Genomic DNA, 57,671 nt, shown 5'->3' on the forward strand with positions numbered 1-57,671 from the left:
TCGATGTGCGTTTGGGGGCGAATCAAGAGGTGGAAGGCATCGAGCTGCGCAGCCAGTTCAACAAGGGTAATGACAAGGTCTTCCAGTTTCAGTTGGCGCTGGTGATTCCCGGCACGCGCAAGATGCTTGCCTTGAGTTACGTGAAGGCGGACGCGCTGGGTGATGCCGAAGCGGCGCATTGGGCATTGATCAAAAATTCGCTGTCGTTCGACGCTGTGTCCTGATGAGCAGCCTGCATGTCTGACGCGTTATGGGCCGCCCGGATGGGCGATGCGCTGGCCCACACCTCAATGATGGCCGACATCCTCGGCGGCGTGCTGGAGGTGGCGGCGAATATCGCGATCACCGCCGTGGCCACCTTTGCCGTGGTCGCAGCTACCGGCATTACCGTCGCTACCGGCGGGTTGGGATGCTTCCTGCTGGGCGCAGTGGTGGGCACGATAGTCGGCCTTCTCATGAGCAAGAGCGGGGCGGACAAAGGGCTGACGGATTTATGCGATGCCTTCAGCAACGCCCTGTTCCCCCCCACGGTGCAGGCAAATATTCTCACCGGCTCCACCGATACGCTTACCAACAAACTTCCAGCCGCCCGAGCCGCCGGGGCGATCAGTTCCCATGTCGCGCCCGCCGGAACCGAGCTGGAAGCTCCAGAGCCGGAACCCGAAGCCAGCTACCTGGACATGGCCGAGAGTTTCTTCTCACAGATGTGGCGCCCGACCGTCGCCTCCCCTGCGCCTGGCGCCGTGCCCAAGCCATTGGACCTGGTCGTGTGCATGAAGCACCCGCCGATGCCGCCGCAGTTTCTGGCCGAGGGCTCGGACAAGGTCACGATCAACGGCCAGCCGGCGGTGCGCAGCGGAGATCGCAGCACGTGTGATGCGACCGTGGTGTCATCCGGGCTGATTTCCTCCAACGTGACCATCGGCGGCGGTTCAGTGGTGGTGCGCGAGATTCGCAGCGGCAAGACGCCAGGCGTGGGGCTGGCGGTCACCGCGCTATTGATGCTCAAGGGCGGCAAGGGCAAGTTCTTCAGCAAGCTGCCGTGCATGCTGATCGGCGGCGCCACCTCAATGGCCGTCAGCAGTGCGATGGGCGCGCTGGCCAATGCGGCGATGGGTTCATCGAATCCGGTGCATGCGGCGACGGGTGCGAAAGTGTTGGGCGGCGATGACGAGCTGGATTTCGTACTGCCCGGCATCTTGCCGATTGACTGGCAACGCGTCTACAACAGCCGTGACGAGCGCACCGGTAGCCTGTTTGGTGCGGGCTGGAGCGTGCCGTATGAGGTGTGCGTCGAAGTCCGTGCTCATCCCGAAGGCGGCGAAACGCTGGTGTACACCGACGAGCAGGGACGCCCCATCGACATGGGTTCCATTCCCCTGGGGGGTGCGGTGTTCAGCGCCGGTGAAGGGCTTGCGGTGCGCAGACACCTCAACGGGCAGTTGTTGATCGAAAGTGATGATGGCCTGTACCGCCTGTTTGAACCCACGCCGACCCATGCCGCGCGGTTGCGCCTGGTTCAGCTGGGTGACCGCAATGACAACCGCATTTATGTCGACTATGACGCCGCCGGGCGCCTGCTGCGCCTGCGCGATACGTTTGACCTGGTGCAGGTTGAGCTGGTCCGCGACCTCGACTGCGTGGTCCGGATCGAACGCCTGTACCCCGATCAACACCGCGAAGTGCTGGTCAGTTATGCCTATGACGTGGCCGGTCAGTTGGCCGTGGTTCGCGATGCAACCGAGCAGGTACAACGGCGCTTCGCCTACGATGCCGGACGCCGGATGGTGGAGCACCAGTTGTCCACCGGGTTGCGCTGCTTCTATGAGTGGGCCTTGGTTGAAGGCCTGGAATGGCGAGTCGTTCGACACTGGACCGATGAGGGCGACGCTTACCAGTTCGACTATGACTTGCAGGCCAGCCTCACCCGCATCACCGATGGTTTGCAGCGCGTCAGCACGCGCCTGTGGAACACTCAGCACCAGATCATTCGATACAGCGACAACCTCGGCCAGACCTGGCTGTTCGACTGGAACGACGAACGCCAATTGCTCAGCGCCACTGACCCGTTGGGGGGCCGCTACGAATACAGCTACGACGATTCCGGCAACCTTATCGGTGAAACCGACCCGCTGGGCCGCAGCGACTCCACCTTGTGGCTGGAGCATTGGGCGCTGCCGCTGGTGGAAACCGATGCCGCCGGCAACAGTTGGCAGTATCGCTATGACCAACGCGGCAACTGCATCGCCGAAACTGACCCGCTGGGCTACGTCACCCGTTACCGCTATGACGCCCACGGTCAAGTCGTCGACATCATCGACGCTACCGGCAAGCGCAAAAAGCTGCGCTGGAACCCGTTCGGGCAATTGGTCGAGCATGTCGATTGCTCGGGTTACCCAACGCGGTTCAGCTACGACGAGCGCGGTTATCTGCAGGTCATCACCGATGCCCTCGGCGAGCGCACGCAGTTCAGCTATGACGCCCAGGGCCGTTTGCTCAGCAGCCAACTGCCGGACGGACGCAGCGAACAGTTCCAGCGTGATGTCAGCGGGCAGTTGGTGGGCTATACCGATCCCGCCGGGCATACCACGCTTTATCAACACAACCGGCGTGGCCAGGTACGCCAGCGCACTGACGCCCATGGCCGGCAGGTGCAATTTGGATACGACAGCTACGGGCGATTGCAAGCGCTGGTCAATGAGAACGGTGAAAGCTATCGATTTGCGTGGGATGCCGGCGATCGGCTGACTGAACAGCAAGACCTCGACGGCAGCGCCAAACGCTATGCCTACGACCCGCTCGACAATGTCACTACGGTGACGGCCATGCCTGCGCCGTTTGGCAATGGACTGGCGATTGTTCCTGAAACGCCACCCGCCCCCATCGTTCATCGGCTGGAGCGCGATGCGGTCGGCCGACTCATTGCTAAAACCACCGACGATGGTCGTACCGACTACAGCTACGATGAAGTGGATCAACTGACGGCAGTCACCTTCACCGATCTGCAAGGCAATGCCCAGGCCCTGGGGTTCAGTTACGATCCGCTTGGCCAGTTGCTTGCCGAACAGAGCTCGGCAGGCAGCCTGCAACACCACTACGACGAACTCGGCAACCTGATCCAGACCCAACTGCCGGACGGCCGTTGGCTCAATCGCCTGTATTACGGCAGCGGCCACCTGCACCAGATCAACCTCGACGGCCAGGTCATCAGCGACTTCGAACGCGACCGCCTGCACCGCGAAGTCCTGCGCACCCAGGGCCAGCTCAGCACCCGCAGCGAATACGACCGCAGCGGCCGACTGCGCGCACGCCAACGCCGCCTGGCGAGTCAGCCCTCGTTGATGCCAACCGCCGCGCAAAAGCACTTCGAGTACGACCCCACCGACAACCTGATCGGCAAACTCGACCAGCAACCCGCCGCACAACACCGCCAGCTGCTGCACTACGACGCCACCGGCCGCATCATCGCCAGCCAGGACAGCCTCCATGGCCAGCGCGAAACCTTCGCCTACGACGCCGCCGCCAACCTGCTCGACGGCCCGCAGGCCGGTGCCGGGTTGGTGGTGCATAACAAGCTGCTGACCTATCAGGACAAGCGTTACCGCTATGACGCGTTTGGGCGGATGATCGAGAAACGCAGTGCCAATCGCGGCGTGCAGCGGTTTGCGTATGACGCTGAAAGCCGATTGATTGAAGTGCGTAATGACGATGGCAGCGTCGTCAGGATGACGTATGACCCGCTGGGACGGAGGGTTGAAAAAACCGAGCATGGCAGCGATGGGTATCCGCTGGGGGAGACGCGGTTTACCTGGGATGGTCTGCGCTTGCTGCAGGAGCATAAGCACAGTCAGACGAGTCTTTATGTTTATCAGGACGAAGGCTACGAGCCCCTGGCCCGCGTCGACGGAAGCGGGCCGCTGCAGAAGATTCGCTATTACCACAACGACCTGAACGGCCTGCCGGAACAGCTCACCGAGGCCGACGGACACAACGTCTGGCAGGCGACCTATCGGGTGTGGGGCAATACGCTGGAAGAGGTGCGCGAGCCTTATTACATTGAAGAGCAGAATCTACGGTTTCAGGGACAGTACCTGGACCGGGAGACGGGGCTGCATTTCAATACGTTCAGGTTTTATGATCCGGATGTGGGGCGGTTTACGACGCCGGATCCGATTGATCTGGAGGGCGGACTCAATCTCTACCAGTACGCGCCAAACCCCTTTACCTGGGTTGATCCGTGGGGTCTGAAAACCTGCTATCACAAGAGAACAAAGAGCGAGATCAAAAAGCTACGTGCCAGCTTCAGCAAAAAAGGTGGCGCCAAAGAAAAGTATCTGAAAAAAATGGCCAAGGATCCCAAGTCTCTTCTGAAATACGGCCAGGCCGGAGTGGATAGAATGAAAAAGGGCCAGGTCCCTGAGAATTTTGACGTCCACCATAAAAAGCCACTATTCAGGGGCGGTAACAACCGCCAAAGCAATCTGATTCTTATGGACAAGGCTTACCACAAAGCTAACAGCAAGGCTCTACATTGGTATCCAGAAGGGGAGAATCCATATGGACTCAACTAAAAATGCGCGTTGTCAGGTCTGCAATGAGACTTTTGAGTTGGACGCGCAGCAGCAGAAATTTGTCGCTCCACTCGTTGCGAAAGGCCAGAATTTCATAATGATTGAGTGTCCTTCCTGTGGTTCCTCTACCCAGTTCGTCAAAGCAGCCGAGTCTGCAGACGGTTCGGTAGAACCCGCGAATTATCGATGCCCTATTTCTCAATGCGCCGGATGGGTAGACCTTGTTGAGGAACCACCTAGATCGTTCTGGGGCTGCGGAGCATGCGGTAGCATTTGGTATGAGGAGAAAAATCTACAAAAAGAAATTACAGGCATTGTTGCTCTACACCGCTATAGAGCCAGCAGTTACAAACAGCTGGACGGTAGGTGGGTTCCTGGTGATCTAAGTTCAGAACCAGAAAATTATGAAGAACTCGTCGAGAAGGAGCTAGCCGACGATCATGATCAGCTGGTAAGGGGGTAAAGGAGCAACGCCGACACACTTAGAATGAACCGTCTTCACCCCACAACAAAAGGTCTCTGTTCCAATCGGCTTGCCATAATCGCAACTGCCTGAATCTCGAAGTGCTGCGCACCCAGGGCCAGCTCAGCACCCGCAGCGAATACGACCGCAGCGGCCGCCTGCGCTCACGCCAACGCCGCCTCGCCAGCCAACCTTCATTGATGCCGGCAGCGGCGCAAAAGAACTTCGAGTAGGACGCCGCCGCCAACCTGCTCGACGGCCCGCAGGCCGGTGCCGGGTTGGTGGTGCATAACAAGCTGCTGACCTATCAGGACAAGCGTTACCGCTATGACGCGTTTGGGCGGATGATCGAGAAACGCAGTGCCAAGCGCGGCGTGCAGCGGTTTGCGTATGACGCTGAAAGCCGATTGATTGAAGTGCGTAATGACAATGGCAGCATCGTCAGGATGACGTATGACCCGCTGGGGCGCAGGGTTGAGAAAACCGAGCAAGGTTAAATCCTGTACGTAGAGAAGAGACCGCTGCATGAAAACACTTACAGCCCCCAAGCCAGGCGATCTGTTTTATATCCCGGCCGTCAATGCTTCAGATGAACCAGGGTTTGTGATCGCACGTTATATCGCTCATTCCCCCGGCGCTTGGGCATTTGATCGAGGTTTTTGCGAAATTCCATACACAAATACCCGATTCGATTACCGACATAGACACTTCAAAACGCCTATTCCGCCCAATTTTTTGCAGCATGCGTTTTTCAGGCATTCCTCGTTGGAAGATTCTTTTCAGCGATCCAAACTACCAAAAGACGATCTCCAGATATGACGAGATTCAATTTGCGTTTGATTCTGAAATTTGGACGGGAGGGGTCAGCAAACCCGCGAGCGAACGGCAGTTAGCCAACATTGAGCCTTCCATTTGCTGGCGTATGGATCACCTCATCTTCAGGGTGATTGCCCATCTTCGTGGCGCGCTGGCAGAGAATGAGCCGATGGATTATGAGCGCTTGCCCCCCGACTTGCGGGTAGACAGCACCGTTGCATCGGAACGAGTAAACAAAGCGGTCATCAGTGCGCAGGCCTTATTCAAGGCCCACTAAAAATGGGCACCCAACCCAGTTGGCGTGCCCATTCTTCTTACCCTCCCGCCTCCCTTCGAGAACGGCACCGTTTCTTACGGGTTGACGCTGTCTTTGAGCGACTTGCCCGGCTTGAACGCTACGGTGTTGCTGGCCTTGATCTTCACAGGCTCACCGGTTTGCGGGTTTTTGCCGGTGCGGGCGCCGCGGTGGCGTTGCAGGAAAGTGCCGAAGCCGACCAGGGTAACGCTGTCCTTGCGGTGCAGGGCGCCGGTGATTTCTTCGAGAACGGCGTTGAGTACGCGGTTGGCCTGTTCTTTGGTGAGATCGGCTTTTTCAGCGATGGCGGCTGCGAGATCTGGTTTACGCATATATGAAGCCTCTTTGACGGTTTTTTGTTGTTATGTCCGTGCTGCTCTCTGGTGGAGCAGCGCCAAGGCGCCGCAGGCTCTACTCTGCGGCAGACGGGAGTGAGGATGGCATGCCCTCGCACGCTCCGCCAGCCTCGCCGCGACCTTTATACGGGTAAGAAGGGGCTGATTCCGACAGAACGACCAGCATTTACGCCAGCAGTGGCGGAAGTTCCTTATTCAATGCCAGTTTTTCCATGACGGCGGTACCGGTCAGCGCATAGCCCAGCAGGCGACCGCTGGCGTCGCGGCACAGGGCCTTGATGTCGGCGCCCTCGCCTTCGACACTCCATACGCCTTCGCTGCCGCGTGGAGGCGGTGAGACCACCAGCGGGCAGACCGGGGTTTTTACGGTGATCGGCATCGGCCCGTAGCTGACGGCCGTGGCATTGCCTGCCAGGGTCTGGGCCAAGGCGCGGGCGCAACTCATCAAGGGCATGACGTACAGCAGGTTCAAGCCATCGACTTCGGCGCAGTCGCCCAAGGCGTAGATATTAGCGTGAGAGGTCTTGAGGTGACGATCCACCATGATGCCCCGGTTGACTTGCAGGCCGGCCGCCGCCGCCAGATCTATGCGTGGGCGCAGGCCGATGGCGGACACCACCAGGTCGCACTGGATCACTTCACCGTCAGACAGATGGGCTTCGAGGCCGTCAGCATTGCGTAGCAGGCGGTTGAGCACCGGCCCCAGGTGGAAACGCGCGCCAAGCCCTTCCAGCCCGGCTTGCACCGCAGCCGCCGCTGCCGGATGCAGCAGGGTCGGCATGACTTGTTCGCACGGCGCGACCAGATCGACTTCATAGCCGCCAAGGATCAGGTCGTTGGCAAATTCACAGCCGATCAGGCCGGCGCCGAGCAGCAGCACGCGGCGTTTGCCGGCAGCTGCGGCGCGAAAGCGGGCGTAGTCTTCGAGATCATTGATCGGGAAAACCAGCTCGGCGCCGTCACCCTCCACGGGTACGCGGACAGTCTCTGCGCCCCACGCCAGGATCAGGTCACGATAGGCCACCGATTCCTCGCCGATCCACAGACGCTTGTGGCCTGGGTCAATGCCGCTGATACGCGTGTGGGTGCGCACTTGCGCCTTGAGCTGCTCGGCCATGGTACCAGGTTCAGCCATGCTCAGGCCATCGGCTTCCTTGTTCTTGCCAAACCCGGTGGAAAGCATGGGCTTGGAGTAGGAGCGCCCGTCATCTGCGGTGATCAGCAGCAATGGGGTGTCGCCGTCGAGCTTGCGAAACTCCCGAGCTACGTTGTAACCGGCCAATCCTGTGCCAATGATCACGACAGGTGCGTTCATTCCTTTCTCCTTGTAGTACGTTTCGTAAACTTCGAATTAGCCGATTTCGATCATTTCGAAATCCATTTTGCCCACGCCGCAGTCCGGGCACAGCCAATCTTCCGGGACGTCCTGCCACGGGGTGCCAGGAGCGATTCCGTCATCCGGCCAGCCATCCGCTTCGTTGTAAATCAGGCCACAGACGATACATTGCCACTTCTTCATTACTTGCTTCCTCAGGGTCCAGGCATCTTGGCCGACGGTCGATAAACCTGCGCTGCCGCTCGGCTCAGGGCGTTTTGTACTGATCGCGGCCGGCAGATGCAAGCACGATCGGCGCAAACGGCCGGTTCAGCGCGGCAAAAGTTCAGGACGCCATGGTAAGCTCGCCGCCTCTTTTGCCGCCAATATTGACTCGCCGTGCCGCACTCAATCACCCCTTCCGATGCTTGCCGATGGCTGCCCCAGAGCCTGCTGAGCCCAATGCCTGCGCCCCTGACCCTCGATTGGCTGTTCGATGAAGGCTCGCTGACGCGGCGGCTGACGGGGCTGTCCGCGAACGGCTTCAGCGTGACGCCGCTGCTCGAGGGCTGGCAAGCGTTGCGCGACGATGAATGCGCGGCGCTGGACCTGCCCCCGGCGACTATCGGCTGGGTACGCGAGGTGTATTTGCGCGGGCATGGCCAACCTTGGGTATTTGCCCGCAGTGTCGCGTCGCGCGACGCGTTGCAGGGCGACGGCTTGCATATGGATGAGTTGGGCAGCCGGTCGCTGGGCGAGTTGTTGTTCTGCGACCGCGCCTTTACCCGCCAGCCGATCGAGGTGTGCCATTACCCAGGGCCATGGCTACCCACGGCGGATCAGGCCGACGGGCTGTGGGCACGTCGCTCGCGCTTTGATCGCGGATCGCTGAGCGTGCTGGTGGCGGAAGTTTTCCTGCCGAGTTTCTGGCAGGTGCTGCAGGACCATCCGGAGAACCGCTGATGTATCAACGCGCACTCAAATCCTTGAATCGCCTGAACCCCAGGGCCTGGGATTTCATTCAGCTGACGCGCATGGACAAGCCTATCGGCATCTACCTGCTGCTGTGGCCGACGCTATGGGCGCTGTGGATCGCCGGCAAGGGCTCGCCGTCGCTGCTCAACATCATGATTTTCGTGCTGGGCGTGGTGCTGACCCGTGCCGGTGGCTGTGTGATCAATGACTGGGCCGACCGCAAGGTCGACGGCCATGTGAAACGCACCGAGCAACGTCCGCTGGTCAGCGGCAGGATCAGTTCGAAAGAGGCGTTGGTGTTTTTTGCGCTGTTGATGGGCGTCAGCTTCCTGCTGGTGCTGCTGACCAACGCCAGCACCATCCTGCTGTCCCTCGGCGGGCTGGCACTGGCGGCGAGCTATCCGTTCATGAAGCGCTACACCTATTACCCGCAGGTGGTGTTGGGCGCGGCGTTTTCATGGGGCATGCCGATGGCGTTCACGGCCGAGACCGGCCACCTGCCGGCCGAGGCGTGGCTGCTGTACATCGCCAACCTGTTGTGGACGGTGGGTTACGACACCTATTACGCGATGACCGACCGCGACGACGACGTGAAGATCGGGGTGAAATCCACCGCGATTCTGTTTGGTGATGCTGACCGTGTGATCATTCTCACCCTGCAGGGCCTGGCGCTGGTGTGCCTGTTGCTCGCGGGGGCTCGGTTCGAGCTGGGCGGCTGGTTCCACCTCGGGCTGCTGGCGGCGGCGGGCTGTTTTGCCTGGGAATTCTGGTACACCCGGGACAGGGATCGCATGAAGTGCTTCAAGGCCTTCTTGCACAACCATTGGGCGGGGTTGGCGATTTTCGTGGGGATTGTGGCTGACTACGGGTTGCGATGAGAGGATTGCGGTGACTGTTCTGACGCTATCGGGGGCAAGCCCCCTCCCACATTTGAAAGCGTTCACAAATCAATTGTGGGAGGGGGCTTGCCCCCGATGATCTTAGAGGCGCAACAGCCTCAAGGCTTGATGATGTGCCAAACCCCACCCTTGCCATCACCGGTCTTGTCCCCGGCCTTCTTGTCATCCTTGTAGGTGTAGACCGGCTTGCCTTTGTAGGCCCATTGGCTGGTCTGGTCGTCGCGGGTGATGACTGTCCAGTCGCCAGCCTTGGTATCGGTAGACTCCGCCTTCAGTGGCGGCCAGTTGGTCGCGCACTGGTCCTTGCACACTGATTTGCCATCGGCATCCTTGTCGAAGGTGTAGAGGGTCAAGCCATTTTGATCGACCAACATCCCATCTTTCGTCATCGCAGGTTCTGCGGCGAAGGCCACGCCCGGCAGCGTCAATGCGGCCGCTACCAGCAGGGCTTTCCAGGAAATCGTGCTGTAAGTCATCGGAACCTTCCTTTTGTGGTTGTCAGGATTCGGACCCAAAGGGTAGTCCAGAGTGCCGTGAATTGCCCAAGCGTCTAAATTACTGTCACACGACTGCAATAATTCCGTTATCTAATGCGGCGCAAGACAGTTAAATGACAAGAGGATTTTGAGCATGGTTGGCAGGAGCATTCTGATTGTTGACGACGAAGCGCCCATTCGCGAGATGATCGCCGTTGCGTTGGAAATGGCCGGCTACGACTGCCTGGAGGCGGAGAACTCCCAGCAGGCCCATGCCATTATCGTCGACCGCAAGCCGGACCTGATCCTGCTCGACTGGATGCTCCCCGGCACCTCCGGCATCGAACTGGCCCGGCGCCTCAAGCGTGACGAACTGACCGGGGATATCCCGATCATCATGCTCACCGCCAAGGGCGAAGAGGACAACAAGATCCAGGGCCTGGAAGTCGGCGCCGATGACTACATCACCAAGCCTTTTTCCCCTCGAGAGCTGGTCGCGCGCCTCAAAGCCGTACTGCGCCGGGCCGGCCCGACCGATGGCGAAGCGCCCATCGAAGTCGACGGCCTGATCCTGGACCCGATCAGCCACCGGGTGACCATCGACGGCAAGCCGGCCGAAATGGGCCCGACCGAATACCGCCTGCTGCAGTTTTTCATGACCCATCAGGAACGCGCCTACACCCGCGGCCAACTGCTGGACCAAGTGTGGGGCGGCAATGTGTACGTGGAGGAGCGCACGGTCGACGTGCATATCCGCCGCCTGCGCAAAGCCTTGGGCGATGCCTATGAGAATCTGGTACAAACCGTGCGTGGCACGGGCTACCGGTTTTCAACCAAAGGTTGAAACCTGGCTGCAAGTGATCAGCTACAAGCGGCAAGACAAAACCGCCTCGCTCTGACTTGAAGCTTGCAGCTTGAAACTTAAAGCTGCTCCCAAGGACGCTCCATGAACCAAAACTGGCATGGCACCCTGATTCGCCACATGCTCCTGCTGATCACCGGTTGCCTGCTGGTCGGGCTGATCAGTGGTTATTACGGCTGGAGCCTGGCCATCGGCATCGCCCTGTACCTGGGCTGGACCCTCAAACAATTGCTGCGCCTGCACGAATGGCTGCGCCAGCACAAACCCGACGAAGCACCGCCCGACGGTTACGGCCTGTGGGGCGAGGTGTTTGACAGCATCTACCACCTGCAACGTCGCGACCAACGGGTGCGCGGGCGCCTGCAAGCGGTGATCGACCGGGTACAGGAGTCCACTGCCGCGCTCAAGGACGCGGTGATCATGCTCGACAGCGACGGCAACCTGGAATGGTGGAACCGCGCCGCCGAGACCCTGCTGGGCCTCAAGACGCCCCAGGACAGCGGCCAGCCGGTGACCAACCTGGTGCGCCATCCGCGCTTCAAGGAATACTTCGAGCAGGACAACTACGAAGAAGCCCTGGAAATCCCCTCGCCCACCAACGACCGCGTGCGTATCCAGTTGTACCTGACGCGCTACGGCAACAACGAGCACTTGATGCTGGTGCGCGACGTGACCCGCATTCATCAGTTGGAACAGATGCGCAAAGACTTCGTCGCCAACGTTTCCCACGAGCTGCGCACACCGTTGACGGTGATCTGCGGCTATCTGGAGACGCTGCTCGACAATGTCGAGGCGATCAACCCGCGCTGGAGTCGCGCCCTGCAGCAAATGCAGCAGCAAGGCTCACGCATGCAAACCCTGCTCAACGACCTGTTGCTGCTGGCCAAGCTTGAAGCCACTGATTATCCGTCGGACAACCACCCCGTGGCCGTGCAGAGCCTGCTGTACACCATCAAGAATGACGCCAAGGCCCTGTCCGGCGAGCGCGGCCAGCACATTACCCTGGAAGCCGACCCGCTGGTGTTGCTCAAGGGCAGCGAAGGCGAGCTGCGCAGTGCGTTCTCCAATCTGGTGTTCAACGCGGTGAAATACACCCAGGACAACGGCAATATCCGCATCCGCTGGTGGGCTGACGCACACGGCGCGCACCTGAGCGTGCAGGATTCCGGCATCGGCATCGACGCCAAGCACCTGCCGCGCTTGACCGAACGCTTCTACCGCGTCGATTCCAGCCGCAACTCCAACACCGGCGGCACCGGGCTGGGCCTGGCGATCGTCAAGCACGTGCTGCTGCGCCATCGCGCCCGCCTGGAAATCAGCAGCGTGCTGGGACACGGCAGCACGTTTACCTGCCACTTTCCCCCCGCGCAGGTGACCCGCTCGCAGGTGATCGGCACCGACGAATAACCCGCAGACGCTACAAGACTAATGTGGGAGGGGGCTTGCCCCCGATAGCGGTGTATCAGTATCAGATGTGCTGACTGACACCCTGCTATCGGGGGCAAGCCCCCTCCCACATTTGGACTTGCAGTGTCTTGAAGGGCGCATTCCAGGCCCCGCCCGGCAGTGAGTACTAGGCAAGCGCCCCGTCAGCCGCTACATTGGCCGACTTGCGCCTGCTTTTCAGGCCTGCTCCCCCCCTATTGAACATACGGAACCTGCAAAACCCCATCATGGACCCTTCCCCTGGTATCACCCTCGCTACACTTTTCGCCGATTTCGGCATGATTCTATTTGCACTGGTCTTGGTACTGCTCAACGGTTTCTTCGTTGCGGCGGAATTTGCCATGGTCAAACTGCGCTCGACGCGAGTCGAGGCCATCGCCCACACCAACGGCTGGCGCGGGCAGATCCTGCGCACCGTGCACAGCCAGCTCGACGCTTACCTGTCGGCCTGCCAGCTGGGCATCACCCTCGCCTCCCTGGGCCTGGGCTGGGTCGGTGAGCCGGCCTTCGCCCATATCCTCGAGCCGTTGTTGGGCGCCGCAGGCGTCGAGTCGCCGGAAGTGATCAAGGGCGTGTCGTTCTTTGCCGCCTTCTTCGTGATTTCCTACCTGCACATCGTGGTCGGTGAGTTGGCCCCCAAATCCTGGGCCATTCGCAAGCCCGAATTGCTGTCGCTGTGGACCGCCGTGCCGCTCTACCTGTTCTACTGGGCGATGTACCCGGCGATCTACCTGCTCAACGCCAGCGCCAACGCCATCCTGCGCATCGCAGGTCAAGGCGAGCCCGGCCCGCATCACGAACACCATTACAGCCGCGAAGAACTCAAGCTGATCCTGCACTCCAGCCGTGGCCAGGACCCCAGCGACCAAGGCATGCGCGTACTCGCCTCCGCCGTGGAAATGGGCGAACTGGAAGTGGTGGACTGGGCCAACTCCCGGGAAGACCTGGTTACCCTGGACTTCAACGCGCCCCTCAAGGAAATCCTCGCGTTGTTCCGCCGCCATAAATTCAGCCGTTACCCGGTGTATGACGCGGTGCGCAATGAGTTTGTGGGCCTGTTGCACATCAAGGACCTGCTGCTGGAACTGGCGGCCCTGGACCATATCCCCGAGTCGTTCAACCTGGCCGAACTGACCCGCCCGCTGGAGCGCGTATCGCGCCACATGCCGTTGTCGCAGTTGCTGGAGCAGTTCCGCAAAGGCGGCGCGCACTTTGCCCTGGTGGAAGAAGCCGATGGCAAGATCATCGGCTACCTGACCATGGAAGACGTGCTGGAAGTGCTGGTGGGCGATATTCAGGACGAACACCGCAAGGCCGAGCGCGGCATCCTCGCCTACCAGCCGGGCAAGCTGCTGGTGCGTGGCGACACCCCACTGTTCAAGGTAGAGCGCCTGCTCGGCGTCGACCTGGACCACATCGAAGCCGAAACCCTGGCCGGCCTGATCTACGACACCTTGAAGCGGGTGCCCGAAGAGGAAGAAGTGCTGGAGGTTGAAGGCTTGCGGATCATCATCAAGAAGATGAAAGGGCCGAAGATCGTGCTGGCCAAGGTGCTAATGCTGGACTGACTGCAGGAACGCAAACCAAATGTGGGAGGGGGCTTGCTCCCGATAGCAGTGTGTCAGCCACCCGATACAGTGACTGATACTCCGCAATCGGGAGCAAGCCCCCTCCCACATTGGTAAGTAGCCATCCTTCGGATCAAGCACCCGGCACGAAATGCTTCTGCGCCGTGCCCCGCGCGATCAGGCGGGAGATGTAGTCCAGCTTCTGCGCATCCTGGTCGATAAACCGGAAGGTCAGTTGCAGCCAGTCGCTGTCGGGCTTGGGCTCGTAGGCAACGATCGCGTGCAGGTAGCCATTGAGGCGCGCCACTTCAGCGTTTTCGCCTTGCTCAAGGTCGAGCACGGCGCTTTCCAGCACCTGGGGCAGGACCTCACCGCGACGCACCACCAACAACGCCTCCTTGATGCTCAGCGCCTTGATCACGCATTGCTGGGTGCCGCTGGACAGGCGCAACTGGCCTTGACCACGTCCGCCGGCAGGCGAAGGGGCCGGGGCGGCGGTGACAGGCGCGCTGTTGAGCAGGCCTCTGCTCGGGGCGGCGGCAACTGGTGCCGGCTTGACGGCATCAGGCTTGCCACCGGTCAGCGCGCTCAGGGAGTCGTTGCCGAAGGCCGAGTTCATCTTGGTCGGCGCGCTGGCGATCAACGCGTCGAGGCGGCCGATCTTGTGCAGCGCCTGCTTGACCTTGTTCAGCAATTGTTCGTTGGTGAACGGCTTGCTGACGTAACCGGAAACACCGGCCTGGATCGCCTGCACTACGTTTTCCTTGTCGCCACGGCTGGTCACCATCACGAACGGCATGGCCTTCAGATGGGCTTGCTCGCGGCACCAGGTCAACAGCTCAAGCCCGGACATCTCTGGCATTTCCCAGTCGCACAGCACCAGGTCGAAAGACTCGCGCATCAGAATGGATTGCGCCTTCTTGCCGTTCACCGCATCTTCGATCTGGATCCCGGGGAAGTAATTGCGCAGGCACTTCTTCACCAGGTCGCGAATAAACGAGGCGTCATCCACCACCAACACACTGACTTTGCTCATCGACCCTTCATCCTATAAAACCTTGCTGACAGTACGCCTGACTGATGGCAGTTTGCCAAAACTCTGCAGTCACGTTAGGACTTATTTGGCCCTATCCGCAATAAATTCCGCTCGCCGCAAACGAAAACGCCCGGCCAATGGCCGGGCGTTAATTTCTCGGGCAACCTTACTTATCGTCAGATTCGCCCGGAACATTAGGGATAAGATCAGCATTGCCTTCAACTTCGGCTTTCATGCGCTTGAGGCCCATGTGCCGAACGTCGGTGCCGCGCACCAGGTAAATCACCAATTCCGAGATATTGCGCGCATGGTCGCCGATGCGCTCCAGGGAGCGCAGCACCCAGATGATGCTCAAGACACGCGAGATAGAGCGCGGGTCTTCCATCATGTAGGTCGCCAGTTCACGCAGGGCGGTCTTGTATTCGCGATCGATGACCTTGTCGTACTGAGCCACCGACAGCGCCAGGTCCGCATCGAAACGCGCAAACGCATCGAGGGCATCGCGCACCATGTTGCGCACCTGGTCGCCGATATGGCGCACTTCCACGTAACCGCGCGGCGCTTCGCCTTCTTCGCACAGTTGGATGGCGCGGCGGGCGATCTTGGTGGCTTCGTCGCCGATACGCTCGAGGTCGATCACCGATTTGGAGATGCTGATGATCAAGCGCAGGTCGGACGCCGCCGGCTGGCGACGGGCAAGAATGCGCAGGCATTCTTCGTCGATGTTGCGTTCCATCTGGTTGATCTGGTCATCGATCTCACGCACTTGCTGGGCCAGGCCTGAGTCGGCCTCGATCAGCGCGGTGACCGCATCGTTGACTTGCTTCTCCACCAGGCCGCCCATCGCCAGGAGGTGGCTGCGCACTTCCTCAAGCTCGGCGTTGAACTGCGCGGAGATGTGGTGGGTAAGGCCTTCTTTGCTAATCATGGGTTTGCTCCGCAAACGCTGTAAGCGACAAGCTACAAGCTGCAAGTTGATAGGTGTCGTGGCACTGAACTGCTTTTACTTGCCGCTTGAAGCTTGCGGCTAGCACCCCAGCCCTAGCCATAGCGACCGGTGATGTAGTCTTCGGTCTGCTTCTTCGCCGGATTGGTGAACAGGGTATCGGTATCGCCAAACTCCACCAGCTTGCCCATGTACATGAACGCGGTGTAGTCGGACACCCGCGCCGCCTGCTGCATGTTGTGGGTCACGATGACGATGGTGAACTTGGATTTGAGCTCGTAGATCAGCTCTTCGACTTTGAGCGTCGAGATCGGGTCGAGCGCTGAGCACGGTTCGTCGAGCAACAGCACTTCAGGCTCCACGGCGATGGTGCGCGCGATCACCAGGCGCTGCTGCTGGCCGCCGGACAGGCCCAGGGCCGACTCGTGCAGACGGTCCTTGACCTCATCCCACAGCGCGGCCCCCTTGAGCGCCCATTCCACGGCTTCATCGAGGATGCGCTTCTTGTTGATGCCCTGGATGCGCAGGCCATAGACCACGTTTTCATAGATGGTCTTGGGAAACGGGTTGGGCTTCTGGAACACCATGCCCACGCGGCGGCGCAACTCGGCCACATCTTCGCCCTTGCGGTAGATGTTGGTGCCGTAGAGGTTGATCGCGCCTTCCACACGGCAACCGTCCACCAGGTCGTTCATGCGGTTGAAGGTGCGCAGCAGCGTGGACTTGCCGCAGCCCGACGGGCCGATGAAGGCGGTCACGCGCTGCTTGGGGATGTTCATGCTGACGTCGAACAGCGCCTGCTTTTCACCATAGTAGAGGCTCAGGCCGGGCACTTCGATGGCCACGGTTTCCTGGGCCAGGCTCAGGCTCTGCTTGTCGCGACCCAGGGCAGACATGTTGATGCCGTGGGAATGGGTTTCATGTTGCATGGGATGCTCCCTGTGCTACCAATTCATTTCATTGAACCGCCGGGGGCGGCTTACTCAAATTCTGTGTATGGCGCGGTCCAGTGTGGGAGGGGGCTTGCCCCCGATGGCAGTGTGTCAGCTTGCACATGTGTTCCTGATACACCGCTATCGGGGGCAAGCCCCCTCCCACATTGGATCGTGTCAGCTGTCCAACGCCTTGTACTTCTCGCGCAGGTGGTTACGTATCCACACCGCCGACAGGTTGAGCGTGGCGATCACCAGCACCAGCAGCAACGCGGTGGCGTACACCAGCGGCCGCGCCGCCTCGACGTTGGGGCTCTGGAAGCCGACGTCATAGATATGAAAGCCCAGGTGCATGATCTTCTGGTCAAGGTGCAGGTACGGGTAGTTACCGTCCAACGGCAGCGACGGGGCCAGCTTCACCACGCCGACCAGCATCAGCGGCGCCACTTCACCGGCGGCACGGGCCACGGCGAGGATCATGCCGGTCATCATCGCCGGGCTGGCCATTGGCAGCACGATCTTCCACAGCGTTTCCGCCTTGGTCGCGCCGAGTGCCAGGGACCCTTCACGCACGGTGCGAGGTATGCGCGCCAGGCCTTCTTCAGTCGCCACGATCACCACCGGCACCGCCAGCAGCGCCAGGGTCAGCGAGGCCCAAAGCAGGCCCGGCGTACCGAAGGTCGGCGCCGGCAAGGCTTCGGCGAAGAACAGCCGGTCCACCGAGCCACCCAGTACATACACGAAGAAGCCCAGGCCGAACACGCCGTAGACGATGGCCGGCACGCCCGCCAGGTTGTTGACCGCGATGCGTATGATCCGCGTCAGGGCGTTCTGCTTGGCGTATTCACGCAGGTACACCGCCGCCAGCACGCCGAACGGCGTCACGATCATCGCCATGATCAGGGTCATCATCACGGTGCCGAAGATCGCCGGGAAGATCCCGCCTTCAGTGTTGGCTTCCCGTGGGTCGTCGCTCAAGAATTCCCAGACCTTGCTGAAGTAGAAGCCGATCTTGGTCATCGTGCCCATGGCGTTCGGCTGGTAGGCATGCACCACCTTGCCGATGCCGATTTCGATTTCCTTGCCGTTGCCGTCACGGGCCGTCAGCGCGTCGCGGTTGAACTGCGCGTGCAGGTCGGCCAGGCGCGCTTCGATGTCCTGATAGCGGGCGTTCAGTTCGGCGCGGTCGGCATCCATGTCGGCTTGGGCGGCGGCGTCGAGCTTGCCTTCCAGTTCCAGCTTGCGGCCGTGCAGGCGGACGCGCTCCAGCCCGGCGTTGATCGCGCCGATATCGGTTTTTTCCAGGCTCTTGAGCTGGGCGGCGAGCTTGTTGACCCGATCTACGCGGGCTTGCAGCTCCGGCCATGCGGCCTCACCCTCGGCGACGACCTTGCCGTCCTGCTTGACGTTGACCAGGGTGCCGTAGAAGTTACCCCACTCACGTCGCTCGATGGTCATCAACTGCACCGGTTTGGTCTGGTCCTTCAACCATTCGCCGACGATCCAGGTGAAATCATTGCCGTTCAAATCACGGTTGCCGACCTTGATCAGCTCGCGAGTCATGAACTCCGGGCCTTCATCGGGCACCGGCAGGCCAGCGCTTTTCAGGCGCTCGCGGGGCACTTCTTCCTTCTGCACCACTTCGCCGATGACGATATGGTTTTCCTGGCCCGGCACGTTGTAGGTGGCCTGGATCAGGTCAGCCGGCCAGAAGTGGCCCAAACCGCGCACCGCAATCACCGCCAGCAAACCCAGGGTCATGATGACCGCGATGGACACCGCGCCACCGCTGATCCAGACGCCGGGGGCGCCGCTCTTGAACCATCCATTCAGGGAGTTCTGTTTCACAGACTTCTACCTTTCTTAAAGCGACGAGTATTTCTTGCGCAGACGCTGACGAATCAGCTCGGCGAGGGTGTTCATGATGAAAGTGAACAGCAGCAGCACCAGCGCCGAGAGGAACAGTACGCGGTAGTGACTGCCGCCCACTTCCGACTCGGGCATTTCCACCGCGACGTTGGCCGCCAGCGTGCGCAGGCCTTCGAACAGGTTCATCTCCATCACCGGCGTGTTACCGGTGGCCATCAGCACGATCATGGTCTCGCCAACCGCGCGGCCCATGCCGATCATCAGCGCAGAGAAGATGCCCGGGCTGGCGGTGAGGATGACCACGCGGGTCATGGTTTGCCATGGCGTGGCGCCCAGGGCCAGGGAGCCCAGGGTCAGGCCGCGCGGCACACTGAACACGGCGTCTTCAGCGATGGAGTAGATGTTCGGGATTACCGCAAAGCCCATGGCCAGGCCGACCACCAGGGCGTTGCGCTGGTCGTAGGTAATGCCCAGGTCATGGGAGATCCACATGCGCATGTCGCCACCGAAGAACCAGGTTTCCAAGTACGGGCTCATGTACAGCGAGAGCCAGCCCACGAACAGGATCACCGGGATCAGGATCGCGCTTTCCCAGCCATCGGGAACGCGCAGGCGGATCGATTCAGGCAAGCGGCTGAACACAAAGCCGGCCACCAGGATGCCGATCGGCAACAGCATCAGCAGGCTGAAAATCCCCGGCAGGTGCCCTTCCACATAGGGCGCCAGGAACAGGCCGGCGAAGAAGCCGAGGATCACCGTCGGCATCGCTTCCATCAACTCGATCACCGGCTTGACCTTGCGGCGCAGGGTCGGGGCCATGAAGTAAGCCGTGTAGATCGCGGCGGCAACGGCCAGCGGCGCGGCGAGCAACATCGCGTAGAACGCGGCCTTCAGCGTACCGAAGGTCAGCGGCGCCAGGCTCATCTTGGGTTCGAAGTCGGTGTTGGCGGCGGTCGATTGCCAGACGTATTTAGGCTCGTCGTAGTTCTCGTACCAGACCTTGCTCCACAGCGCGCTCCAGGACACTTCCGGGTGCGGATTGTCGAGCAGCAGCGGTTGCAGCTTGCCACCGGCCTCGACGATCACGCGGTTGGCCCGTGGTGACAGGCCGAACACGCCCTGGCCGTCGACCACCGGGTCGACCAGCAAGGTGCGGTGCGCGGTGCTGTGGAACACGCCGAACTGGCCGGAAGCGTCGAGGGCGGTGAAGCCTTTGCGACGTTCCTCAGCCGTGATTTCCATGATGGGCGCAGTGCCCATCTGGAAGGTACGGATTTGCTTGAGGCGCTGCTCGCCATCCGGGTCGCGGGCCATGAACCACTGGGCCAGGCCACCTTTGGAATTACCGACGATCAACGAGATGCCGCCCACCAGCTGGGTGCTGGCGGTGACTTCGGCATTGCCGTCTTCAAGCAGTTTGTAGCGACCGTTGAGGCTCTTGTCGCGCAGGCTGAACACATCGGCCAGGGCGCGACCGTTGATCACATACAACCATTGCTGGCGCGGGTCGATGAAGATCGCCTTCACCGGCTCGGTCATTTGCGGCAGTTCGACACGCTTCTGCTCGCTGGTGACTTCGCCGGTCATCATGTTTTCTTCACGGCTCAGGGTCAGCACGTTCAAGTGCGAACCGGCCGAGCCGGCCACCACCAGGGAGGTATCGGTGGCATTGAGCGCGACGTGCTCCAACGGGCGGCCGGCTTCATCCAACACGATCGGCGTTTCACCGTAGGGGTATTCGATCGCAGGGCTGATGGTTTTCTTGCCGTCCGGGTAGGACACCTTGTAGGTGTGGCGGAACACCATGGACTGGCCGTTGGACAGACCCAGGATCACCAACGGGCTGCCCGGCTGGTCTTCACCGATGGACACCACCTGGGTACCGGCCGGCAGTGGCAGGTCAACGCGCTTTAATTCAGCGCCAGTGTCGACTTCAAAGAACAGCGCCTGGCCCTTGTCGGAAACCCGCATGGCGACCTGGTTCTGTTCTTCAAGCGAGATCAGCAAGGGCTTGCCGGCGTCCTGCATCCAGGCGGGCGTCAGCGCGTCTTCCTTGGTCAGCGAGGCGCCCTGGAACAGCGGCGCAACGACATAGGCGAGGAAGAAGAAAATCAGGGTAATGGCAGCCAGCACAGCGAGACCGCCGACCAGTACATACCAACGGGTGAAACGATCCTTGAGCGCGCGAATGCGCCGCTTGCGTTGCAGCTCAGGCGTATTGAAATCAATGCGCTTGGGGGGAGAAGTCGTCGTCATGGTGGAATTGGCCAGATCATTCATGCGCACACCCTAGCGATCCTGTATGACAGAAAGATGACAATGCAGTGACGCAAGAAATCCGCCGCGTAGCAAAGCTGGCAGCGGACACAAAAATTAGGAGTTTCTGTAGGAGCGAGCTTGCTCGCGAAGATCGTCAACGATAACGCGCCGTTTCTGAATAAACGCGGCGCCCTGTCGCCTTTCGCGAGCAAGCTCGCTCCTACAGAAGGCCGGTTTTACCCCGCCCAGCTACTTAGTTGCCTTCTTTCAGACCCAGGTCAGCCAGGGCCTTGGCCGCCACTTTGGCGGGCAGTGGGATGTAGCCATCCTTGACCACCACTTCCTGGCCCTGCTTGGACAGCACCAGTTTCACGAACTCAGCTTCCAGCGGAGCCAGCGGCTTGTTCGGGGCTTTGTTGACGTACACGTAGAGGAAACGCGACAGCGGATACTTGCCGTTGAGGGCGTTTTCTTCAGTGTCTTCGATGAAGTCAGTGCTGCCTTTCTTGGCCAACGCCACGGTCTTCACGCTGGCGGTCTTGTAGCCGATGCCCGAGTAACCGACGCCGTTCAGCGAGGAGCTGATCGACTGCACGACCGAAGCCGAGCCCGGTTGTTCGTTCACGTTAGGCTTGTAGTCGCCTTTGCACAGGGCTTCTTCCTTGAAGTAGCCGTAAGTGCCGGACACCGAGTTACGCCCGAACAGTTGCACCGGCTTGTTGGCCAGGTCGCCGGTCACGCCCAGGTCACCCCAGGTTTTCACGTCGGCTTTGGCGCCGCACAGACGCGTCGAGGAGAAGATCGCATCGACCTGTTCCATGGTCAGGTGCTGGATCGGGTTGTCCTTGTGCACGAAGACCGCCAGGGCGTCCACGGCAACCGGGATAGCGGTTGGCTTGTAGCCGTACTTCTGCTCGAAGGCCGCCAGTTCCGTGTCCTTCATCTTGCGGCTCATCGGGCCCAGGTTGGAGGTGCCTTCAGTCAGCGCAGGTGGCGCAGTGGCGGAGCCGGCAGCTTGAATCTGAATGTTGACGTTCGGGTATTCCTTTTTGTAACCCTCGGCCCACAGGGTCATCAGGTTGGCCAGAGTATCGGAACCGACGCTGGACAAGTTGCCCGACACACCAGTGGTCTTCACGTAAGCCGGGATGGCCGGGTCAACACCAGCAGCCACCGCGTTGGCAGTTGCAACGCCAGCAGCGACGAACGTCATTGCCGCCATCAAACGCTTCAGTTTCATGCCTTACTCCTAGCAGATAGGGATAGTTGGATCGGGGCCAAGTATCGGTAGGCCGTGTGAACACTCTATGTCTGGAATGTGACAATTAGATGAAAGGCCAGTATTGGCAGCGAAGGCTTATGAAGAGAGGAAGGCCAGGAAATGCGGGGGTGACACGCGGGGATAAGACAATTCAGAAACACACTGTAATCATTGGACAAGCAACTTGAGTGTGGTGAGGGAGCTTGCTCCTTCACCACAAGGGGTCGAGGATGGTTTTACCGCCCGCGCTTCCACAGATACCCACCCACCACCATCCCCATCACACACAGGACAGCCACGTAGTACGCCGGCCCCATCGGGCTCTCCTTCATCAGCAGCGACACCGCCAGCGGCGTCAGCCCGCCGAACACGGCGTAGGCCACGTTGTAGGAAAACGACAAGCCGCTGAAGCGCACCACCGGCGGGAAAGCTTTCACCATCACGTAAGGCACCACGCCGATAGTGCCTACAAACAGGCCGGTCAAGGCGTACAGCGGGAACAGCCAGTCCGGATGGGCCATCAGGCTGTGATAAAGCGTCCAGGACGTGGCCAGCAGTAAGGCGCAACCGCTGATCAGCACCCGGCCGGCGCCGAAGCGGTCGGCCAGCGCGCCGGCGGCGATGCAACCCAGGCTCAGGGTGACAATAGCCAGGCTGTTGGCCTGCAACGCCACCGTGGGGCTGAAGTGGTAGACGGTCTGCAGCACGGTCGGGGTCATCAGGATGACCACCACGACGCCCGCCGACAGCAGCCAGGTCAGCAGCATCGACAACACGATAGCGCCACGATGGTCGCGCAGTACCGCGCGCAACGGCAGCTCGGCGGCCAGGGTCTTGCGTTGCTGCATTTCGGCGAAGATCGGCGTTTCATGCAGCCAGCGGCGCAGGTACACCGACAGCAAGCCGAACACACCGCCGAGCAGGAACGGAATACGCCAGGCAAACTCTGAAACCTGCTCCGGGCTGTAGATCGAGTTGATCGCCGTGGCCACCAGCGAACCCAGCAGAATGCCGGCGGTGAGGCCGCTGGTCAGGGTGCCGCAGGCGTAGCCGATATGGCGTGGCGGCACGTGTTCGGAGACGAATACCCAGGCGCCCGGTACTTCACCGCCAATCGCCGCGCCCTGGATGATGCGCATCAGCAGGAGCAGGAGCGGTGCCCACAGGCCGATCTGCGCGTAGGTCGGCAGCAGGCCCATGATCAAGGTCGGCACGGCCATCATGAAGATGCTCAGGGTGAACATTTTCTTGCGGCCCAGCAGGTCGCCGAAGTGCGCCATGATAATCCCGCCCAGGGGGCGCGCCAGGTAGCCGGCCGCGAAGATGCCGAACGTCTGCATCATGCGCAGCCATTCGGGCATGTCGACAGGAAAGAACAGTTTTCCGACCACCGTGGCGAAAAACACGAAAATAATGAAGTCGTAGAACTCCAGCGCCCCGCCCAAGGCAGACAGCGACAGGGTTTTGTAGTCGTTGCGGGTCAGCGGGCGCGAAGGTTGCGCGCTGCTTGCGGGCACGGAGGACATGGCAAGGCTTCTCTTATAGTAGTCATCGTAAAGGACTGCGCGCCTGTGACTTGCGGCGGGTTTGGCAAGATAGCAAATCGCTTGAAAAAGCACAGCGCCATGAGAACAGTTGCGCGCAAAAGCCCCGATACAGCGTCTATTTACCGACCAAATGAGCCTCAGGTGGTCGTCGTCGCGCCGGCGTCTCGATATACTCGCCCGTGCAAGCGCAGGAACCCCAGCCTTGAGGGGCTGCTGTGCCAAAACGTTGTTGGGCGCCATCCAGCCGATTTGGCAGAGTTTCCCTTTAGTTCGCCTTACGAGAAACGCATCGAGCGGTGTATGTTGGTGCTGAAACGTTTTTCCAGAAGACGGCTATCCACTTGAAATACCCATGAAGCGTCACGGGTCAGAGGCACCCTCGGCATGATCGAACTCGAACAAGAAGATCCTATCCCGCAAGGCGATCTCGCCCTGCAAATCACCGCGCTTCCGCGTGAAACTAATGGTTTTGGCGATATTTTCGGTGGCTGGCTGGTCGCGCAGATGGACCTGGCCGGCACTGCCATGGCCAGCAAGGTCGCAGGCGGGCGCGTGGCAACCGTGGCTATCGATCGCATGGCCTTCCTGGTACCGGTCGCGGTGGGCGCGCAGTTGTCCTTCTATACCCAGGCCCTGGAAATCGGCCGCAGCTCGATCCAGATGATGGTCGAAGTGTGGAGCGACGACCCGCTGTCCAGCGAATGGCGCAAGGTTACCGAGGCGGTATTCGTGTTCGTCGCCATCGATGGTAGTGGCCGCACGCGCTCGGTTCCATCGCGCGCGCGTTAAACCTCACCGGGTTTTGACGGTCAATTGCCCCATTGCCTGCCACTGAGAGTGCTTTGATATGCCGACGCCCCACGTTGAAACCGTGAAAATCGACGAGCTGGACTGCTGGCGTATCCGCCACAACGGCGCCGAATTGATGGTGGCCCAACAGGGTGCGCATCTCTTCAGCTACCAGCGCGACGGCGAGCAGCCGCTGATCTGGCCGAATCCTGAAGCGGTGTTCAAAAAAGGCAAAGGCATCCGCACCGGCGTACCGGTTTGCTGGCCGTGGTTTGGCGTATTCGACCGCAACCCGCAGAGTGTTAAGGCCATGCGCCAGAGCGATCAGCCGGCCGGTGCCCATGGTTTTGTGCGTACGGCGCTGTGGGCATTAGCCGCGACCGAGCTGAAAGGCCAAGCGCTGCGGGTAGACCTTGTGCTGCCGGTACCCGCCGGCGGCTTTCCTGGTTGGCCCCATCCGGTCGATTTGAAGCTGAGCCTGGTGCTGGACGACCAGTTGCATATCCACCTGACCAGCCATAACCGTGGCACTGACACGGTGACGCTCAGCCAGGCGCTGCACACCTACTTCGCCGTCAGCGATGTGCGCAACGTGCAGGTCGAAGGCCTGGACGGGTCGGCGTACATCGACACCGCCGATGGCTGGGCCGAGAAACAGCAATCCGGCCTGCTGCACTTCACCACCGAGACCGACCGCATCTATCTGGATACGCCGGCTGAACTGAGTATTGTCGATAAAGACTGGGGACGCCGCATGCAACTCACCAGCCAGGGCTCGAAATCGACGGTGATCTGGAACCCCTGGACCGAACGCGCCAAGGCCTTCGATGACATGGCCGACGATGGCTGGCAGGGGATGCTGTGCATCGAGACGGCGAATGTGCTGGAAGATGTGGTGGCTTTGGCACCCGGTGAAAGCCACACCCTCGGCGTGAGCATCACCACTATCGCCCTGTAGATGAAAATCAAAATGTGGGAGGGGGCTTGCCCCCGATTGCGGTGGTTCAGTCAATTCATAGGTGACTGATACACCGCTATCGAGGGCAAGCCCCCTCCCACATTGATTTGTGGTGTGATTTTAGAGATCCGACTCCTTCACCACCCTCACCTTCCCCGCATCCAGCGCATACGCCGCATCCGCCAGATCGTTGTTCACCTTCTCTACCTTCAACGTGCCCGTGACCCACAGCGGCGTATAGATATCCTCCAGCTTCAAACCCTTCGGATACCGCACCAGCACCAGTTGGTTAGGCGGCGGTGGCGGCACGTGGATGCAGGCGCCTGGGTAGGGCACCAGGAAAAACAGCGTGCTGCGGCCCTTGGCGTCGGTTTCCAACGGCACCGGGTAGCCGCCGATACGGATGTTCTTGCCGTTCATGGCCGCCACGGTCTTGGTGGAATACATCACCGCCGGCAAGCCTTTGCTCTGCTTCAAGCCGCCTTTATCGGTAAAGGTGCCTTGGGCTTCGGGGGAGTTGTGATCGATCTCGGGCATGGCCTCGAGGGCTTTCTGATCCGACAGTGGCATCAGGTCCAGCCAGTCGGTTTCCGGCAGTTCGCCAGCGTGTACCAGGCCTGGGCCCAGCAAGAGGAGAGTCAACAAAAGATGGCGCATGCAGAGGCTCGGCAAGTTCAGGTGGCGAGCATTCTAGCCCTCTGCGCCTGCGCAGCGCAGAGGACTTTGTCGGCTGGTTACTTCCTTTTGATCAGGCCGTAGATCACCAGCAGCACAATGGCACCGACCAGCGCGCCGATAAAGCCTGCGCCTTGACCGGCCTGGTAGATCCCCAGGGCCTGGCCGCCATAGGTCGCGGCCAGGGAGCCGGCGATACCCAGCAGGATGGTCATGATCCAGCCCATGCTGTCGTCGCCAGGCTTGAGGAAACGCGCCAGCAGGCCGACGATCAAGCCGATAAAAATGGTTCCGATAATACCCATGGCATTTCCCTCTGATTGGTATGAGACATGCCAAAGCCTAGTCAGACTTCGGCATCCTGCAATCAGAGAGACGCCGAGCCTTAATGGTTCCCGTGGCGGCGCGGCTTATTGTTCGGCGATCAAGGCTTCGACCTTGAGGATCTGCGCCTGAAGGGTCGCGCGGTCCTTGCAGCGCAGGTTGGCGTGACCCACCTTGCGCCCGGCCTTGAAGGCCTTGCCGTAGTGATGCACATGGCAATCGTCGATCGCCATTACCCGCTCAACCGGCGGTACCACGCCGATGAAGTTGAGCATGGCGCTCTCGCCCACCTTGGCCGTGGAGCCCAACGGCAAGCCCGCCACCGCCCGCAGGTGGTTTTCGAACTGGCTGCACTCGGCGCCTTCGGTGGTCCAGTGCCCGGAGTTGTGCACGCGCGGGGCGATTTCGTTGGCCTTGAGGCCACCATCGACTTCAAAGAACTCGAACGCCATCACGCCGACGTAATCCAGCTGCTTGAGCACGCGGCTGGAGTAGTCTTCGGCCAGCGCCTGCAGCGGGTGGTCAGTGCTGGCCACGGAGAGCTTGAGGATGCCGTTGACGTGGGTGTTGTGCACCAACGGGTAGAAACGGGTTTCGCCATCACGGGCGCGCACGGCGATCAACGAGACTTCGCCGGTAAACGGCACAAAGCCTTCCAGCAGGCAGGCGACGCTGCCCAGCTCGGCGAAGGTGCCAACTACATCGGCAGCGGTGCGCAGCACTTTCTGGCCCTTGCCGTCATAGCCCAGGGTGCGGGTTTTCAGCACGGCCGGCAGGCCGATACTGGCGACGGCGGCGTCCAGGTCCGCCTGGGACTGGATATCAGCGAAGGCCGGCGTCGGGATGCCCAGGTCCTTGAACATGCTCTTTTCGAACCAGCGGTCGCGCGCGATGCGCAGGGCTTCGGCGCTCGGGTACACCGGTACGAACTGCGACAGGAAGGCCACGGTTTCGGCCGGGACGCTTTCGAACTCGAAGGTCACCAGGTCGACTTCGTCGGCCAACTGGCGCAGGTGGTCCGGGTCGCTGTAGTCCGCGCGCAGGTGTTCACCCAAGGCGGCCGCGCAAGCGTCCGGCGCCGGGTCCAGGAAAGCGAAATTCATCCCCAGCGGGGTTCCCGCCAGAGCGAGCATGCGACCCAGTTGGCCGCCACCGATTACACCGATTTTCATCGTCAACAACCTCAGGCGATACGTGGGTCTGGATTGTCCAGCACGCTGTCTGTCTGCTCAGCACGGAATTTTTTCAGCACCGCGTGAAACTGCGGATGCTTGGCGCCCAGGATGCTGGCGGACAGCAACGCGGCGTTGATCGCGCCGGCCTTGCCGATCGCCAGGGTCGCCACCGGGATGCCGGCGGGCATCTGCACGATGGACAACAGCGAATCCACGCCCGAGAGCATCGACGACTGCACCGGAACGCCAAGCACGGGCAGGTGAGTCTTGGCTGCACACATGCCTGGCAAGTGCGCCGCACCACCGGCACCGGCGATGATCACCTCGATGCCACGGGATTCTGCTTCATCGGCATACTGGAACAGCAGGTCCGGGGTGCGGTGAGCGGAGACCACCTTCACTTCATACGGAATGCCGAGTTTTTCCAGCATATCGGCGGTGTGGCTAAGGGTGGACCAATCGGACTTGGAGCCCATGATCACGCCAACCAATGCACTCATCGTCGTGCCTCTTCTCTCTGGGCGCCCGCAGGCGCGTCAAAAAACAACAAGCCACGCGGGAAATCCGGCGTGGCTTGGTGTACGAATTAAGGCCGGTTGGACCGGCCGAAGGCCGCGCAGTATACCGTAATAATCCAGATAAACAGCCCCTTGGACGACCATCTGCCCAGCGGTGCAAAGTGGCGGTTTTATTGACTTAAGAGTCAGCCAAATCACCACAAAACCCTGTGGGAGGGGGCTTGCTCCCGATAGCGGTGTATCAGTGACATTTCCAGTGCCTGACACACCGCAATCGGGAGCAAGCCCCCTCCCACATTTGACCTGTGTTCGGCTCAGGTATTCTGTGCCGCGCCACCTTCCAGCTTGCGCCACAACAACCGCACATTCGCCTTGCGCACCAGCGCACAGCGGTACAGCCGAATCTCCAGCGGCACGTGCCACTGCGATCCGCCACACACCACCAATTCGCCCCGGGCCAGCTCCGCCCGCACGCTCAATTGCGGCACCCAGGCGATACCCAATCCTTCCAACGCCATGCTTTTGAGGCTGTCGGCCATGGCCGTCTCGTAGATCGTCGTGAAACGCAGGGCGCGCTGGCGCAGCAGTAAGTTCACCGAACGGCCCAGGAACGCGCCGGCGCTGTAGGCCAGCAAAGGCACGCTGCCCTCGCCTTCGAGGTCGAACAACGGTTTTCCGTCCGCATCGGCGGCGCACACCGGGAGCATTTCGGTATTGCCCAAGTGCAGCGAGGGAAAGATCTCCGCGTCCATCTGCATCGCCGCATCCGGGTCATAGAACGCCAGCATCAGGTCGCAACCGCCTTCGCGCAGCGCATGCACGGCATCGCCGACGTTGGTCGCCACCAGCCGCGTGGCGATGTTCAGGCCTTCATTGCGCAACTGCGCGATCCAGCGTGGGAAAAAGCCCAGCGCCAGGGAGTGCGCGGCTGCCACTTGCATGACTTCGCCCTGCCCGCCTTCCAGGTGATGTAAATGGCGCAGCACTTCACCGAGCTGCTCGACCACCGTGCGTGCGGTGACCAGGAACAACTGGCCCGCCGCCGTCAGCTCCACCGGCGTGCGCGATCGGTTGACCAGGGTCAAGCCCAACGCGGCCTCCAGGCTGCGAATGCGTCGGCTGAACGCCGGCTGGGTGACAAAGCGCCGCTCCGCCGCCTGGGAAAAACTGCGCGTCGCCGCCAAGGCGCTGAAGTCTTCCAGCCATTTGCTTTCAAGGTTCATCACTGCCTCCACGGGAATGCACCATTTTGGCACACACGCCCGTCATGGTAACCGGGTCACATCCACATTATGCCGTTTGTGCATAGGCCAGTGTTTAACAGCATTGGCCCAAAAACTTCTACAAGCCTAGCATTCGCAGCGTTCCGGCCAGTTCCGGGTCCATATCGAGATGATTTCCGTCATGTCCTCCGCTGCATCTTTCCGCACAGAAAAAGACCTGCTTGGCGTACTCGAAGTACCCGCTCAAGCGTATTACGGCATCCAGACCCTGCGAGCGGTGAATAACTTCCGCCTCTCGGGCGTTCCGATTTCGCATTACCCGAAATTGGTGGTCGGCCTGGCAATGGTCAAGCAAGCAGCCGCTGACGCCAACCGCGAACTGGGCCAACTCAGCGAAGCCAAGCACGCGGCCATCAGCGAAGCCTGTGCCCGCCTGATCCGCGGCGATTTCCACGAAGAGTTCGTGGTGGACATGATTCAAGGCGGCGCCGGCACTTCAACCAACATGAATGCCAACGAAGTCATCGCCAACATCGCGCTGGAGGCCATGGGCCACCAGAAGGGCGAGTATCAATACCTGCACCCCAATAACGACGTGAACATGGCGCAGTCGACCAACGACGCCTACCCGACCGCGATCCGCCTGGGTCTGCTGCTGGGCCATGACGCGCTGCTGGCCAGCCTCGACAGCCTGATCCAGGCGTTCGCCGCCAAAGGCGTCGAGTTCGGGCATGTGTTGAAAATGGGCCGTACCCAATTGCAAGACGCCGTGCCGATGACCCTCGGCCAGGAATTCCGCGCCTTCGCCACTACCCTCGGTGAAGACCTGGCCCGCCTGAAAACCCTGGCGCCGGAGCTGTTGACCGAAGTGAACCTGGGCGGCACCGCCATCGGTACCGGCATCAATGCCGACCCGCGCTACCAGGCCCTGGCCGTGCAACGCCTGGCCCTGATCAGCGGCCAGCCGCTGGTACCGGCTGCCGACTTGATCGAAGCCACCTCCGACATGGGCGCCTTCGTGCTGTTCTCGGGCATGCTCAAGCGTACCGCCGTGAAGCTGTCGAAGATCTGCAATGACCTGCGCCTGCTGTCCAGCGGCCCGCGCACCGGCATCAACGAGATCAACCTGCCGGCACGCCAGCCAGGCAGCTCGATCATGCCCGGCAAGGTCAACCCGGTGATCCCGGAAGCGGTGAACCAGGTGGCATTCCAGGTCATCGGCAACGACCTGGCGCTGACCATGGCAGCCGAAGGCGGCCAACTGCAGTTGAACGTGATGGAGCCGCTGATCGCGTTCAAGATCTTCGACTCGATCCGCCTGCTGCAACGCGCCATGGACATGCTGCGCGAGCATTGCATTGTCGGCATCACCGCCAACGAAACACGCTGCCGCGAACTGGTGGAACACTCCATCGGCCTGGTCACCGCGCTGAACCCTTACATCGGCTATGAAAACGCCACCCGCATCGCGCGTATCGCCCTTGAAAGCGGCCGCGGCGTGCTGGAACTGGTGCGCGAAGAAGGCTTGCTCGACGACGCCATGCTCGACGACATCCTGCGCCCCGAAAACATGATCGCTCCACGCTTGGTCCCGTTGAAGGCCTAAGTGTTTGTTGCACCGCTCACCAGGTTGAGGGACTAGACACCTCTCACCTTTTGAGGGCCTGAAGGCTCGTTCTTCAGGCCCTTTTTTTTGCTCTGAGGTTGTGAAATGACGCCCATAAAAAATCCAATATCGCACCGCAAACCCACCTCTCCTGTAACGGCTTGGCTGAAACCTTTAATCGGCCCAGGCAGACGGATCACATTCGCCTAGGTATAGTGCCGCCCCTCTCGCGTCTGCGGCCGTCGGTAACGAGGCCCGGGTACAACGCGAAACCGCATGAATAACAACACCCGCAAAAGGATTGGGGTCGAACGTCGTGCACTGCCTGGTGCCATACGATGTGTCGGACCGTCCTGCGTTTGCCATTAGAAAAATCAGCGAGGAACACTCCATGCTCGAAGTCATCAACGACTTCCTCTCAGGGAAAGTACTGATCGTGCTCATTGTCGGGCTCGGCGGTTATTTCACGATTCGCTCGCGTTTCGTGCAGTTGCGTCACTTTTTCCACATGTTCTCGGTGTTTCGCGACAGCCTCAAGAGCAGCTCCGGCCAACTCAGTTCATTCCAGGCGCTGATGCTCAGCCTGGCGGGCCGCGTCGGTGCCGGTAATATCGCCGGCGTCGGCATTGCCGTGACCCTGGGCGGCCCCGGTGCCGTGTTCTGGATGTGGGTCACCGCGCTGGTGGGCATGTCTTCGAGCTTCATCGAGTGCTCCCTGGGCCAGTTGTACAAGCGCACCGACGCCGAGGGCACCTACCGTGGCGGGCCGGCTTATTACATCCAGCACGGCCTGCACAAACGCTGGCTGGGAATGGTGATGGCGTTCCTGTTGCTGGTGACCTTCGGTTTCGCCTTCAACGGCCTGCAAGCCCATGCCGTGACCCACTCGCTGAATAACGCCTTCGGCCTCGACACCACCTACACCGGCCTCGCGCTGGCGGTGCTGCTGGGCCTGGTGTTCATCGGCGGGATCAAGCGTATCGCCTCGATCGCCGACCTGCTGGTACCGGTCAAGACCCTGGTCTACATCGCCGTGACCCTGTACGTGATCGTGCTGCAATTCGACCACGTGCCGGCCATGCTCGCGACGATCGTCAAGAGCGCGTTCGGCCTCGACCAGGCCTTCGGTGGCCTGGTGGGCAGCGCGATCATCATGGGCGTCAAACGTGGCGTGTTTGCCAACGAAGCCGGCCTGGGCAGCGCGCCTAACGTGGCAGCCGTAGCGTCGGTGGAACACCCGATCGCCCAGGGTGTGGTGCAAGCGTTCAGCGTGTTCCTCGACACCTTTGTGATCTGCACCTGCACCGCTTTGCTGATCCTGCTGTCCGGCTTCTACACCCCAGGCTTCGAAGGCGACGGCATTGCCCTGACCCAGAACTCCCTGGCGGCAGTGGTGGGTGACTGGGGCCGCATGTTCATCTCGGTGGCCCTGGCGTTGTTCGTGTTCACGTCGATCATGTACAACTACTACCTGGGCGAGAGCAACCTGCGCTTCTTGGTCGGCAACAACCGCAAGGTGCTGATGGGCTACCGCGCATTGGTGCTGGTGCTGATTTTCTGGGGTTCCATCGAGAACCTGGGCACCGTGTTCGCCTTCGCCGACATCACCATGACCATGCTGGCGTTCGTCAATCTGTTCGCCCTGGCGTTCCTGTTCAAGATCGCCATGCGCGTCCTGAACGACTACGACAACCAGCGCGCCGCAGGCATCAAGACCCCGGTGTTCGACTCCAGCCAGTTCCCCGACCTGGACCTGGACCGCAAGGCCTGGCCGGCCAATCCGGTGAAGCCGGACCCTGCCGTGCAGGCCACTGCTGAACTGAACGCCCAGGCACAACGCTAAGCAGATGACACGCCGCGAGGCCTTGGGCATGCTCTGGGCCTCGCGGCGTTTTTCGTTCAGGAGAATCAAATGACCCAACCCGCCCAGCACGTCATGGTGCTCTATACCGGCGGCACCATTGGCATGCAGGCCAGTGCCAACGGCCTGGCACCCGCTTCGGGGTTTGAAGCGCGGATGAGCGACTACCTCGCCAGCCAACCGCAACTCACCGTGCCTACGTGGCGCTTTCGCGAAATGGCGCCGCTGATCGACAGCGCCAACATGACTCCGGCTTACTGGCAACGCCTGCGTGTGGCGGTGGTCGAGGCGATCGACGCCGGCTGCGATGCGGTGCTGATCCTGCACGGTACTGACACCCTGGCCTACAGCGCCGCCGCGATGAGCTTCCAACTGCTGGGTTTGCCGGCACCGGTGCTGTTTACCGGTTCGATGCTGCCGGCCGGTGTGCCGGACAGCGACGCCTGGGAAAACCTGGGCGGCGCCCTTGCGGCACTCGGTGAAGGCCTGGCGCCGGGGGTGCAGCTGTACTTCCATGGTGAGCTGCTGGCGCCGACCCGTTGCGCGAAAATCCGCAGCTTCGGCCGCAAGCCGTTCGCCACCTTGCAACGCCAGGGCGGTGTCGCCCGTGCCGACTCGGTGCCGGGCACGCTGGATTATCGCCAGGACAAGGCGGCGGCCTGCATCGGCGTGCTGCCGTTGGTGCCGGGCATCACGCCTGCGCAGCTTGATGGTTTGCTCGGCAGTGGCATCCAGGCCCTGGTGCTCGAGTGCTTCGGCAGCGGCACCGGGCCGAGCGACAATCCCGCGTTTCTCGCCAGCCTCGAGCGGGCACGGGACGCCGGCATCGTGGTGGTGGCAATCACCCAATGCCATGAAGGCGGCGTGGAACTGGACGTGTACGAAGCGGGCAGCCGCCTGCGAAGCGCGGGCGTTGTCTCGGGCGCGGGCATGACCCGGGAAACCGCGTTGGGCAAGCTCAACGCGCTGGTCGGCGCCGGTCTGGCGGCGGATGTCATTCGCCAATTGGTGGCCGTCAACCTGTGTGGCGAACTGGACTGACACCGACGCATAGATAAGCACCCCTACACGCTCTGGCCGGGCGGCGCATGCACGTCTCGTCTTACGGCTTGCTCGGTTATGCGCTGCTCATCAGTGCCAGATCAAATCGGGAAGGTGAGCGGCCGCGTTCAGCCAGCCCAGGCCTGGCGTAAACGCGCCAGGGCCTGGGCGATCGCGGCAGGCGGCACAGCGGCGAAGCCCAGCACCAGCCCTGCCTGCGCGTCTGTCGGGCCGGTGGAATCGGGCAACCAGTAGCGGCTCAGGGCATTGACCTCGACATCGGCCGCTTCAGCCCTGGCAACCAAGGCCTGCTCGCGCTCGATGCTGTTGACCTTGACCATGAAGTGCAGCCCCGCCGTCATCGCCGGTAAATCGCCAAGGCCGGCCACACCCTGCGGCCAACCGGCCAGCACCGCATCACGGCGACTCGATGCCGCGCGGCGCATGCGCCGGATATGCCGCTGAAAATGCCCGGCCGCCATGAACTCGGCCATCACCACCTGGGTGCTGATTTCCGAATGCCGCACATCCACCGCGCGGCGCTGGGCGAAGGCCTGCACCAGGCCTGCGGGCAGCACCAGGTAACCCAGGCGCAGGGCCGGAAACGCCACCTTGCCGAACGTGCCCACGTACAGCACGCGCCCGCTGCGATCCAGCGCAGCCAAGGGCGCCAACGGTGCGCCGCTGTAGCGGTACTCGCCGTCGTAATCGTCCTCGACGATCCAGCCATCGCTGCGTTCGGCCCACGCCAGCAGCTCCAGGCGCCGGGCCAGGCTCATCACCACCCCGGTCGGGTACTGGTGGGACGGCGTGACATACGCCAGGCGGCAACCGTCCAGCCTCGACAGCGCCGCACAATCGATGCCCTCGGCATTCACCGCCACGCCATGCAAGTGTGCCCCCGCAATCGCGAAGGCATGCCCGGCGGCGCGATAGCCTGGATTTTCAACAGCCACGCCATCGCCCGGCTCCACCAGCAGCTGTGCACAAAGGCTGATGGCCTGCTGCGCGCCACTGGTGATCACAATTTGCTCAGCGCCACACTGCAAACCCCGCGAACTGCGCAGGTAGGCGGCGATCAACCCGCGCAGGCGCCAGTCGCCGGCCGGGTCGCCGTAACACAGGTGTTGCAGGTCGGGTCGGCGCCAGAATGCCGCGTTCAGCTTGGCCCACACCTCAAACGGGAACAGATCGAACGCCGGTATGCCCACCCGAAACGCGCGTGGCGGGCCGCCGGGGGGACGGGGCAAATGGTGCCGGTCCAGGCGTTCCAGCGCCGAACTGTGGATAACTTTTTGGCTGGAAATATCGGCTGAACGGCGAGAATTTGTGGATAACCCTGGGGATAAGCCTGTTGATAAGCCTGTGGATGGTTTTGTGGATAATTTTGCGACGCGGGCCGGGGTGTGCGGCAACTGCGCAACGTAAGTGCCATCACCTACCCGAGCCTCGATAAACCCCTCGGCATACAGCTGGTCATAGGCGCGCACTACGCTGTTGCGGGATATCGCCAGGGCAGCAGCCAAATCGCGGCTGGCGGGCAGCCGCGTGCCGCTGACTAGGCGCCCGTCCAGTACACGCTGACGCAACGCCTGGTACAACTGACGTGTCAGCCCCTGGCGCCGATCCAGCTCAATGCCGGCGGGGTTGAAAGACAGCGGCGGCTCTATCGGCAACATGGCAATTGGACCTATGAAATTGACCCGAGATGGCTCTTACATCGAACCATTAGCCTGCCTAGGATGAACGCATTCGCCAAGGAAAAAATCATGTATACACCCAACGCCTTCGCCCTTGATGACTTGCCCGAACTGCACCAACTGATCCAGCACACTCGCCTGGCGCAGGTGGTGACCTTTGGGGAGCATGGCTTGCAAGCCAGCCACCTGCCGCTGCTGCTCAACCCCAACGAAGGCCCCAGCGGCACGCTCTACGGGCACCTGGCCAAGGCCAATCGGCAATGGCAGGACTTGCAGAACGGCAGCGACGCCCTGGTGATCTTCGCCGGCGCCGAGGCCTATATCAGCCCGGCGTTCTACCCGGCCAAGGCCGAGCACGGCAAAGTGGTACCGACCTGGAATTACCTGGCGGTGCACGCCTACGGCAAGGCCGATGTGTTCACCGACGCCGAGCGCCTGCTGGGCCTGGTCAGCGCGCTCACCGATCGCCATGAAAGCGCTCGCGACCAGCCCTGGAAAGTCAGCGACGCGCCGGCCGGCTACATTGACAGCATGCTCAAGGCCATCGTCGGCTTCGCGCTGCCCATCGATCGCCTGATCGGCAAACGCAAACTCAGCCAAAACCGCAGCGCGGCTGACATCGCCGGCGTGCGCAACGGCCTGGCCACCAGTGTCGATGTACGTGACCAGACCCTCGCCCGCTTTATGCCCCAAGGAGTTCCAGAATGAGCCCGCTCGAGATTCGCCAGGTCAGCGCCGCCGACCACACCGCCTGGTTACCGCTGTGGCAGGCGTATTTGACGTTCTACAACACGCAATTGCCGGACGCAGTCAGCCAAAGTACCTGGCAACGCCTGGTCGACGCCGACGAGCCGACCCATTCGGCGCTGGCCTGGCAGGACGGCAAGGCGGTGGGCATGGTCAACTTCATCTACCATCGCTCCAACTGGAGCATCGAGAACTCCTGCTACCTGCAGGACCTGCTCGTGGACTCGGCCCAACGCGGCACCGGCGTCGGTCGCAAACTGATCGAGTTCGTCTATGCCACGGCCAAGGCAGATGGCTGCGGCAAAGTGCATTGGCTGACCCACGAGACCAACGCCACGGCGATCCAGCTCTATGAGCGCATCGCTGAACGCCCAGGTTTAATTCAATTTCGCAAAGCCCTTTAAGGAGCGCAACATGCCCACCTCCCTCGCTGACTGGAAAGGCGTTCCGGCGCCCACGGCTCAACTGCTCGAAGGACGTTTTGTCCGCCTGGTCAAACTCGACCCCGCGCGCCACGCCGATCAACTGTGGCAAGCCCTCGAAGGCCCCGGCGCCGACCCCAAGTTGTGGGACTATCTGCCTTACGGCCCGTTTGCCGAGCGCGCCGCGTTCGATGTGTGGTTGAACAACCACGCGGCCAGCACCGACCCGTATTTCTTCAGTGTGGTCGACCGCGCCAACGATGAGGTGCAGGGCATCCTGAGTTTGATGTCTATCGTCCCGTCCCAGGGCCGTATCGAAATCGGCCATGTCACCTTCGGCGCCCCGATGCAGCGCTCGCCGAAAAGCACCGAGGCGGTGTATCTGCTGGCCAAGTATGCGTTCGAGCAGGGCTACCGTCGCCTGGAATGGAAATGCAACAACGGCAACGCCCGCTCCCGATACGCAGCCGAGCGCCTGGGTTTCAGTTTCGAAGGGGTATTCCGCCAGCACATGGTGGTCAAGGGCCAGAACCGCGATACGGCATGGTTTTCTATACTGGATTCGGAATGGCCGGCGATTGACGCGGGGTTCGAACAGTGGCTGTCGGAGGCTAACCAGACCAGCTCCGGGCAGCTGAAAACACTGGCCGAGTGCAGAAATTGAAACGAGGGGCTTGCCCCAATGCCCGCCTCGCTCCTACAAAAAAGCCTTAACTGTTGGGGGTAAAGTGCTTGGCCAGCACCGCAATATGCTCCGGCCCGATCCCACAGCAACCGCCAAGATGGCTGGCCCCGCGCGCCTGCCAATCGGCCGCCCAGTGCAGATAGCCGGGTGGGTCGAGGTCATCGCGCAGCGGGTCGAGGCCATCGTTGGCCGTGGCCTCCTTGGGTTGCGGCGGGAACGCGTTGGCATAGGCGCCAAGCTGGATCGCCACGCCAAGGCGCTCGAAGCTCTGGCGGGCAGCGTCAATCGCCGCGCCGATCACTTCCGGCTGGCTGCAGTTGAACAGCAGCACCTCCACGCCCAACTGCGCTGCCGCTTCGGCGGCGTCCGCCACCGGTTCGCCTGAGCGCAGGCGTGGCACGTCGTCCGTGTCTTCGTCCTTCAAGGTAAATGACAGCCAGAGCGGTTTACCGTCTTTCGGCAGCCCGGCCTGGATCGCCCGCGCCTCGACGATGGAACTCTGGGTTTCCGCCAGCCACAGATCGACATGGGGCGCCAGGCCGTTGACCAGAGGCGTCAGCAGCTCGTTCACCCGCCCAGGCTCGAACAAATCCGGCCGATAAGAACCGAACAGCGGCGGCAATGAACCCGCCACCCGCACCGCCTGGCCTGAAGCCTGCACCGCACGGCGGGCCAATTCACCAGCGAGGGCCGCCAGCGCCTGACCTTCGGCGGCGAATCGCGCCTCACCAATATGAAAGGGCACAACGGCGTAGCTGTTGCTGGTGATCACGTTGGCGCCGCTCTGGATATACGCCGCGTGCACCGCCTCAACCGCCTGAGGCGCTTCGCTCAACGCCAGCGCCGACCACTCCGGCTGCCTGAACGGCGCGCCACGGCGCTGCAGCTCACGGCCCATACCGCCATCGAGAATTACTGTAGGTTGTGCGCTCATATAGCTTTTACTCATATGCTTATGAAAATAACTCACTATGAGAGTCGTTCTTATAACTATTTAATACGCACCAACCGGTTCATAACAACTCTTTTTTCTTCGGGTGTCTGCTTTGAAACTTAAACCGCTATTGGCCCTGGGCCTGACAATGCTCGCTGCCGCCACTCAGGCCTTCGGCGGTACGACCCTGGATCGGATTGAGCAAAAGAAAGAACTGGTGGGCGTGCTGATGGAGAGCTATCCGCCGTTTTCGTTTCTCAATGAGCAGAACCAGCTCGACGGCTTTGACGTCGACGTGGCCAAGGCCGTGGCACAAAAACTGGGCGTGAAGCTTCGCCTGGAAACCCCGTCCTGGGACGTGATCGCCGCCGGCCGCTGGAGCGGGCGCTACGACATCTGCATCTGCTCCATGACCCCGAGCAAGGCGCGCGCCGAAGTGTTCGATTTCCCGGTGGAGTACTACGCCTCGCCTGCGGTGATCGTGGTCAATGCCAAGGATGACCGCATCCACGGCGCCAAGGACCTGAGCGGCAAGAAAGTCGGCCTGACCAGCGCATCGAGCTACGAGAGCTATCTGAACAAGAACCTGGTGATCGAAGGCGCCGAAGACACGCAACTGCAGTATCCGTTCGAGGACGTGCAGATCGCGCCGTACGACACCGATAACGTGGCCTTCCAAGACCTCGGCTTGGGCGCTGGCGTGCGCCTGGACGCGATCCTCACCAACCTGGTGACCGCCCAACCACGCTTGACCGCCGACAAGCGCTTCAAGCTGGCCGGCGAGCCGCTCTACTCGGAGCCCAACTCGGTCGCCATCGAAAAAGGCGACCCGCAGTGGGACAGCAAAGTGCGTGAGGTCTTCGCCCAGCTCAAGCAGGACGGCACCTTGAGCAAGCTGTCGCAAAAATGGATCGGCGCCGACATCAGCCAATGACCGCATTCCCGACCCCGCCCCAACCCCCGGTAACCACGTCGCGGCTGCGGCGGCTGTTCGGCTTTCGCACGCGGCTGTACCTGACCTGGGCCGCGCTGTTTTGCCTGTTTGCCAGTTTCTTCCTGAGCTTTGACCTGAAGTTCTCGATCATCCTCGACAAGCTGCCCAACCTGGTTGGCGTGCACTTGGCGCCCAACGGCTTCCTGCAAGGCGCGGCGCTGACGCTGTTTCTGTGCCTGTGTTCGATCGTGGCGTCGTCGGTGCTGGGTTTCGTCACTGCGCTGGGACGCGTGTCGAAAAGCGCCCTGGCCTTCGGCGTTGCCACGTTCTATGCATCGTTTTTTCGCGGTACGCCGCTGCTGATCCAGATCCTGCTGATCTACCTCGGCCTGCCGCAACTGGGCTTGGTTCCGGGCGCGATCGTCGCCGGGATCATCGCGCTGTCGCTGAACTACGGCGCCTACCTGAGCGAAATCTTCCGCGCCGGCATCCTCGGCGTGCCCCATGGCCAACGGGAAGCGGCACTGGCCCTGGGCATGCGCGACAGCGCGATCTTCTGGCACGTTACGCTGCCCCAGGCCATGCGCACCATCGTCCCGCCGGCCACCAACCAGTTCATCTCGATGCTCAAGGATTCGTCGCTGATCTCAGTGATGGGCGTGTGGGAAGTGATGTTCCTCGCACAATCCTATGGGCGCTCAAGCTATCGCTATATCGAGATGCTCACCACGGCGGCGATCATCTACTGGGTGATGTCCCTGGGGCTGGAGCTGATCCAGGCGCGCATGGAGCGGCACTATGGCAAAGGGTACGTAAGGCGAGGATGACGGGCAGCAAAGCAACTACCGTGATCCGCCCTATCGCTCATTGTTTTTAATCGCACCAGACGAGAGACATCTCCCGCAAACGATCGGCTCGCAGGCCGACATTTATCCCCCCGGCACCCCGCTAAATTCCCAGCCTCATACATTAAGAGGTGGGTTTACATGCCGCTCATACACAAACAACTCGCACTGGCCATCACCCTGGCGTTCGCAGCGATCAGCACTCAACAGGCGCAGGCACGCGGCGACATCGAGCCAGACAGTGAATGGCTTGAGCCGGCTCCGGTGAACGGTGGAAAACAATATTTCGAACCGGCCCTCCCGGCGCCTGAAGACTTCTACTTCGCCAACACGGCTACCAGCCGCAACGGCTTGAGCGTCGCCCATGTGTTGGACTCCGCAGTGGAGACACTGCTGGCGTCGGACGAACTGCACGAATGGGAAAAAGACCATCTTGAGCAATACGGCCAGTACCTCAGCACTTTGGAGCCAGGCAGGCTAGGTGCCGTGCTTGAGCAATTGGCAGGCAGCCAGAACGCCAACTTGGGCACCGCCACCCAAAACAGCATGAAACAATTGAACGACAGCCTGTTGTCGGCAATACGTCTGCTGGACAACAACACCAGCGAGACGGGACGCGTGTGGTTCCAAGGCTTGGGCAATAGCGGCAGGCTCGATGCCCAACACGGCAGTGCCGGTCTGAAGCAACGCAGCCAAGGCCTGCTGCTGGGTGCTGACTGGTCAATCGATCACGCATGGCGGCTGGGCGTGGTGGCCGGCAAGTCCGGCAGCGAACTGAACGCCACGCGTTTCAAGGGTGATCTGGACAGCTGGCACCTGGGCGCTTACGCCGTGCGTCAAGACGGACCACTGGCGTTGCGCCTGGGCGCGCTTTACAGCAGCCATACCGGAAAAAACAAACGTACGGTCGATTTCGACCTCATTGACCATCGCCAGAACCTCACCGGCAAGTACAACGCCCAGAGCCAAAACGTATTCGCAGAGGCGGGCTATCAACTGGATATCGGCGGCTTGCACGCCGAGCCCTTTGCCAACGCAGGTTTTCAACGTTATCAGCGCGACCGCTTCCAGGAAAAAGGCGGCTATAGCGCTTTGGACGTGGGTGCACAAACCCAGCAAAACTTCAGTAGCACCTTCGGTCTGCGCCTGAGCCACGACGTTGCAATAGGCAACCAGATGACCCTCAAACCGCACCTGAGCACCCAATGGAAACACCTGTATGGCGACGTCAACAGTCGCGTTCGCCAGTCATTTTCCTGGAATAAACGAGAGGACTTCAACAGCGAGTTCACCATCGGCGGCACTGCTCTGGACCGCAACAGCCTGGCGCTGCGTACCGGTATGGACATGGCACTGTCGGCTGAACACACCGTGGGCCTGGCCTACACCGCCGAATTCGGCAGCACGAGTCGCAACCAGGGATTGATGGGGCAGTGGGCGATGGCGTTCTAAGGCGCCAATGCCTGATCAGCAGGCAAAAAAAAGGGGGCACATGCCCCCCGAGGTTTAAGCGGTAGTGTCGAAGGCTAGGTATCAGCCTTCGATTTCAATCAGGATTTCGCCAGGGTTCACGCGGTCGCCCTTGGCCACATGCACGGCGGTGACTTTACCGGCGATGGAGGCCTGCACTTCGGTTTCCATCTTCATCGCCTCGGTGATCAGCACCGCCTGGCCGGCCTTGACCACGTCGCCTTCCTTGACCAGCACGTCGACGATATTGCCTGGCATCGCGGTGCTGACATGGCCTGGCTCGGTGGCATGCTTGCGCTTGCTGCCGCCACTGCTGACGAACTCGTTGAGCGGTTCGAACACCACTTCTTCGGGCATGCCGTCGATGGACAGGTAGAAGTGGCGCTTGCCTTCGGCTTTCACCCCGACACCGGTGATGTCCACACGGTAGCTTTCACCGTGCACATCGATGACAAACTCGGTCGGCACGCCTTCGCCACCGGCACGGGCCACGCCGCCGGCTTCTGGGATCGGCAGCAGCACTTCCGGCGCCAGCGTGCCGGCGTCGCGCTCTTCGAGGAACTTGCGGCCGATGTCGGGGAACATGGCGTAGGTCAGCACGTCTTCTTCGGACTTGGCCAGCGCACCGATTTCACCGCGCAGCTTGGTCATTTCCGGCTTGAGCAAATCAGCCGGGCGTACGTCGATCACCTCCTCGCTGCCGATGGCCTGGCGGCGCAGCTTTTCGTTCACAGTGCCCGGCGCCTTGCCGTAGCCGCCTTGCAGGTAGAGCTTCACTTCGTTGGTGATGGTCTTGTAACGCTCACCGGCCAGCACGTTGAAGAACGCCTGGGTGCCGACGATCTGCGAGGTTGGGGTGACCAGCGGCGGGAAGCCAAGGTCTTCACGCACGCGGGGGATTTCGGCGAGCACCTCGCTCATGCGGTTCAGCGCGCCCTGCTCTTTCAACTGGTTGGCCAGGTTGGAAATCATCCCACCGGGCACCTGGTTGACTTGCACGCGGGTGTCGACAGCGGTGAACTCGCTTTCGAACTGGTGGTATTTCTTGCGCACGGCATAGAAGTACAGGCCGATTTCCTGCAGCAGTTCCAGGTCCAGGCCGGTGTCGAATTCGCTGCCCTTGAGGGCGGCGACCATCGACTCAGTGCCCGGGTGGCTGGTGCCCCAGGCGAAGCTGGAGATGGCGGTGTCGATGTGGTCGGCGCCGTTTTCGATGGCCTTGAGTTGGCACATCGCAGCCAGGCCCGCGGTGTCGTGGGAGTGGATAAAGATCGGCAGGTTCTGCTCGGCTTTCAGCGCCTTGACCAGCTCGCCGGTGGCGTAGGGCGTCAGCAGGCCGGCCATGTCCTTGATCGCGATGGAGTCGCAGCCCATGGATTCGAGCTGCTTGGCCTGGGCCACGAACGCCTCGACGGTGTGCACCGGGCTGGTGGTGTAGGCGATGGTGCCCTGGGCGTGCTTGCCGGCGGCTTTGACCGCTTCGATGGCCACGCGCAGGTTACGCACGTCGTTCATCGCATCGAAGATGCGGAACACATCGATGCCATTAACGGCGGCTTTGGCAACGAACGCGCGGACCACGTCATCGCTGTAGTGGCGGTAGCCCAGCAGGTTCTGGCCGCGCAACAGCATTTGCAGGCGCGTGTTGGGCAATGCGGCGCGCAGTTGGCGCAGGCGCTCCCACGGGTCTTCTTTGAGGAAGCGCACGCAGGCGTCGAAGGTCGCACCGCCCCAGACTTCCAGGGACCAGTAGCCGACTTTGTCGAGCTTGTCGCAGATCGGCAGCATGTCGTCAGTGCGCATGCGGGTCGCCAGCAACGATTGGTGGGCGTCGCGCAGGATGGTGTCGGTTACGAAGATTTTCTTAGACATTGGAATGTTCCTCACAGGCCTGCGTGGGCGGCGATGGCGGCGGCGATGGCCAGGGCCAGCTCTTCGGGTTTGCGCTTGATCGAGTAGTTGGTCAGCTCAGGGTGGCTTTCCACAAAGCTTGTATTGAACTGACCGCTGCGGAATTCCGGGTTGCGCAGGATTTCCTGGTAGTAGGCGGCGGTGGTCTTCACGCCTTGCAGGCGCATGTCATCCAGGGCACGCAGGCCGCGGTCCATGGCTTCTTCCCAGGTCAACGCCCACACCACCAGTTTCAGGCACATGGAGTCATAGAACGGCGGGATGGTGTAGCCGGTGTAGATCGCCGTGTCGGTACGCACGCCGGGGCCGCCGGGGGCGTAGTAACGGGTGATCTTGCCGAAGCTTGGCAGGAAGTTGTTTTTCGGGTCTTCGGCGTTGATACGAAACTGCAACGCGAAGCCACGGTGCTGGATGTCTTCCTGCTTGACCGACAGCGGCAGGCCCGAGGCGATGCGGATCTGCTCGCGGACGATGTCGATCCCGGTGATTTCTTCGGTGATGGTGTGTTCCACCTGCACCCGGGTGTTCATCTCCATGAAGTACACCTCGCCCTCGGCGAGCAGGAACTCCACGGTGCCGGCGTTCTCGTAGCCCACGGCCTTGGCCGCACGCACCGACAGATCGCCGATATAGGCGCGCTGTTCAGGGGTGAGCTGGGGGCTGGGAGCGATTTCGATGAGTTTCTGGTTGCGGCGCTGGATCGAGCAGTCGCGCTCGAACAGGTGCACGACGTTGCCAAAGCTGTCACCGAGGATCTGCGCTTCGATGTGCTTGGGATTGACGATGCATTTTTCCAGGAACACTTCCGCCGAACCGAAGGCCTTGGTGGCTTCGGAAATCACCCGGGGAAAGGCTTGTTCGAGTTCTTCGCGGCTGTTGCAACGACGGATACCGCGCCCGCCACCACCGGACGTGGCCTTGAGCATCACCGGGTAACCGATACGGTCGCCTTCGGTAAGGGCTTCATGGATGTCGGCGACGTTGCCTTCGGTGCCCGGCGTGACCGGCACACCGGCCTTGATCATGCTGCGGCGCGCTTCGGTCTTGTCGCCCATACGGCGAATCACTTCCGCCGACGGGCCGATGAACTTGATTCCGCGTTCGGCGCAGATGTCTGCCAATTCGGCATTTTCCGACAAGAAGCCGTAGCCAGGGTGCAGCGCATCGCAACCGGTTTCCACAGCCAGGTTCACCAGCTTGCGCGGGTTCAGGTAGCCGGCCAAGGGCTCGGCACCGATGCTGTGGGCTTCGTCGGCACGCTTGACGTGCAACGCGTGGCGGTCGGCGTCCGAATAAACCGCGACCGAGCGAATGCCCATCTCGGCGCAGGCACGCACGATTCGTACGGCAATTTCACCACGGTTGGCGATCAGGATCTTTTTTATCACTTGGAAATTCCCTTGAGCCGATTGCTGCGTTCATCGACCCGTTGTAGGCGGGTCGGCGCGTGACCAAATGTTTCATGACAGTCGCGAGACACACACTATGCGCACTTGAGGATTAACAAAAATCAATAATTGTTGGGCTGTGTATAAGTAAAGACTTATAGTTGGCCGGACGACCCGGGCGTGAGGAGTTAATTAATGCGTAAGTCATTGATGCGTATGACATTGCGTCAGTTGCAGATTTTCAATGAAGTGTGCGATCTGCGTTCCTACAGCCGTGCGGCCGAGGAAATGTCCCTCACCCAACCTGCCGTCAGCCTGCAAATTCGCCAGCTCGAAGAGCTGCTCGGCCAGCCGTTGTTCGATTACGTCGGCAAAAAGCTCTACATGACCGAGGCCGCCGAAGCCTTGCAAAAAGCCAGCCGGGATATTTTCGGGCGCCTGGAAAACCTCGACATGCAGCTGTCGGACATGCAGGGCTCGCTGCAGGGCCAGCTCAAATTGGCGATCGAATCCAGTGCGAAATACTTCGTGCCGCACCTGTTTGCCGCTTTCAAGCGCCAGCACCCGGAGGTGCAGCTGCACCTGACGGTGGTCAACCGCGCCCAGGTGATTCGCCGGCTTTCCGACAACCGCGACGATCTGGTGATCATGTCCATGGTGCCCCAGGACATGGGGCTGGAATTTCTGCCGTTCCTCAACAACCCGATCGTCGCCGTGGCGCCACCGGATCATCCGCTGAGCCTGCAAGGGCCGCTGCGCCTGCAAGACTTGGAACCTTACACGCTGGTACTGCGCGAACCGGGTTCCGGCACGCGACTGGCCTGTGAGGAATACTTCAAGGAGAAACGCGTGCACTTCACCCAGACCGTGGAAGTGGCCTCGGCGGAGGCGCAGCGTGAATGCGTATGCGCCGGGCTGGGCGTGGCGCTGTTGACGCGCCATGCGGTCAACCTGGAAGTAGCCACCGGCGGGCTCAAGGAGCTGCCGGTGGAGGAACTGCCGCTGTACCGCAGCTGGTGCCTGGTGCAAGCCAAAGCCAAACGCTTGTCACCGGTGGCCCATGCGTTCCTGGGCTTTATCCGCAGTGAACGGGTGCAGATCAGCGCGCTGGCTGAGCGTTTCGCTGGGCAGCCAAGGGTGCCTGCCAATGGAGTTCAGGGTAGTCACTAATGCTCTGCAGCAGTTGGCGCTGGTCGCAGCGGTCTTCGATTGCGCGACGGAACGCCATGCGGCGCTGGTCTTCCTGCTGACGACGGGTCTTGACGGTGCTGTTGCTGTCTTCGTAGGGCCGGGCCATTTCAAGTCTCCCAATGCGAGTACGGGGAGTACAGGATGGGCGCGGGGGATGACGGGGCTATGACAGCCTGATGAAGATTCTGAGGATGCGGCGATTCGAAATGTGGGAGGGGGCTTGCCCCCGATGGCGCAGTGTCAGTCACCAGATTTATTGACTGGCCTATAGCTATCGGGGGCAAGCCCCCTCCCACATTGGAGCTGTGTGCAGGCTTAGTCGTCGAGGGCTTTGACCGACTTGGGCGACAACCGCAAGCTGCGCAAACTGCGCTTCACGCTCTTGAGGTGGTTGACCAGGCTCGGCCCGCGGGCCATGGCCACGCCCATTGCCAACACGTCGATCACCACCAGGTGGGCAATGCGTGAGGTCAGCGGCGTGTAGATCTCGGTGTCTTCGTGTACGTCGATCGCCAGGTTCACCGTGGACAATTCCGCCAACGGCGTCTGGCTCGGGCATAGGGTGATCAGCGAAGCGCCGCTTTCACGCACCAGGTTGGCGGTGATGAGCAGGTCTTTGGAGCGCCCGGACTGGGAAATACAGATAGCCACGTCGGTGGGCTTCAAGGTCACCGCCGACATTGCCTGCATGTGCGGATCGCTGTAGGCCGCCGCCGTGAGCAGCAGGCGGAAAAATTTGTGCTGGGCGTCGGCCGCTACCGCGCCGGAAGCACCAAAGCCATAGAACTCCACGCGCTGGGCCTGAGACATCGCGGTCACGGCCTTTTGCAGCTCCACCGGGTCGAGCTTCTCGCGCACTTCCATCAGGGTGTGCAAGGTGGTGTCGAAGATTTTCAGGCTGTAATCGGCGACCGAGTCGTCTTCATGGATCGCAAATTGGCCGAAGCTCGCGCCCGCGGCCAGGCTTTGCGCCAGCTTGAGTTTCAAGTCCTGGAACCCGGAGCAACCAATGGCGCGGCAGAAGCGCACGATGGTCGGCTCACTGATACCCACGCTGTGGGCCAGGTCGGCCATGGAACTGTGCATCACAGCCGCAGGGTCAAGCAGCACGTGATCGGCAACCTTGAGTTCCGATTTGCGTAACAGGTGGCGCGACTGGGCGATATGTTGCAACAGGTTCAAAGGGCAGGACTCTTGTTATTGGCAGACGCCAGGGATGTAGCAAGCTTGTAGTTATACTACAAGAATTGCCGTTTTGCCCGCCTGATGCAGCACTAAATCGCCCCGCTCCCCTCTGAAACTAAGGGCAGAGGCTTTGTAGCCACAGGGACGCCACTCGAGCCGTTAAGAAAAATCTGGATTTTTTCGTAACAAATCTGCCAGCCCCTCAGCGTCCATCGGCCGGCTGATCAGATAACCCTGCACCTCGTCGCACTGCTCGCTTCGCAGAAAATCCAGTTGCTGCTGGTCCTCCACGCCTTCGGCCACCACTTTGAGCGACAACCCATGGGCCATGGCAATGATCGCCCGGGTAATGGCCGCATCCTCGCGGCCCTGGCCAAGACCCCGGATAAAGGTCTGGTCGATCTTCACGTAGTCCACCGGAATGCGCTTGAGGTAGCTGAGGGATGAATAGCCGGTGCCGAAATCGTCGATGGCCAGCTTCACGCCCAGGTCACGCAGCTGCCGGAAGGTGGTGATGATGTGCTCGACACTGTCGAGCAGCTGGCTTTCGGTCAATTCCAACTCGAGGTATTGCGGGTCCAGCCCGGTCTCCTCCAGCACCTGGCGCACCAGACTGACCAGCTTGCCCTGGCGCAACTGATGCACCGACAGGTTCACCGACACCCGAATCGGCGCCAGCCCCTGGCGTTGCCACTCACAGGCCTGCCAGCACGCCTGGCGCAACACCAGCTCACCCAACGGCACGATCAGGCCGGTTTCTTCGGCCAGGCCGATGAAGTCTCCCGGCGGTACCAGGCCCCACTGCGGATGTTCCCAGCGCACCAGGGCCTCGACCGCATTAAGCTTGCCGGTGGCCAGGCACAGTTTGGGTTGGTAGAACACCGTGAGCTGGCCCTCGTCGATGGCCTTGCGCAGATGATTTTCCAGTTGCAAGCGCTCCAGGGTGCTGGCTTGCAGGCTGTCGGTGTAGAACTGGAAATTGTTCCCGCCCAAGTGCTTGGCGTGCTGCATCGCCATATTTGATTGGCTGACCAGCGCAGAAATTTCCCGCGCGTTATCCGGCAGCAGGCTGACGCCCATGGAGGCGCTGACCACCAGCTCATGCCCCTCCACCGTCACCGGCACGCGCAGCTTGGCCAGCAGCCGAGTCGCCACTCGCGCCAGGCTCGACAGGTTGCCATAGGCGTCGAACAGCACAGCGAATTCATCACCGGACAGGCGTGCAATGGTGTCGGCTTCCGGCAGTGCGTTGATCAAGCGCCGCGCCATTTTCTGCAACAGTTGGTCGGCCACTTCATGGCCAAGGCTGTCATTGAGCAGCTTGAAACGGTCGAGGTTGATGTGCAGCAGCGCCAGGCTGCGCCCACCCTGACGTACGCGTTGATGCGCTTCGCGCAGCCGTTCGCGAAACAGCGAACGGTTGGCCAGGCCGGTCAACTCGTCGTAATGGGTGAGGTAGCGCATGCGCTCCTCGGACTCGCGCCGCGCGGACAGATCGGCGAAGAAGCCCACTATATGACTGACATTGCCGCGAACATCGCGCACCACGCTCAGCTGCAGCCACTGCGGGTACAGCTCGCCGTTCTTGCGTGTTTCCACCAACTCGCCCTGCCAGGTGCCGTGGCTGAGCAGCGCCTGGCGGATCACCGGGAAGTGACGTCGGGCATCGCGACTGCTGGGCAGCTCCACGACATTGCGACCGAGCATGTCGTCGATGTCAAAACCGGTGACACGGCTGAACGCCTGGTTGACGGCGAGCAGCACATAGTTCGGGTCGAGAATCACGATGCCTTCGCTGGCGGCCTCGAACACCGTCGAGGCGAGCCGTTGCTGTTCTTCCACGGCCTTGCTGGCACTGATGTCACGGCGCGTGCCGAGCATGCGGATCACCCGGCCACTGGGCGAACGCTCTACCGCGCGCCCACGGTCCTCGATCCACACCCAGTGCCCGTCGCCGTGGCGGATCCGGTATTCCACCTGATAGTCCTCGCTGCGGCCCTTGAGATGCTCCACCAATGCGTGCTTGAGCAGCGGCAGGTCGTCTGGGTGCAGGCGCGGCTTGAGATGGCTGAGCATCGCGGTGACAAACTCGGGTTCCAGGCCGAACAGTTCCTTGAGCTGGGTGTGGTGCACCTCATCGGTTTGCAGGTTCCAGTCCCACAGGCCCAGTTCACTGGCCTGCAGCGCCATGGCCAGGCGCGCCTCGCTTTGATTCAGGGCGAGGCTGGCGGCGTCCAGTTCCTGGCTGCGCAGCGCCACACGGTCTTGCAGGCCAACCTGGGCTTCACGCAGTTCCTGTTCGACCTCGCGGCGCTGTTCGACTTCGCGCAGCAGTTCCTGGTTCAACTGCTCGCTGCGCTGCTGCGCCTGCTGCAAATGCTCGATCAGGGCCTGGTTCTGGAAGCGTCGCAGCAGCCCGCGCTGGATCAGGCGGTTGACCTGCCACGCCACCACACTTAATGACGCCAACAGGATCAGACCGAGCACGCCCCAACCCTGTTGCCGCGAGGTGCCGTTCCAGAATAGATAGGCGATGACCGGCAACAGGCAGGGCAAGGCGAAGGACAGAAAGGCCCAAAGGCTGACGGCATAGGCCACGCTGGCCGACAACGTCGCCGCGCCGATCAGGCCGAACACCCAGGCCTGTTGCATGAAGCTGTCGGTCGGTACCAGGGCGATGGCGGCGATCGACAGGGTCAGGCCGCTGACCGCTGAACCGAGCATGAACATGCGGCGCCAGACGGGCTGGGCCTGCCGGCTGGGCATCGCCGAATCAAACGCCGCCACCTGGATGACGCGCATCGCCACCAGGGCCAGCAACCAGACCAGCCAGACGCTGTCGAGCAGGTAGTGCTTGGGGTCCCACAAAAGCCAGGCGCAGACCAAACCGTTGACCAGCATCAACAGGGTCGGCAGCAGCGAGCCCTGATACAGCAGGCGTGTACGCTCGACCGCGATCTCGGTGGCGTAGTGTTTGCGGATAACCTGCGCAGGCGCCGCCGAGGGGCCGAACAGGTCAGTGTCAAAGGTCATAGGCAGTGTTCTTATAATGGTGAGCCCGAAACGTCGTCGGAGCATACACAAGCAAGCGCTCGGACCAAACCGCTCCAGGTCATAAAAACCTCTCGCCGGTTGAGCGCAAAACGTTGTCCCAGACAGCTTGAACGAGACGGCACGCGGGTTGTGGCGCATGACTAACCGGTCATCCGCGTCCGCAGAATGTTTGCGCGCAGGTGGTTTTGTGTCGACCACCCGGCATTGGGATTTGCCCCTCTCCCCCCGGCACCCTAGAATGCGCCGATGCGCGATGATCTCTCCCTTTTGCTGAACTCCCTCAACGATGCCCAACGCCAGGCCGTAGCGGCCCCCGTTGGCCGTCAGTTGGTCCTGGCCGGTGCTGGCTCCGGTAAAACCCGAGTGCTGGTGCACCGTATCGCCTGGTTGATCCAGGTCGAGAACGCTTCTCCCCATTCCATCCTGTCGGTGACGTTCACCAACAAGGCGGCTGCCGAGATGCGCCATCGCATCGAGCAGTTGATGGGCATCAGCCCGGCCGGCATGTGGGTGGGCACCTTCCACGGCCTGGCGCACCGCCTGTTGCGGGCGCATTGGCAGGAAGCGGGGCTGAGCCAGACGTTCCAGATCCTCGACAGCGACGACCAGCAACGCCTGGTCAAGCGGGTAATCCGCGAGCTGGGCCTCGATGAACAGCGTTGGCCGGCCCGCCAGGCCCAGTGGTTTATCAACGGCCAGAAAGACGAAGGCCTGCGCCCGCAACATATCCAGGCCAGCGGTGACCTGTTCCTGGCGACCATGCGCAGCATCTATGAAGCCTACGAGGCGGCCTGCTTACGCGCCGGCGTGATCGACTTCTCCGAACTGCTGTTGCGTGCCCTCGACCTGTGGCGCGATAACCCCGGCTTGCTGGCCCATTACCAGAAGCGCTTCCGGCATGTTCTGGTGGACGAGTTCCAAGACACCAACGCCGTGCAATACGCCTGGTTGCGCCTGCTGGCCAAGGGTGGCGACAGCCTGATGGTGGTGGGCGATGATGACCAGTCGATCTACGGCTGGCGCGGCGCGAAAATCGAGAACATCTACCAGTACTCCGAAGACTTCCCGGACGCGGTGACTATCCGCCTCGAGCAGAACTACCGCTCCACCGCCGGAATCCTGAAGGCCGCCAACGCCTTGATCGCCAACAACACCGGGCGCCTGGGCAAAGAGCTGTGGACCGACGGCGGCGAAGGCGAAGCGATCAACCTGTACGCCGCGTTCAATGAGCACGATGAAGCGCGCTATGTGGTGGAAACCATCGAAAGCGCGTTGAAAACCGGCCTGGCGCGCAGCGACATCGCTATTCTCTACCGCTCCAACGCCCAATCGCGGGTGTTGGAAGAAGCCTTGTTGCGCGAGCGCATCCCGTATCGCATCTATGGCGGCCAGCGTTTCTTCGAGCGCGCGGAAATCAAGAACGCCATGGCCTACCTGCGCTTGCTGGAAGGTCGCGGCAACGATGCGGCGCTGGAGCGAGTAATCAATATTCCGGCCCGTGGCATCGGTGAAAAAACCGTCGAGGCCATTCGCGAACACGCCCGCCATGCCGATGTGTCGATGTGGGAGGCCATGCGCCTGCTCATCGCCAATAAAGGCCTGACAGGCCGCGCAGCCGGCGCATTGGGCGTGTTTGTCGAGCTGATCGAGAACCTCGCGGCCAAATGCGCGGAAATGCCCCTGCATTTGATGACCCAGACCGTGATCGAACAGTCCGGGCTGATCGCCTACCACGAGGCGGAGAAAGGCGAGAAAGGCCAGGCCCGGGTAGAAAACCTCGAGGAACTGGTCAGCGCAGCCCGCGCCTTCGAAAACACCGAGGACGATGAAGAGCTGACCCCGCTCGCCGCTTTCCTTGGTCACGCATCGCTGGAAGCTGGCGATACCCAGGCCGACGAGCATGAAGACAGCATTCAGCTGATGACCTTGCACAGTGCCAAGGGCCTGGAATTCCCGTATGTGTTCCTGGTGGGCATGGAAGAAGGCCTGTTCCCCCACAAGATGAGCCTGGAAGAGCCCGGCCGCCTTGAGGAAGAACGCCGCCTGGCTTACGTGGGCATTACCCGGGCCATGCAGAACCTGGTGATGACCTATGCCGAGACCCGACGCCTGTACGGTAGCGAGACCTACAACAAGGTGTCGCGCTTCGTACGTGAAGTGCCGAAGGGGCTGATCCAGGAAGTGCGCCTGTCCAACAGCGTCAGTCGCCCGTTCGGCGGTGGTCAGCAGCAGAACTCCAGCACTATGTTTGCCGGCTCCGAGATCCCGGAAACCCCGTTCAGCCTGGGCCAGCAGGTCCGGCATGCGATCTTCGGCGAGGGCGTGATCCTCAATTTCGAAGGCGCTGGCGCCCAGGCGCGGGTGCAGGTCAACTTCGCCGAGGGCAGCAAGTGGCTGATGATGGGCTACGCGAAGCTTGAGGCGGTCTGAAGCCGATCGTTTGTGGCGAGGGAGCTTGCTCCCGCCGGCGTGCGCAGCGCGCCCGTTTTTGGGGCTGCTGCGCAGCCCAGCGGGAGCAAGCTCCCTCGCCACAATAAGCCCGCCTATGAAACACTGCGTAACATGAAGACTCATGGCTCGCCCTTGTTTTAGACGAGTATGGAGCCAATATCTGTAATAAGTCCTACAGACCATTCTGAATCGGTCCTACGTAAAAGCCCGAAACATTATGTCGCTAGCCACTGTCACGACACCTGTGCAACATGGCGCGCGTGCAATCCACAAATGGGAATTCCCTTTATGAAACGTTTTCTTAGCATCGCCATGGCGTTGTGCATCGGCTTGACGATGAGCCTCGACGCCAACGCCAAACGCTTCGGTGGCGGCAAAAGCATGGGCTCGGCACCGACCCACCAGACCAGCCAGATGGCTCCATCCGCCGGTGCCGGCGGTGCTGCGGCTACCGCAGGCGCGGCCGGTGCTGCGGGCGCTGCTGCCAAGGCCGGCGGTGCTTCGCGCTGGTTGGGCCCATTGGCCGGCATCGCCGCCGGTGGCCTGCTCGCCTCCATGTTCATGGGCGGCGGCTTCCAGGGCATGCAGATCTTCGACATCCTGATCCTGGCCGTTATCGCCTTTGTGATCTTCCGCTTTATCGCCGCCCGTCGCCGCAAGCAGCAGGAGCACCTGGCTCCGGCCGGCGCGCCGATGCAGCGTGAAGTGTTCGAGCAAAAACCGGCCATGGGTTCGATCTTCGGTGGTTCGGCAGCGCCTGCCGCCGCCCGTCCGGTGATCAACGCACCGGCCTGGTTCAACGAAGAGCGTTTCGTCGAAGCGGCCCGCAGCCACTTCCAGTCCCTGCAGCAGCACTGGGACGCCAACGAAATGGACAAGATCTCCGAGTTCGTGACCCCGCAACTGCTCGAGTTCCTCAAGCGCGAACGCGCCGACCTGGGTGACGCCTTCCAGTCGACTTATATCGACGACCTGCGCGTACAACTGGAAGGCGTGGATGATCGCGCCGACAAGACCATCGCCACCCTGACCTTCAGCGGTGTGTCGAAGACCTCGCGTTTCGACCAGGGCGAAGTGTTCAGCGAAAGCTGGAACATGGAACGCGCCCAGGGCGACAACCAGCCATGGCTGGTCGCCGGTATCCGCCAGAACGGCTGATACCTGCTCGTTTGAGCACGCGGTAACAAAAACCCCGGACATGTCCGGGGTTTTCTATTTCACGGTTGCACTTATAGCGAGCTACTGTATAAAACGCCCCTATAAACCGCGCCTACTAGCAAGAGGATCCCGGCCGTGGAAGAAATCATCGAACAACTGCGTGAAGCCAACGAACCGGTCCCGGTTCCTTTGGAGCTGCCTGACGAAGACCAACTGGTGGAAATCGAGGAACAACTGTTCATCGACATCCCGTTTGTGTTCCGCGAATTCCTGCTGACCGTCAGCGACGTGGTCTACGGCAGCCTTGAGCCGGTGACCGTCACCGACCCGCAATCCCACACCTATCTGCCGGATGTTGCCGCCAACGCCTGGGATGCCGGGGTTGATCGCAGCATGATCCCGATCTGCCAGGATGGCGACGATTACTACTGCGTCGAGGAAGACGGCACCGTGGTGCTGTGGTCCGCCGAGGAAGAACTGGTCCAGGAAGAGACCTGGGAGTCGGTGTGGCACTGGGCACGGGACGTCTGGCTGGAGAGCTGATTCCCAAACCCCGCTAGTGCTCCGGCGTATCCTTGTGGTTATCCAGCGTCTCCAGCAAGGCCACCTGCATCCGCGTATGCACGCGGATGAACCAGCGCCAGAGCACCGCCGCCACCGCCGCCGTGACTACCGCGATCAGCACCAGCAACTTGTTGGTCGGCAGAATACTGGCCGACAAGGCTGCCAACAGCAGGAAGATCACCAGCAGTGACAGGATGGGGATCAACTCTGCAATCACCCGCCGCACCCGCTGGGTATGCCGGCCCGCCATTTCCGGCTTCACGCTCATCTCGGCCAGCAACATCGACAACGCCTTGAGCTTGCGATACGCCGCAATCAGGAACGGCAGCGACAAGAGCAACGCCCCTCCCCAGATCAATGCCTTCTGCCAGCTTTGATCGCTGATCCAGCCTTCCAGATACCCACCGATGCGCGCCGCAAAAAAGCTTCCTGCGAAGAAGATCGCGATCACCAGCGCCAGGTTCACTCCTACTTGCAGCACGATCTTACGGATCATCGACGCCAGCATGGCGCCTTCGCCTTGAGGCTGAATACTGCGCAGCCATTCGCCATACATCCCGAATACCCGGCTCATGCGCTGGGGCATCACGGCGGCAATTTTCAACGACAGCGGGTCGGCACCGCGGATCAGGTAAGGCGTGAGCAAGGTGGTGATCGCCGAAACCGCCACCGCCACCGGGTAGAGAAAGTCGCTGGTCACTTGCAGGGTCATCCCCAGCGCCGCGATGATGAAAGAGAACTCGCCGATCTGTGACAGCCCCATGCCCACCCGCAGCGAGGTGCGGCCATCGTTGCCAGCGATAAACGCGCCCAGCCCGCACGACAGCATCTTGCCCAACACCACCGCCACGGTGATCACCGCAATCGGCCAGGCGTACTGCAGCAAGATCTGCGGGTCGATCATCAACCCAATGGCCACGAAGAAAATCGCACTGAACATGTCGCGCACCGGCTCGATCAGGCGCTCGATTTTAATCAGCTGGCGTGACTCGGCCATAATCGCACCGATCAGGAAGGCCCCCAGCACCATGCTGTATTCGAGCTTGACCACCAGCAGGCAGAAGCCGAAACACAGGCCCAACACGGTGATCAGCAGCATCTCGTTGCTTTCGAATTTGGCGACGTAAGCCAGCAGGCGGGGCACCAGCAGAATGCCAATCACCAGCGCAACAATCATGAACAACGACAGCTTGCCCACGGTGGAAAACACCTCGCCGGAGCTGACCGTGCCACTGACGGCGATGCTCGACAGCAAAGCAATGATGCCGATGCCCAGGATGTCCTCGACGATCAGCACGCCGAATATCAGCTGGGCGAACCGCTGGTTCTTCATCTTCAGGTCATTGAGCGCCTTGACGATGATGGTGGTCGAGGAAATCGCCAGGATCGCGCCGAGAAACAACGAGTCCATGGTGTTCCAGTCGAACCATTGGCCGATTTCGTAGCCGATCCAGATCATCAGGATGATTTCCAGGAACGCCGCGATAAACGCCGTGGCGCCTACCTTGAACAGCTTGCGCAGGCTGAACTCCAGGCCCAGGCAGAACATCAGGAAGATCACCCCCAGTTCTGCCAGGGTCTTGATCGTATCTTCATCGTGAATCAGGCCGAACGGCGGCGTGTGGGGGCCAATGATGAAGCCGGCAACGATGTAACCCAGCACCACCGGCTGCTTGAGGCGATGAAACAGAATGGTGACAACCCCTGCCACCAACATGATCACGGCCAGATCCTGGATAAAACTGATGGCGTGCATGGCGAAGGGCTCCTTGAAATGGCTGGCGCTTTCTCACTTTCCGCGTGTGCTACCGCTGAAAGAAAAGTCTGCCGTGATCGTAAGAAATGCCCGGAGATGGGCTTTTGAAGGTTAACACCGCGACTTCCGCCGGAAAGCCGGTGCAATATATGGAAACAGATCGACCCGCGCGTGACGGCAAGCCGTCCACTGGCGTCCCGTTAGGGATGGCGCTGCAAAGACCCCAGCACCCGCAGAGGTGCCCTACCCAACCAATGCCTACAACCCGTGAGTGTGCTATGGAACCCGGAAACGCCCAGCTGTCGATGACGGTATTGATGACCCCTGACATGGCCAATTTCTCAGGCAATGTCCACGGCGGCACCCTGCTCAAGTACCTCGACGAAGTGGCGTACGCGTGCGCCAGCCGTTATGCCGGCCGCTATGTGGTCACGCTGTCGGTAGACCAGGTGATTTTCCGCGAGCCGATCCATGTCGGCGAGCTGGTGACCTTTCTCGCGTCGGTCAACTACACCGGCAACACCTCGATGGAAGTGGGCATCAAGGTGGTGACCGAGAACATCCGTGAACGCTCAGTGCGTCATACCAACAGTTGCTTTTTCACCATGGTGGCGGTGGACGACCAGCGCAAACCGGCCGCCGTGCCACCCTTGCAGCCGCACAACAGCGAAGACAAACGCCGCTTCGTACAGGCCCAGCAGCGTCGGCAGATTCGCCAGGAATTGGAAAAGCGCTATCAGGAAATCAAGGCCGACGCGCCTTGAATTCCAAGCTGCGAACCGGATCAAATGTGGGAGGGGGCTTGCTCCCGATAGCGGTGGATCAGTCTCGAACATGCTGACTGACACACCGCCATCGGGAGCAAGCCCCCTCCCACATTGGTTCTGTGTGCTTACAGGCTGATCGGCGTGGCCTCGAACCGCACGCGGGGATGGGCAATGCGATCCTGCGCCCGCACCAGTTCCAGTTCATAACTGGCGCAGGCCTGGGTCTCCAGCAGCACCTCGTGCACCGCTGCGGCGGTGAATTCGAAGGCCGCCACCAGGCTATCCCCCAGCAGCACCCGCGCCAGGAACAACCCTGACGTCAGGTCGCCCACACCCACCGGCTGGCGCGGGAATGCCAGCAGCGGCCGACGCAAGTGCCAACTGCCATCGGCCGTCACCAGCAGCATCTCGAAGCCGTCCGGCAGCTTGCCGGGGTAATCCAGATGC

The 57,671-nt window shown here is 61.3% G+C and carries 50 protein-coding genes and 1 pseudogene (2 of these 51 only partly in view); 26 read left to right on the forward strand and 25 right to left on the reverse strand.

Annotation, left to right across the window (positions count from 1 at the left end; all coding sequences use genetic code 11):
- The 5 genes and pseudogenes from C4J91_RS26940 to C4J91_RS26960 form a co-directional block, all read left to right on the forward strand.
- Positions 1–224 carry the 3' portion of a DcrB-related protein gene (locus C4J91_RS26940; RefSeq protein WP_124365007.1) on the forward strand. Its footprint begins 211 nt before the window's first position, so only the last 224 of its 435 coding nucleotides appear in the window; the start codon falls outside the window, past its left edge; the stop codon is at positions 222–224.
- A 12-nt stretch (positions 225–236) separates the two neighbouring features.
- On the forward strand, positions 237–4,571 hold the full coding sequence (locus C4J91_RS26945; protein ID WP_124365008.1) for an RHS repeat-associated core domain-containing protein: 4,335 nt from the start codon (positions 237–239) through the stop codon (positions 4,569–4,571).
- A complete protein-coding gene (locus tag C4J91_RS26950) occupies positions 4,558–5,034 on the forward strand; it encodes a hypothetical protein (RefSeq protein ID WP_124365009.1) in 477 nt (158 codons plus the stop codon). The genes C4J91_RS26945 and C4J91_RS26950 overlap by 14 nt, the downstream gene beginning before the upstream one ends.
- Before the next feature lie 80 nt (positions 5,035–5,114).
- A pseudogene (locus tag C4J91_RS26955) lies at positions 5,115–5,522 on the forward strand (RHS repeat domain-containing protein); the annotation flags it as partial.
- A gap of 158 nt (positions 5,523–5,680) precedes the next feature.
- Positions 5,681–6,127 carry a hypothetical protein gene (locus C4J91_RS26960; RefSeq protein WP_256681634.1) on the forward strand — a complete coding sequence of 149 codons (447 nt, stop codon included), beginning with the start codon at positions 5,681–5,683 and terminating at the stop codon, positions 6,125–6,127.
- A 74-nt stretch (positions 6,128–6,201) separates the two neighbouring features.
- Here C4J91_RS26960 and C4J91_RS26965 read toward each other — a convergent pair whose 3' ends face one another.
- The 3 genes from C4J91_RS26965 to C4J91_RS26975 all read right to left on the reverse strand — a co-directional run bounded on the left by C4J91_RS26965 (position 6,202) and on the right by C4J91_RS26975 (position 8,020).
- The gene (locus C4J91_RS26965; RefSeq protein ID WP_003195589.1) at positions 6,202–6,477 is read right to left on the reverse strand and encodes an HU family DNA-binding protein; all 276 of its coding nucleotides are present in this window, start codon (positions 6,475–6,477) and stop codon (positions 6,202–6,204) included.
- A 190-nt stretch (positions 6,478–6,667) separates the two neighbouring features.
- On the reverse strand, positions 6,668–7,816 hold the full coding sequence (locus C4J91_RS26970) for an NAD(P)/FAD-dependent oxidoreductase (RefSeq protein WP_124365010.1): 1,149 nt from the start codon (positions 7,814–7,816) through the stop codon (positions 6,668–6,670).
- Positions 7,817–7,852: 36 nt separating this feature from the next.
- Positions 7,853–8,020, reverse strand: coding sequence for a rubredoxin (locus tag C4J91_RS26975; RefSeq protein ID WP_095093029.1), 168 nt, complete (start codon positions 8,018–8,020; stop codon positions 7,853–7,855).
- A gap of 195 nt (positions 8,021–8,215) precedes the next feature.
- Between C4J91_RS26975 and C4J91_RS26980 the strand changes: the two genes are divergently transcribed.
- Positions 8,216–8,779: a chorismate lyase gene (locus C4J91_RS26980; protein WP_124365011.1), complete on the forward strand. Its 564-nt coding sequence runs from the start codon at positions 8,216–8,218 to the stop codon at positions 8,777–8,779.
- Positions 8,779–9,669 carry a 4-hydroxybenzoate octaprenyltransferase gene (gene ubiA, locus C4J91_RS26985; protein ID WP_124365012.1) on the forward strand — a complete coding sequence of 297 codons (891 nt, stop codon included), beginning with the start codon at positions 8,779–8,781 and terminating at the stop codon, positions 9,667–9,669. Before C4J91_RS26980 ends, ubiA begins: the two co-directional genes overlap by 1 nt.
- 119 nt (positions 9,670–9,788) lie before the next feature.
- Here the strand turns inward: ubiA and C4J91_RS26990 are convergent, their stop codons facing one another.
- Positions 9,789–10,166, reverse strand: coding sequence for a hypothetical protein (locus C4J91_RS26990; RefSeq protein WP_124365013.1), 378 nt, complete (start codon positions 10,164–10,166; stop codon positions 9,789–9,791).
- Positions 10,167–10,320: 154 nt separating this feature from the next.
- Here C4J91_RS26990 and phoB point away from each other — a divergent pair, with 154 nt between their 5' ends.
- The 3 genes from phoB to C4J91_RS27005 all read left to right on the forward strand — a co-directional run bounded on the left by phoB (position 10,321) and on the right by C4J91_RS27005 (position 14,042).
- Positions 10,321–11,010, forward strand: a complete 690-nt coding sequence (gene phoB / locus C4J91_RS26995; protein ID WP_003195617.1) for a phosphate regulon transcriptional regulator PhoB — start codon at positions 10,321–10,323, stop codon at positions 11,008–11,010.
- Positions 11,011–11,112: 102 nt separating this feature from the next.
- A complete protein-coding gene (gene phoR / locus C4J91_RS27000) occupies positions 11,113–12,435 on the forward strand; it encodes a phosphate regulon sensor histidine kinase PhoR (RefSeq protein ID WP_124365014.1) in 1,323 nt (440 codons plus the stop codon).
- Positions 12,436–12,701: 266 nt separating this feature from the next.
- Entirely contained in the window at positions 12,702–14,042 is a 1,341-nt protein-coding gene (locus C4J91_RS27005; RefSeq protein ID WP_124365015.1) for a hemolysin family protein, read from the forward strand.
- 133 nt (positions 14,043–14,175) lie between these two features.
- Here the strand turns inward: C4J91_RS27005 and C4J91_RS27010 are convergent, their stop codons facing one another.
- The 7 genes from C4J91_RS27010 to C4J91_RS27045 all read right to left on the reverse strand — a co-directional run bounded on the left by C4J91_RS27010 (position 14,176) and on the right by C4J91_RS27045 (position 23,871).
- Complete coding sequence (locus C4J91_RS27010; RefSeq protein WP_124365016.1) at positions 14,176–15,078, reverse strand: response regulator; 903 nt, start codon at positions 15,076–15,078, stop codon at positions 14,176–14,178.
- A 166-nt stretch (positions 15,079–15,244) separates the two neighbouring features.
- Positions 15,245–16,006: a phosphate signaling complex protein PhoU gene (gene phoU, locus C4J91_RS27015; RefSeq protein ID WP_065953276.1), complete on the reverse strand. Its 762-nt coding sequence runs from the start codon at positions 16,004–16,006 to the stop codon at positions 15,245–15,247.
- 113 nt (positions 16,007–16,119) lie between these two features.
- Positions 16,120–16,953, reverse strand: coding sequence for a phosphate ABC transporter ATP-binding protein PstB (gene pstB / locus C4J91_RS27020; protein WP_048723523.1), 834 nt, complete (start codon positions 16,951–16,953; stop codon positions 16,120–16,122).
- Between the two features lie 180 nt (positions 16,954–17,133).
- Positions 17,134–18,804 carry a phosphate ABC transporter permease PstA gene (gene pstA / locus C4J91_RS27025; RefSeq protein ID WP_124365017.1) on the reverse strand — a complete coding sequence of 557 codons (1,671 nt, stop codon included), beginning with the start codon at positions 18,802–18,804 and terminating at the stop codon, positions 17,134–17,136.
- A gap of 15 nt (positions 18,805–18,819) precedes the next feature.
- Positions 18,820–20,853 carry an ABC transporter permease subunit gene (locus tag C4J91_RS27030; RefSeq protein WP_177412859.1) on the reverse strand — a complete coding sequence of 678 codons (2,034 nt, stop codon included), beginning with the start codon at positions 20,851–20,853 and terminating at the stop codon, positions 18,820–18,822.
- A 484-nt stretch (positions 20,854–21,337) separates the two neighbouring features.
- On the reverse strand, positions 21,338–22,324 hold the full coding sequence (locus tag C4J91_RS27040; RefSeq protein ID WP_124365019.1) for a phosphate ABC transporter substrate-binding protein PstS: 987 nt from the start codon (positions 22,322–22,324) through the stop codon (positions 21,338–21,340).
- Positions 22,325–22,581: 257 nt separating this feature from the next.
- Positions 22,582–23,871, reverse strand: a complete 1,290-nt coding sequence (locus C4J91_RS27045; RefSeq protein WP_124365020.1) for an MFS transporter — start codon at positions 23,869–23,871, stop codon at positions 22,582–22,584.
- A gap of 405 nt (positions 23,872–24,276) precedes the next feature.
- Between C4J91_RS27045 and C4J91_RS27050 the strand changes: the two genes are divergently transcribed.
- Positions 24,277–24,681: an acyl-CoA thioesterase gene (locus C4J91_RS27050; protein WP_003176975.1), complete on the forward strand. Its 405-nt coding sequence runs from the start codon at positions 24,277–24,279 to the stop codon at positions 24,679–24,681.
- 58 nt (positions 24,682–24,739) lie between these two features.
- Entirely contained in the window at positions 24,740–25,639 is a 900-nt protein-coding gene (locus tag C4J91_RS27055) for a D-hexose-6-phosphate mutarotase (RefSeq protein WP_124365021.1), read from the forward strand.
- A gap of 120 nt (positions 25,640–25,759) precedes the next feature.
- Here the strand turns inward: C4J91_RS27055 and C4J91_RS27060 are convergent, their stop codons facing one another.
- The 5 genes from C4J91_RS27060 to C4J91_RS27080 form a co-directional block, all read right to left on the reverse strand.
- Positions 25,760–26,296: a DUF3299 domain-containing protein gene (locus tag C4J91_RS27060; RefSeq protein WP_124365022.1), complete on the reverse strand. Its 537-nt coding sequence runs from the start codon at positions 26,294–26,296 to the stop codon at positions 25,760–25,762.
- A 77-nt stretch (positions 26,297–26,373) separates the two neighbouring features.
- On the reverse strand, positions 26,374–26,619 hold the full coding sequence (locus C4J91_RS27065; RefSeq protein ID WP_057006311.1) for a GlsB/YeaQ/YmgE family stress response membrane protein: 246 nt from the start codon (positions 26,617–26,619) through the stop codon (positions 26,374–26,376).
- Between the two features lie 105 nt (positions 26,620–26,724).
- On the reverse strand, positions 26,725–27,810 hold the full coding sequence (locus C4J91_RS27070; RefSeq protein WP_124365023.1) for a 5-(carboxyamino)imidazole ribonucleotide synthase: 1,086 nt from the start codon (positions 27,808–27,810) through the stop codon (positions 26,725–26,727).
- An 11-nt stretch (positions 27,811–27,821) separates the two neighbouring features.
- A complete protein-coding gene (purE, locus tag C4J91_RS27075) occupies positions 27,822–28,313 on the reverse strand; it encodes a 5-(carboxyamino)imidazole ribonucleotide mutase (protein WP_003195648.1) in 492 nt (163 codons plus the stop codon).
- 332 nt (positions 28,314–28,645) lie between these two features.
- A complete protein-coding gene (locus C4J91_RS27080) occupies positions 28,646–29,554 on the reverse strand; it encodes a LysR substrate-binding domain-containing protein (protein WP_057726084.1) in 909 nt (302 codons plus the stop codon).
- A 181-nt stretch (positions 29,555–29,735) separates the two neighbouring features.
- Here C4J91_RS27080 and aspA point away from each other — a divergent pair, with 181 nt between their 5' ends.
- The 3 genes from aspA (at position 29,736) to C4J91_RS27095 (ending at position 34,062) form a co-directional block, all read left to right on the forward strand.
- The gene (aspA, locus tag C4J91_RS27085) at positions 29,736–31,160 is read left to right on the forward strand and encodes an aspartate ammonia-lyase (protein WP_124365024.1); all 1,425 of its coding nucleotides are present in this window, start codon (positions 29,736–29,738) and stop codon (positions 31,158–31,160) included.
- A gap of 391 nt (positions 31,161–31,551) precedes the next feature.
- Complete coding sequence (locus C4J91_RS27090; protein ID WP_124365025.1) at positions 31,552–33,003, forward strand: sodium:alanine symporter family protein; 1,452 nt, start codon at positions 31,552–31,554, stop codon at positions 33,001–33,003.
- A gap of 69 nt (positions 33,004–33,072) precedes the next feature.
- Complete coding sequence (locus tag C4J91_RS27095) at positions 33,073–34,062, forward strand: asparaginase (RefSeq protein ID WP_256681635.1); 990 nt, start codon at positions 33,073–33,075, stop codon at positions 34,060–34,062.
- Between the two features lie 128 nt (positions 34,063–34,190).
- Here the strand turns inward: C4J91_RS27095 and C4J91_RS27100 are convergent, their stop codons facing one another.
- Complete coding sequence (locus C4J91_RS27100; RefSeq protein ID WP_124365026.1) at positions 34,191–35,741, reverse strand: PLP-dependent aminotransferase family protein; 1,551 nt, start codon at positions 35,739–35,741, stop codon at positions 34,191–34,193.
- 90 nt (positions 35,742–35,831) lie between these two features.
- Here C4J91_RS27100 and C4J91_RS27105 point away from each other — a divergent pair, with 90 nt between their 5' ends.
- From C4J91_RS27105 to C4J91_RS27115, 3 genes are read left to right on the forward strand one after another with little or no spacing between them, the layout of a single operon-like run.
- Positions 35,832–36,470, forward strand: a complete 639-nt coding sequence (locus tag C4J91_RS27105; RefSeq protein ID WP_124365027.1) for an FMN-binding negative transcriptional regulator — start codon at positions 35,832–35,834, stop codon at positions 36,468–36,470.
- A complete protein-coding gene (locus C4J91_RS27110; RefSeq protein ID WP_124365028.1) occupies positions 36,467–36,913 on the forward strand; it encodes a GNAT family N-acetyltransferase in 447 nt (148 codons plus the stop codon). Before C4J91_RS27105 ends, C4J91_RS27110 begins: the two co-directional genes overlap by 4 nt.
- A 10-nt stretch (positions 36,914–36,923) precedes the next feature.
- Positions 36,924–37,595, forward strand: coding sequence for a GNAT family N-acetyltransferase (locus C4J91_RS27115; RefSeq protein WP_124365029.1), 672 nt, complete (start codon positions 36,924–36,926; stop codon positions 37,593–37,595).
- Positions 37,596–37,641: 46 nt separating this feature from the next.
- Here C4J91_RS27115 and C4J91_RS27120 read toward each other — a convergent pair whose 3' ends face one another.
- A complete protein-coding gene (locus C4J91_RS27120) occupies positions 37,642–38,550 on the reverse strand; it encodes a homocysteine S-methyltransferase family protein (protein ID WP_124365030.1) in 909 nt (302 codons plus the stop codon).
- A 112-nt stretch (positions 38,551–38,662) separates the two neighbouring features.
- On the opposite strand from C4J91_RS27120, the gene C4J91_RS27125 reads away from it, so the two are divergent.
- The 3 genes from C4J91_RS27125 to C4J91_RS27135 all read left to right on the forward strand — a co-directional run bounded on the left by C4J91_RS27125 (position 38,663) and on the right by C4J91_RS27135 (position 41,781).
- Complete coding sequence (locus tag C4J91_RS27125) at positions 38,663–39,484, forward strand: ABC transporter substrate-binding protein (protein WP_124365031.1); 822 nt, start codon at positions 38,663–38,665, stop codon at positions 39,482–39,484.
- Positions 39,481–40,311 (forward strand): amino acid ABC transporter permease, encoded by an 831-nt coding sequence (locus C4J91_RS27130; protein WP_124365032.1) that lies wholly within the window; start codon positions 39,481–39,483, stop codon positions 40,309–40,311. The genes C4J91_RS27125 and C4J91_RS27130 overlap by 4 nt, the downstream gene beginning before the upstream one ends.
- Positions 40,312–40,470: 159 nt before the next feature.
- Positions 40,471–41,781 (forward strand): autotransporter domain-containing protein, encoded by a 1,311-nt coding sequence (locus tag C4J91_RS27135; RefSeq protein ID WP_124365033.1) that lies wholly within the window; start codon positions 40,471–40,473, stop codon positions 41,779–41,781.
- 81 nt (positions 41,782–41,862) lie between these two features.
- Here C4J91_RS27135 and oadA read toward each other — a convergent pair whose 3' ends face one another.
- Positions 41,863–43,671, reverse strand: coding sequence for a sodium-extruding oxaloacetate decarboxylase subunit alpha (gene oadA, locus C4J91_RS27140; RefSeq protein ID WP_124365034.1), 1,809 nt, complete (start codon positions 43,669–43,671; stop codon positions 41,863–41,865).
- 11 nt (positions 43,672–43,682) lie between these two features.
- The gene (locus C4J91_RS27145; RefSeq protein ID WP_003195732.1) at positions 43,683–45,098 is read right to left on the reverse strand and encodes an acetyl-CoA carboxylase biotin carboxylase subunit; all 1,416 of its coding nucleotides are present in this window, start codon (positions 45,096–45,098) and stop codon (positions 43,683–43,685) included.
- A 195-nt stretch (positions 45,099–45,293) separates the two neighbouring features.
- Here C4J91_RS27145 and C4J91_RS27150 point away from each other — a divergent pair, with 195 nt between their 5' ends.
- A complete protein-coding gene (locus C4J91_RS27150) occupies positions 45,294–46,268 on the forward strand; it encodes a LysR family transcriptional regulator (protein WP_124365035.1) in 975 nt (324 codons plus the stop codon).
- Here the strand turns inward: C4J91_RS27150 and C4J91_RS27945 are convergent.
- The 3 genes from C4J91_RS27945 to C4J91_RS27165 form a co-directional block, all read right to left on the reverse strand.
- On the reverse strand, positions 46,198–46,395 hold the full coding sequence (locus tag C4J91_RS27945) for a PA3496 family putative envelope integrity protein (protein ID WP_124365036.1): 198 nt from the start codon (positions 46,393–46,395) through the stop codon (positions 46,198–46,200). The genes C4J91_RS27150 and C4J91_RS27945 overlap by 71 nt on opposite strands.
- 209 nt (positions 46,396–46,604) lie before the next feature.
- Positions 46,605–47,471 (reverse strand): transcriptional regulator HexR, encoded by an 867-nt coding sequence (gene hexR / locus C4J91_RS27160; RefSeq protein ID WP_003177007.1) that lies wholly within the window; start codon positions 47,469–47,471, stop codon positions 46,605–46,607.
- Between the two features lie 162 nt (positions 47,472–47,633).
- Positions 47,634–50,507, reverse strand: a complete 2,874-nt coding sequence (locus C4J91_RS27165; protein ID WP_124365037.1) for an EAL domain-containing protein — start codon at positions 50,505–50,507, stop codon at positions 47,634–47,636.
- Positions 50,508–50,774: 267 nt separating this feature from the next.
- On the opposite strand from C4J91_RS27165, the gene uvrD reads away from it, so the two are divergent.
- From uvrD to C4J91_RS27180, 3 genes are all read left to right on the forward strand, one after another.
- The gene (gene uvrD, locus C4J91_RS27170; RefSeq protein ID WP_124365038.1) at positions 50,775–52,958 is read left to right on the forward strand and encodes a DNA helicase II; all 2,184 of its coding nucleotides are present in this window, start codon (positions 50,775–50,777) and stop codon (positions 52,956–52,958) included.
- A gap of 309 nt (positions 52,959–53,267) precedes the next feature.
- Complete coding sequence (locus tag C4J91_RS27175) at positions 53,268–54,137, forward strand: Tim44 domain-containing protein (protein WP_124365039.1); 870 nt, start codon at positions 53,268–53,270, stop codon at positions 54,135–54,137.
- A gap of 135 nt (positions 54,138–54,272) precedes the next feature.
- Positions 54,273–54,680 (forward strand): SMI1/KNR4 family protein, encoded by a 408-nt coding sequence (locus C4J91_RS27180; RefSeq protein ID WP_078735291.1) that lies wholly within the window; start codon positions 54,273–54,275, stop codon positions 54,678–54,680.
- A 13-nt stretch (positions 54,681–54,693) separates the two neighbouring features.
- Here C4J91_RS27180 and C4J91_RS27185 read toward each other — a convergent pair whose 3' ends face one another.
- Positions 54,694–56,457, reverse strand: a complete 1,764-nt coding sequence (locus C4J91_RS27185) for a cation:proton antiporter (protein ID WP_065936464.1) — start codon at positions 56,455–56,457, stop codon at positions 54,694–54,696.
- 278 nt (positions 56,458–56,735) lie between these two features.
- Between C4J91_RS27185 and C4J91_RS27190 the strand changes: the two genes are divergently transcribed.
- Complete coding sequence (locus C4J91_RS27190) at positions 56,736–57,221, forward strand: acyl-CoA thioesterase (RefSeq protein ID WP_034110411.1); 486 nt, start codon at positions 56,736–56,738, stop codon at positions 57,219–57,221.
- A 128-nt stretch (positions 57,222–57,349) separates the two neighbouring features.
- Here C4J91_RS27190 and pdxY read toward each other — a convergent pair whose 3' ends face one another.
- Positions 57,350–57,671, reverse strand: partial view of a pyridoxal kinase PdxY gene (pdxY, locus tag C4J91_RS27195; RefSeq protein WP_124365040.1) — the final stretch only. The gene runs 551 nt beyond the window's last position; the window shows 322 of its 873 coding nt (coding positions 552–873); its start codon lies off the right edge, out of view — the gene reads right to left on this strand; it ends in the stop codon at positions 57,350–57,352.

This window comes from Pseudomonas sp. R3-52-08 (genome assembly GCF_003851745.1).
Taxonomy (GTDB): Bacteria; Pseudomonadota; Gammaproteobacteria; order Pseudomonadales; family Pseudomonadaceae; genus Aquipseudomonas.

Excerpts from the sequence above, each read along its gene's own strand:
- C4J91_RS26945 (WP_124365008.1), top strand. The coding sequence starts at position 237 with ATGTCTGACGCGTTATGGGCCGCCCGGATGGGCGATGCGCTGGCCCAC.
- C4J91_RS26950 (WP_124365009.1), top strand. The coding sequence starts at position 4,558 with ATGGACTCAACTAAAAATGCGCGTTGTCAGGTCTGCAATGAGACTTTT.
- C4J91_RS26965 (WP_003195589.1), bottom strand. The coding sequence starts at position 6,477 with ATGCGTAAACCAGATCTCGCAGCCGCCATCGCTGAAAAAGCCGATCTC.
- C4J91_RS26970 (WP_124365010.1), bottom strand. The coding sequence starts at position 7,816 with ATGAACGCACCTGTCGTGATCATTGGCACAGGATTGGCCGGTTACAAC.
- C4J91_RS26975 (WP_095093029.1), bottom strand. The coding sequence starts at position 8,020 with ATGAAGAAGTGGCAATGTATCGTCTGTGGCCTGATTTACAACGAAGCG.
- ubiA (WP_124365012.1), top strand. The coding sequence starts at position 8,779 with ATGTATCAACGCGCACTCAAATCCTTGAATCGCCTGAACCCCAGGGCC.
- C4J91_RS26990 (WP_124365013.1), bottom strand. The coding sequence starts at position 10,166 with ATGACTTACAGCACGATTTCCTGGAAAGCCCTGCTGGTAGCGGCCGCA.
- phoB (WP_003195617.1), top strand. The coding sequence starts at position 10,321 with ATGGTTGGCAGGAGCATTCTGATTGTTGACGACGAAGCGCCCATTCGC.
- phoR (WP_124365014.1), top strand. The coding sequence starts at position 11,113 with ATGAACCAAAACTGGCATGGCACCCTGATTCGCCACATGCTCCTGCTG.
- C4J91_RS27005 (WP_124365015.1), top strand. The coding sequence starts at position 12,702 with ATGGACCCTTCCCCTGGTATCACCCTCGCTACACTTTTCGCCGATTTC.
- C4J91_RS27010 (WP_124365016.1), bottom strand. The coding sequence starts at position 15,078 with ATGAGCAAAGTCAGTGTGTTGGTGGTGGATGACGCCTCGTTTATTCGC.
- phoU (WP_065953276.1), bottom strand. The coding sequence starts at position 16,006 with ATGATTAGCAAAGAAGGCCTTACCCACCACATCTCCGCGCAGTTCAAC.
- pstB (WP_048723523.1), bottom strand. The coding sequence starts at position 16,953 with ATGCAACATGAAACCCATTCCCACGGCATCAACATGTCTGCCCTGGGT.
- C4J91_RS27030 (WP_177412859.1), bottom strand. The coding sequence starts at position 20,853 with ATGCAGGACGCCGGCAAGCCCTTGCTGATCTCGCTTGAAGAACAGAAC.
- C4J91_RS27040 (WP_124365019.1), bottom strand. The coding sequence starts at position 22,324 with ATGAAACTGAAGCGTTTGATGGCGGCAATGACGTTCGTCGCTGCTGGC.
- C4J91_RS27045 (WP_124365020.1), bottom strand. The coding sequence starts at position 23,871 with ATGTCCTCCGTGCCCGCAAGCAGCGCGCAACCTTCGCGCCCGCTGACC.
- C4J91_RS27050 (WP_003176975.1), top strand. The coding sequence starts at position 24,277 with ATGATCGAACTCGAACAAGAAGATCCTATCCCGCAAGGCGATCTCGCC.
- C4J91_RS27055 (WP_124365021.1), top strand. The coding sequence starts at position 24,740 with ATGCCGACGCCCCACGTTGAAACCGTGAAAATCGACGAGCTGGACTGC.
- C4J91_RS27060 (WP_124365022.1), bottom strand. The coding sequence starts at position 26,296 with ATGCGCCATCTTTTGTTGACTCTCCTCTTGCTGGGCCCAGGCCTGGTA.
- C4J91_RS27065 (WP_057006311.1), bottom strand. The coding sequence starts at position 26,619 with ATGGGTATTATCGGAACCATTTTTATCGGCTTGATCGTCGGCCTGCTG.
- C4J91_RS27070 (WP_124365023.1), bottom strand. The coding sequence starts at position 27,810 with ATGAAAATCGGTGTAATCGGTGGCGGCCAACTGGGTCGCATGCTCGCT.
- purE (WP_003195648.1), bottom strand. The coding sequence starts at position 28,313 with ATGAGTGCATTGGTTGGCGTGATCATGGGCTCCAAGTCCGATTGGTCC.
- C4J91_RS27080 (WP_057726084.1), bottom strand. The coding sequence starts at position 29,554 with ATGAACCTTGAAAGCAAATGGCTGGAAGACTTCAGCGCCTTGGCGGCG.
- aspA (WP_124365024.1), top strand. The coding sequence starts at position 29,736 with ATGTCCTCCGCTGCATCTTTCCGCACAGAAAAAGACCTGCTTGGCGTA.
- C4J91_RS27090 (WP_124365025.1), top strand. The coding sequence starts at position 31,552 with ATGCTCGAAGTCATCAACGACTTCCTCTCAGGGAAAGTACTGATCGTG.
- C4J91_RS27095 (WP_256681635.1), top strand. The coding sequence starts at position 33,073 with ATGACCCAACCCGCCCAGCACGTCATGGTGCTCTATACCGGCGGCACC.
- C4J91_RS27100 (WP_124365026.1), bottom strand. The coding sequence starts at position 35,741 with ATGTTGCCGATAGAGCCGCCGCTGTCTTTCAACCCCGCCGGCATTGAG.
- C4J91_RS27105 (WP_124365027.1), top strand. The coding sequence starts at position 35,832 with ATGTATACACCCAACGCCTTCGCCCTTGATGACTTGCCCGAACTGCAC.
- C4J91_RS27110 (WP_124365028.1), top strand. The coding sequence starts at position 36,467 with ATGAGCCCGCTCGAGATTCGCCAGGTCAGCGCCGCCGACCACACCGCC.
- C4J91_RS27115 (WP_124365029.1), top strand. The coding sequence starts at position 36,924 with ATGCCCACCTCCCTCGCTGACTGGAAAGGCGTTCCGGCGCCCACGGCT.
- C4J91_RS27120 (WP_124365030.1), bottom strand. The coding sequence starts at position 38,550 with ATGAGCGCACAACCTACAGTAATTCTCGATGGCGGTATGGGCCGTGAG.
- C4J91_RS27130 (WP_124365032.1), top strand. The coding sequence starts at position 39,481 with ATGACCGCATTCCCGACCCCGCCCCAACCCCCGGTAACCACGTCGCGG.
- C4J91_RS27135 (WP_124365033.1), top strand. The coding sequence starts at position 40,471 with ATGCCGCTCATACACAAACAACTCGCACTGGCCATCACCCTGGCGTTC.
- oadA (WP_124365034.1), bottom strand. The coding sequence starts at position 43,671 with ATGTCTAAGAAAATCTTCGTAACCGACACCATCCTGCGCGACGCCCAC.
- C4J91_RS27150 (WP_124365035.1), top strand. The coding sequence starts at position 45,294 with ATGCGTAAGTCATTGATGCGTATGACATTGCGTCAGTTGCAGATTTTC.
- C4J91_RS27945 (WP_124365036.1), bottom strand. The coding sequence starts at position 46,395 with ATGGCCCGGCCCTACGAAGACAGCAACAGCACCGTCAAGACCCGTCGT.
- C4J91_RS27165 (WP_124365037.1), bottom strand. The coding sequence starts at position 50,507 with ATGACCTTTGACACTGACCTGTTCGGCCCCTCGGCGGCGCCTGCGCAG.
- uvrD (WP_124365038.1), top strand. The coding sequence starts at position 50,775 with ATGCGCGATGATCTCTCCCTTTTGCTGAACTCCCTCAACGATGCCCAA.
- C4J91_RS27175 (WP_124365039.1), top strand. The coding sequence starts at position 53,268 with ATGAAACGTTTTCTTAGCATCGCCATGGCGTTGTGCATCGGCTTGACG.
- C4J91_RS27185 (WP_065936464.1), bottom strand. The coding sequence starts at position 56,457 with ATGCACGCCATCAGTTTTATCCAGGATCTGGCCGTGATCATGTTGGTG.
- C4J91_RS27190 (WP_034110411.1), top strand. The coding sequence starts at position 56,736 with ATGGAACCCGGAAACGCCCAGCTGTCGATGACGGTATTGATGACCCCT.